Origin of the sequence: Rhizobium sp. RHZ02 (assembly GCF_014851575.1) — a bacterium.
Taxonomy (GTDB): Bacteria; Pseudomonadota; Alphaproteobacteria; order Rhizobiales; family Rhizobiaceae; genus Rhizobium; species Rhizobium altiplani.
In genome coordinates, this window is the sequence record NZ_JACUZX010000003.1 from 342,007 (window position 1) to 399,472 (window position 57,466).

Here is a 57,466-nt window from a genome sequence, read left to right on the forward strand (position 1 = left end):
TCGCAAGTACGATTTCTCCGTCCGCGACGGGAACAGGGAGCGGAAAGGCTGCATGTTGGCTGATGCCATTCCTGACCGTGGTGCGAATGAAGTTCATCGAACCGATGAACCCGGCGACAAATTCGGTCTCTGGCTCGCGGTAGATGCGATCGGGCGGCGCAATTTGCTCGGTGCAGCCATCGCGCAACACGACGATCCGGTCGGCGAGCGCCAACGCTTCATCCTGTCCGTGCGTGACGAAGAGCGTCGTGATTCCAAGCCTCTGCTGGATGTCGCGCACCTCCTCACGCAACCGCTCGCGCAAGTGCTGGTCGAGGCTGGCGAAGGGCTCGTCGAGCAGGAGGATCTTGGGTTCGAGCACCAGCGAGCGGGCCAGCGCCACACGCTGCTGCTGGCCGCCGGAAAGCTGCGTGGTGATGCGCCTGCCGTAGTCGGCAAGACCAACGAGCGCCAGCGCCTGTTCGACGCGCTCTTTTATCTCGGCTCTGGGAAGGCGGCGAAGCTTGAGGCCGAATGCAATATTGTTGAAGACGTCCATATGCGTCCACAGGGCATGGCTTTGGAACACCATGCCTGTCGGACGTTTTTCCGGCGGCAGTGACGTAACATCCTTTGCATCTATCAGAATGCTTCCCGCGGTCGGTCTTTCGAAGCCGCCGATCATGCGCAGCAATGTCGACTTGCCTGATCCGGAAGGACCAAGCAAACAGACCAGTTCACCATCCTCGACATCGAGGGAGACATCGCGGACCGCATAGGTGGCGCCGAAGCTCTTGGATATCCCCTTTATGGTCAAGCGTGCCATCTGAAGCCCTTCCTGGTGCCATCCGCCGCAATGAACATCATGCTCCCAGCCCCCTTGCGAAGGTACCGGTGCCGACCACTCTTCGGGCAAACATCAGTGCGACGAAAGAGGGAACCCACAGCATCACCGATAGGACGGCGCCATACTGAACGACGATCTGGTTGTTGATGAAGGTGACCATGAGGACCGGCATCGTGCGGATCTGCGGCGCTCCGATCAGCCACGCCCCTTCGGTTTCGTAGAACGTCCCGACAAAGGTCAGCAGGAGGGCCGCAGCGATCGTTGGCGCCGCCTGTGGCATGGTAATCGACCAGAAGACACGCAAGGGGGTTGCCCCGGCATCGCGCGCGGCCTCTTCCATTCGCCGATCGACGTTCTTGAAGGCCGCCACGGGAATCCAGATCATCAGCATCAGCGTTCCGACCAGTTGAATGAGGACCACGCCCCAGAATGTGCTGATCAATCCGATCTGAAGAAAGATCCCGGCGATCGCCACCAGAAGCCCGAATTTCGGGAAGGCATGCGACGCCAGGAACGACAGAAAGAGAACGTCCCTGCCCGGGAATTTCATACGCGCGAAGGCATAGGCGGCCGGGAGACAGATTACCGCTGAAAGAATGGTCACCGTCGTCGCCAGACGAAGGCTGAGAAAAAGGGCGTCCCACACATCCGTTCGCGACAATGTCAGCGACCAGTAGCGCAGTCCGAACTGCTGGGGGATCACAGCCGGGTAGCGCCAAACCTCGCTGAAAGCCCAGGTTCCGACGACAACGAGCGGCAAAGCGATGAACAGCGTCAGCAGCAATGCCAGCAAGGCGCCGATCCAATCCATCTCCGCCATGACAAGCCTTCCGTGCCGCATCACACGCCTCCCCTGTTGCGGGCGATCGAACGCACGTAAAGCACTCCGAAGACAAGGCAGAAGCCGAAGGCGATGACAGCCTGCGTCAGAGCGTTGACGGGGTCGTTCATGTCCGAGAACGTCCGCTGCATGAAGGGCCCCATCATCTCCGGCGATGCCGGCCCGAGAAGATAAGGCAGCGTGAAGGACGAGAAGATGCCGAGGATTGCGAAAGAAGTGGTGACGAGCAGGGAATTGCCCATCCGCGGCATGATGATCGACAGGAAGACGCGCAGCGGCGAAGCGCCGACGTCCCGTGCGGCTTCAATAGAGCTCTTCGGAATATTTCCCAGTCCGGCCGTCAGCATGAGGACCGTGAGCGGCAGGTTATCCCAGACGAGACCGATCACCGGCCCCCACGGCGTCAGGTAGGGCGACGGCAGCTTCGGCAACCCAACGGCATTCAGCAACACGTCGACGGCGCCATTGGGACCAATCGTGCGGATCAGTGCATAGGACAGAATGATCGAGGGCACGAACATCGGAAAAATGGCAAGCCCTTGCACATAGGCCGAGAGCGGCCCGCGGGAAAACCGGAGATAGAGCGCGATCGGCAGGCCGATTGCCAAAAGCAGCACTCCGCAAACCAGCGTCGTCCAGAGCGTGATCCAAAGGTTGGCACGACTGTACGGGTCGCTGAAAAAGAACCGGTAGGAGGCGAAGGATATCGCCGATGCGCCACCCGGCTGCGCGACGAAGATCGTGCTCGCGACCGCCGACAGGATCGGGTAGATGATCAGCCAAGCCAAGAGAAGCACAGGCAGGGCTACCAAACCAAGCCCCACCCAACCTTGGCTTCTCACCGGCGCGGACCATCGCGCAAGGAGCGGAAGTGACATTGACCTGCGCATCAGGTGCGGCTGATACCCGGTGCGACGTTGCGATACCAACCGTCGTTGATGGTGGTTTCCCAATCACCGCCCGGGAAGGTGGGGATGGTCGCCGGGATGACATCGGCATACTTCTGGCGTAGCTCGTCCGAGATGTGCTCCCAGGATACGCCCGGGAAACCGCCGATCTCGGTGATGATCGCTTCCTGCATTTCCTGGGTCAGCAGGAAGGCGGCGAGCTTCATTGCTGCGTCCGTGTTGGCACCGTTCGAGAACACGGCCATGCGGGAGAAGCCGCCGCACAATGCGAGATCGCCCAGCTGAACGAGACCGGTCGTCTCCGGCAGAACACCTTGCGAGATCGCCTGCAGCACTTGGTCGGACCAGACGGGCGTCATCGTCACGACGCCCTGCGCCAGCAGCTGGATCGACTGCGTGTTGCCGGCCGTATAGGCGCCCTTCTCGTAGAGGGACGGCGCCAGATCGTTTAGAAGTGCCCAGGCCGGCGTTACGGCTTGGTTGGCGTAATCGGCCGTGAAGTTGTCGATTGTGAACTTCTTCGGGTCACGACCGTTGGCTTCATGGATGGCGCGGCGGACGAAGTTTCCGCCGGAGCCACCCTTGTCGGGACGATTGTAGATGAACTGGCCCGGATTGGCCTTGATCCAGGCCGTCAGCTGTTCCCAGCTCCTGGGTGCATCCTTCGGGTCGAGCTTGGTCTTGTCATATGCAAGCAAGACCTGCGAACCGCGATAGGGAAGCGAATACTTGCTGTCGAATGCGAGCGGATTGACGTGGTCGAAGCCTTCGACGTTCTCCGCCGAGAACTCCACCCAGAGACCAGCTTCAGCGCCTGTCGGCGGAAGACGTGGATCGAAGGTTTCGAAGATATCGGCCTGCGGGTCTGTCTTCGTCTTGAGCGCTGCCAGAGCGCGGTCTGCAATCGCGCGCAAACCGGTGTTGTCACCGGCGTCGGTAATCTTCACGGCCAAATCCGGATGAGCCTTTTCGAAGGCGGGGCGGACGATGTTGTTCCAGAAGTCGATGATATTCGCGTCCGATCCGCTATAGAGATCGATCGTCTTTGTCGCGGCCCGTGCCAGGCGTGGCAGCATGAGCATGCCGGCGGCGGCGGTTGTGGTGACAAGGAAGTCGCGTCTGTTCATAACCCTCTCCATTGGCTCGCGTGTAGAAGGCCGTGCTACGCCCGGCGCGTCACAGACTCATGACAGCAGGGCCGATTTAGGAGAAATATTGCACAGCTGCGCAATCCATCTCGTCCCCTTTGGAAAGGGCAGTCATACGAGTCAGCGCGAACAGTGGATGGGGGATGCCTCTCTTGATCTGGCACGCGGAAACGAGTCGGCCGCGCTCGAAGGTTACAGGCAGCGCGGCATGGTCCGGACCGGGTGGATCAGGGTCGATGCGATCACGACTTTGATCGCAGATTGAAACCGCGACTTCGATCCGGCCAAGTCCTCCCTGATCCCTTCGCATCGCCGTCGCGATGTCCGGTTTTCGATGGAAGGGCGGCATCAGATCGCTTCTAAGCTTCGCGCTCCTTCAAGTTGTCATTACTGACGTGTTGGCCCCATCATCCCCGAGACTCGCCGGCATCCCGAGAACGTGCATTTTTCCACTGGCTAATATTATGGGTTGCTTGTAAAATCCCGGTGTCTGCCTCCCACGGAGCGACAGGGAGGTTCTGCGGTCGGCTGGACCCCTTCCCGGAACCTCCCCCTCCGCACACTCCAGGGTTCATCAACGGCGTATGCAAGGGCTCCGTCTCGTCCTGGGGCAGATACGACGACCACCGTTTGGCTGGCCGGCTGGCTCACCGAGACGATCTGATCAACGTTGATATAGAGCGGCTTTCCGACAAGGTCGGGGCAGGACCGGAGGAAGGGGCAGACGCCGTTTTCCGATGGATCGAGCAGTACTATGACCTCGGTCTCTCAAACGCGGGAAACCTGCGGAGTACTCTGGACCCGGATATTCTCCGACTCGTCTACTATGCTCTGCAAGTGGCGTTTCCCGCTGCAGCGACATTGATTGGTTTGGAGATCAGGCGTCTGTTTCTGCGCTTCCGGCCACAGCGTAAGACGTGGCGTTCCGGCAACTCCTGTAGCGAGCCGAACGGTACAGCCGCAATCGACCCTTCACCCGCCGCCCTCGGCTATCTATGCTATTTCAGCCGGTTAGCGGCCTTGTCACAAGCATCACGGTCAGATCCATGCATTTTGATGATGCGTTGTGCATCGGACGTGGCGATGCCGTGCTTCTCTGCAAACGTTGCAACGTGGTATGGTTCACGCCCTGAGAACCCCGGATCGGCTTTGCCGCGTCGCGGTCTTTGGTTTGACACTACGGCCTCCTTATTGCGTGGGCGTAGAACAGGCGACTGTATTTCGCCTCCGCATACCTTACTTCTTCTTCAAGCCGCTGTGGCTATCCTTGACCTGAGAACCTAGAGTGGGCGGGGCGCTTTTGGGGGCAGCCTTGTCCTTTTTGGGCTTCCTAACTTCCTTGTTGCTTCGTACCTGACCCTTGGCCATTTGCGCAGTCTCCTCGTGAAAACAGACCTAGCTATCATTGGCCGCTGAATAGCAAGAGATATCGGTAGCTCCGTTGAATTCGCCTTTTGCTGCCTCTACAGGACCAACGTGAGAAAACGATGATGAAGCAGACCATCGCGATCTGCATTGCCTTCCTAATTTAGCCTGGCCGGTTGCGCTAGCACCGCGTATGACTTGAAGCAGGATGGGTCCAAACAAGCCATGCGCTCGGCGATGCAACACACCGGGTGCTGTCGGCTGGTGCCAAGAGGTAGTCGCCATCATTCTCGTTGCCGGTCTGTCGGCATGCCAGGCGCGGCAGGTGCAAAAACTGCTAGACCGGTGAGAGGTTCATTCCCACCCGCACAGCTAACAAAGATCAGGCTTTGATAATGTCGAGTATCTCGCCTGCAGGAAGGGCTTTAGTGCTAAACCCTGCGCGCTGGAGGGCGGATTTGCCGGAAGCATATTTCTGTACTTCGGCAGGCTGCCTTGACTGTGAGAGTTCAAGGGCCGGCCCTTGAATTCTTCGAAGCGGCCCATGTCTTGGACGAGGAACGATGCCACCCCGTAGTGCCCGTCGTTGTTCCCATCAAAGCCATCGAAGGTCAGTGACTGGGGGTATCTGCGGCCAACGAGGTTGCCATGTTCGACGCCAGCGGCCTGAGCATAAACGGCTCTCCCGTCGTGGGGTCGACCTAAGCGACGAAATCGGGGAACTACACCGCGGTTCTCGCGGACAACGGCGCTGCGCGGATGAAGAAAATCGTCAATGGTGTCGAGTATGAGATGACCCCGGAGGAAGAGGCGGAATTCATCGCCTCGGGGCCTGTCATGGAGCGGAAAGTAGAAAGCGTTTCCGCTGGGCAGTTCAAGCTACAGTTTCTAGCCGCCGCCTCCTGGAGGAAGTCGGCGCGTGGAGCGCTTCGCAGTCCAAGGCAGTTCAGATCGCCTATGCGTATTCAGGATCGTTCGTCCGGACTGAGCCGATGATGGCAACGGGGTTTCGCTGCCATGGGCTTCACGGAGGAGCAGATCGACGCGTTCTTCACGGCAGCTGCGTCGCTTTGAGACATGTGGGGGAGAGGCGCACTGGCCTTGTTTGGGGTTCCGCATGGCAGTGCGCCTCTCTGCTTGCGAGCGACTTTGCAAGCCATGCGAAAAATATCGCTCGACGATGAAAGTGCGACGCCTCGTTTGCATTAGTGCGACTAAATAATTTGGGGGAATTAAGAGGTCCGCAGGGGTTCGCGGACCCCCGAGCATTGTTACAGAGGCCGAATTTGGGCCACGCCCATAAGAGCACAACCAACCATCCATCGCACGTACTGCAATAGTGGTATCATAACCTACCGCTAGTAGAAAACTCTAGCGGGATAGGCGTTGCGGCCGACCGAGGGTCGAGTGCGGCGTTCAGGGTCTTGCGGCTAGCTCTTGATGCAGCCTTCTTGACCTCCATCATCTCCCGATCAACTTCCTCCTGTCGCATGCGTGAAGCCTTTTCCAGCAGGTACTCCTGGTCGTCCTCCCAGACCATGTGTCGGAGGCGATCAATCACTTCTTGCGGGAAGCTGAACGGCTCTGGGGCTTCGCCGTAGGTCCGGCTGTACTTCAGAAGTTTCCCGACACCCTCGACGGCTTCGACCGGGACGAACCGCTGTGTCGGCAGGTTGACGAATACATAGCCGGTGAAGATCGGGAAGCGGGCTCGATAAACTTCTTGTTCCGATGATGCTTCACTACGATCCGGTAGGTCGGCATGAAGGATTCGAAGCCGGCATTGGCAAGATTGCGCTCGATAAGCTCAGGCCAGGCGCCCTCTCCTCTTTGACAGGTGCGGATGGCGAGCGCTGGGGCCCTGGCGCGGCCTTGATCGCAAACCACAGGTCGGCCTCTGGCTTCCACTGACCGGACTTGCCTTCGTCACGGCGTGCCGCTCGGAACCTCAGTTCCTCGGCACGCGTCTCCTTCGCCAACTGTCTTCCTTGTACGGGTTGAGGGCTCGATTGAGGGTCTGCATGTTCAAATCTTGATATCCTTCAGCTTGTCGACGATTGAACTAAGGTGGCCGCTACCCATCTATCGGGAGGCGGAGCGGATGCCCGATACCGCCGATACCCCCTCATGATTGGAGAGCGGCCATGTTGGTACACCGATGGGAAAAGCCCCTTGTGCTGGGAGACAGCCGCATTCGTATTGTCGTCGGCTCCCCAGAGGAGGCATTGACATGGCTCATCCATGAGCCGAACCAGGGCACTGCCAAATGGCAACGAGCATGGAAAGCGTGCCGGGCCGTCGTAGAGGGCCGGATGAACGCTGAAGACGCCAAGTCCGCCGTTAGGCTCGCTGCTGTGCACTGAGTCATTCGCGCTCCTGCTTCCCTCAGCTGGTCGATGATGGGCTTCCGGCCGAGACGCGCCGCGGATAACCGCTCATTGAGCTTCTCGCAGCTAGCGGAAACATCCCTCCTCCACCATCAGTTCTCTAGTTGCAGCGCCCACACACACGCTGCAAGGACCAACGCATCGCCTAATGCTGGTCCGGAGCAGACCCGGCGCCCGCCCCGCGGAGTAGGCCAGCATGGGAACTTTCCTTCATGCCGCTAGTTCATAGGATGCAGCGCTAGAAGTACGCTGTGGTCGGATTCGCCCGCCGGCGGATCCGCTCTCAAGGCCCGACGTCGACGCCTGTCCCGTCGGGCTTTTTCTATTCCTATGCTAATTAAGCAAAGCTGTATTAAGCAACCAGAACGTGATATTCAGAACGCGTGGTGTTAACTTTGAGGGGAATTTCGCAATGGCCGTAGACCGTAAGCATGAGACCGTTCGACATGCGCAGCCATGGGCGCCCGATTGGCGAACTACTATTCAAGCTGAAATCATAGAAGGTGGCATGTCAGCCGCTCAAGCCAAGCTGGACACCGGCGATTTTGATCCTGCAAACCAATATGTCGAGGTATCGGTGCCGCTAAGGGTGAGGATCCAAATCCCCGTAGACGCCAATCGGAAGCTGATGTGGAGTGATGCAGGCGTGCTATGTTCCTGTCGCTGGTCGCAGCCCGGAGTTTGTGTGTGTAAGGGCCCCGGCGCCGGCGATAAGAGTTGCAATTGTGATCCTATTGTTGTCGTGGCCGAAACGGCTGAATACTAGAGCTAGAAGGAACATTCTTGGGGCTCTATCTTTTGCGCGCATCGCATAGGAAACCCGCCGGCATTCGCGCCCGACGGGTTTCGATAGCTAGAAATTAAAATACACGCCCACACCGGATCTGCGATGGTAGGGGTAGTAGTCGCGATAGCCGTATCGCGGATACCCGTTATACCGCGGATAGCCGTAGTATCGTGGACGGTAGCACGAGCCGTAATACCGGCAATCGCGATAGGCGTACCGCCGGTTTTTATAGTGGCCATACGCATATCCATTTCCGTGGCCGCGGTGTTTGACCTGCTCGACGTCAGTGGCGTGCAAAGGTACTGCGTTTGGCACAACGATCGGCGCAGCGTCAACCGGAAGGGCGAAAGACCCAGCCAAGACCACGGCGGCGAGTGCGGGCAAGAGCTTCTTCATCATCGGAACATCCTTTCAGGCTGCAAGTCTGGGCTAATGGGCATTAACCTCCGATGAACGGCTGCACGAAATGTCAATGCAGCGGATCTATGCAGGCAGAGGCCCTCGCCCACTATGGCAACAAGGCGCTGTCGGATCTTCGCTATGACTGCGCAAGGCTCGCGGCCATAGGCCTCAGTCCTTGAGTGTCTTGGCCGCCGTATCGGCCTCTTGCTGAAGGCGCATGGCCTTTAGCTGCGCGGTCTTCTCATTCCTCGCTCTGACGACGGGGTCGATTTTCGGGTCCATGCCAGTGCGGGAAAGAAATTGTGTCTGGGTCAACCCGAATTCGGCTTCCGCGCGTTCTCGGGTTTTGCTCATCCGTTCATTCATTACTGGATTCCTACGGTTGGGAAGTTACGAAACCACTGTCCTTCCGGCTGCTATTTAAAGTCCGCCAGCGTAAGGACGATCAGGTTTTTTGGTTTTGACGTGTATATGCGCTCCGCTACCCCAAGAATTCTAACTCGAAGCCTGTCAAATGCCGCGAGACAGTCGCGTTCCGACGTCGCCATCTCGCACGGTCCATTTGCGAATACGTCGATATCGACGAAGAAGCGAATTTCGAACATGCCATCGTGGCCGAGGAAGCGAACCCGCCTCGTGGACCCGTCATAGCTTCTGGCTCGGTTGGGAAACACAATTGCCATGGAAGACCTCCCAATCTCCTGGTCGCGAAACAGGCACTGTCGACGAGGTGCCAACAACTTCAGACCCGAGGCTGCTGCATGCTGCCCGCATTTTTAAAGCCTTGCGCCTACCAGAAGACACCCTTGAACGTGACATATACAATGAACGCGAGGCTTATTGCTGGTGTCGATTTGACGAGAAAGTCCACGTAGCGAAACCGTAGAGCGGCTCGCACGATATTGTCCTTGGAGAAGATAATAGAGGCGGAAGACATGCCGTCCTCCTTTGTTGGGGCTGGAACGCTTTCAGCGCCCGCACCCGGCAGCGCCCGTTTTAGAAGCTACCGATGAGTTGTAGGTGGTGTGCCAACAGAACGATTGCAATGCCTATCTACATTATTAGTCGGCAGAACGAAGGGGCACCTTTAATCATGCTGCGCTCCTTCGGCAATATCTCTAGCCTTTGATGATAGGCGGGGCGTGAGTCGAATTGACTCGCTATCGTCTTGCTTATGTGAGCAAGTGCTTGTTGCCCGGTCGTAGTTCTGTTCCTGGGATCGACCTCTGAGCTTTTTGGAGTCCGCTTTGCACCCCTTAGCGGACTCCTTCTGCATATGGTGCCGCCTATTCGGCCTTTTGGGCCAGCCACTGCTCTTTACTCATTCCGTGCCGTCGAGCTGATTGATGGCGAATGCCAAGCCACACTCGCCGCCTCATGCACTGCAAGTGTGGGCGCGCGATTGACGGTGAGGCATCTCTCGCCGGACTGACCAATGGGCGGAAGGTTCCTAGTCGCGAAGATGCGGCCCGGCGCCTAACCCCGCGCGCCGGGCCGCAAAGTCAGCGGCGTTGTCTAGGCTAACCGCTCAGCCCAGCGTTAACCTACCAGCTAAGGCTGATCGCCCACAGGTATATAAAATAAGACATCCCGGGACTTTGGTCTGACTTAGCTGTTCGAGCCCGCCGGAGGCTCCCCCCAGCTTCCGCTCGCAAATCATTGTCGAGGAGATTGAAGAGCCGGTGGTGGATTGAGATTCAAATCGAAGGGCTTGAATCTCGAAAATCGACAAACCATCTCGTTTTCCGTCCAGTTCAACAGAGGAGGAAAACTGAAATGACCCGGAGATTTCATCGGCACGACGAGCCGTTGACGTCGGAGGATTTATCGAAATGCCAAGCTGCCCTTGAGCGGTACTGTCGTCAGAACCACCTGGAAGCTGCGTCCGAGGAAGGCCAGCGAGCGGCCGCTATCATCATCGAACTCTATCAGCAAGGCATACACGACGAGCGGCAGTTGAAGCGGCTGGTAGATAATGCGCGCGGCTATAGTGCGCGTTGATGGAGTCGAAAAGCGCTGCCTAATGTCATGGAGAAGCGGAACAAGGCGCTCCAACATACGTTCCCCGGACAGATCGCGCCAGATCACCCCTTCTCTGACGCGACCTTTCCATCGAAGAACTTGCCCCGCCGGCAACACCGCGGGGCTCTTTTATGGCAACAGCTAAAATGGTCAGTTGCCTCAAGGAAAGGAATCGCGATCAGGAGCTTGTCCAGCACCGCTTTAGACGTGCTAGGTGGGGACTCGGGGTGCGGAACAAAGATCGAAGACGTTCGTTTACATCGCATGGAACGGCTTCCCGTCTTCGCCGCTCCTCTTCAAACTGTAACTGTATAAGAGCCTCGCTTGGTTGCACCCCGGTGGGGCTCTTATTTTGTCCGCGCGAATGGATACGCCCCATTGTTGAGGAGCTGAAAACGGCGGCCTGTCTTTTTCCTGGCGTTTCCTTTCATATCGAGTCGAACTCCTGACCCCGCTTGTGCCCAGGCGGGGTCTTTTCCGAAGGCTTAGACCGGCGGGATTGCGACCGTGTGGCCAAGGATTGAAACCGCCACCAACATTACGCAAACCAGTCCGATAAAGGCCGTCACGCCGAGAGCGATGAAATGCTTCTGGTTCATCGTTTGAAGATGGGAAGCGTCATGGCATCCGGCCAGTGCGGCTTCCCGTCACGCACGGCCACCCCTAGTGATTGTGAGCCCTGATGTTCCTTCGAGATATTCACCGGCGTGTATTTTGTCGCTGACTAATATTACTGGTTGGTGTAATGTTGCTGTGTCTGCCTCCCATGAAGAGACAGGGAGGTTCTGTGGTTGGCTTGGCTCGACGCAAGAAATACGATCATGTTACGCGTATCGCTTCTGGTCATTGGTCTGAGCATTGCAGCATCGCTTTCAGCGTGCACGACTCCTCCGAAGCCGGTTGATCGTAACAGTAATGCTACGCTCGCCACGAAACATTCAAATAACAGGAACAAGGACGTTAGGCGTGTTCAAGGCGTAAGCGACTGCAAGTCCAAGCCCAATTATTCAGGGATGCTCCGCACACTTTGCTATTGACGACTGCCGCGGCGACCTCTCAGAAAAAACCCCGCTGAAGGAAGCGGGGAGTTTGTTTTGAACCCCGGCAGTCGCGGTTGCGGGGCAATAGAGCATTGGGGCTTCGCTGGGAGAAAGTTACGCGAGGCCCGACCCAAAACGGGTAGGGCTCGGTTTCGTTCCGACGTCTGATGATCCCGTGGATGGGAAACGGGCGATATCCTGACGAGCCCAAGGGTCTCGGAGCGCCGAGTACGACGGCCACACGGCAACGCTGGCCACGAATCGCGAGCAACATTTCCCTCGGGTTCTGCTAATTAATTCATCCGTGGCGCAGTCTGGATGCAATCGGAGACAGCATTTATGACCGAAGGAGAGATTGGCTGGCTTACTGCGATCATCGTGGGCTTCTTCGCAGGGTGGATGGCGGACCATTTTATGCATACCCATCTGCCCTTTGGATGGGCAGTTATTGGAATGTCGGGGGCATTTATTCTAAACGCCATAGCCGAGAGAGCGGGCTATCATTGGGGCGGCTGGGTGACGTTCCTTCTGCTCGGCTTCTTCGGCGCATGCCTGCTGTTGATCCCGGTTCGCATCTATATCGTCCGCACGCGTGTTCCCCGACAGCCAGACGACTGGTAACTGTGCTATCGCTAGATCTGTCAGGTAGGAGGACACAGCATGATCGCTCGGAGAGACTTCACATTCGAAGAATGGAGCTGCCTCTTGCATCTCTATCGCCACGAAACAGTTGACATCCCGAACGATCGGCTCCGCAGCTTCCAAGAAGCAGGCGTCACAGAGGAAGTGGTAGACGGAATCAGCCTCAGTCCGGCGGGTAAGCAATTGGTCTCGCATGAGCTTCTTCTAGAGCGTCGGAACCGGCTCCAGCGATGACTAGTTCCAGACAACAAAAAAACGGCCTCCCCGGCTCGGAGAGGCGGCTGGTCAGAAGTAGTCAGTTCCACTTCGCAATAATGAAAAGCGCAAGATAAACAACGGCCATAATAACACAGGGCAGTTTCGGTCTGAGCATCTGCCACCTTTGGAAGCATCAGCTGAATATCCGCGGGATGTTAACGACTACCTTAAAAGACAAAAAGCCCGCCACCGGTTAAGGCAGCGGGGCTGTGGCGAATGCTCGGGCGCTCCTTAGCGCTGATCCGATCTCAAGGATTGGGTCGCCAAGTAAATGATGTAGGCGTAAGGCGTTGGTCGCCCCTGCTCCCAACCTTGATGAGTGGAAACCGGAACACGCAGAAGCCGAGCACCTGTGTCTGTGAAATACGATGCTTACTGCGCCGGTCATGTAGGTAGTCTCTAATGAGACGGCCGTTACTCCGCAGCTGCGGCAGTCCGACTGCTATTCAACGCAATGAGACCCTTTGCGCGCTCAAGCGACGCGCTCTGCTCGTTGCGATAGCGGGCGCCGATTTCCATCATCAGAACGGTGCCGGAAAGGAACTCAAGCTCGCTGAAGATATCCTCCCAATCAATGTCACCCCAGCCAAGCGGCATGTGCAGGTCGCCGATGCCGAGCGCGGTCGCTTCCTGAAGATGATAGGGCTTGTAGAAAGCCTGCGGACGACCGAAGGAATCATGGACGTGCAGGTGGCCGGCAACGGGCGCCATGGCGCGGATCTGTTCGCGGAAGTTCAGGCCGCGATAGGTCGCCTCTATGTAGGCATGGCTGAAGTCGATCAGCGCCACCAGGTTCGGATGGCCGACCGCCTTGACCGTCTCGGCAACCTCGGCCGGCGTCTGACGGTACTGGCCCGGTTCCGTGGTGAAGATGTTTTCGAAGGCGATGCGCACGTCGTAGCGTTTGGCATGTTCAGCCAGCTCGAACAGAGCCTCGCGTTCGCGCTGATCAGCCGTGGCGCGCTCGAACAGCTGGTCGGCGCGCAAGTGGCCGCCATGCTGTACGATCACCCTTGCACCGATCCGATCGCAGACCTCGACAAGCGCCTTGGCGGCATCGATCTGATAGCGTGCGGTTGCCGGATCCATGAAGTTGGACGATACGAGCCCATGGACCGTGTAGCGGAATGGAAACTGGGCGGTCAGTGCGGCCAGGCGTTCTGCGCGATCCTTGACGACGCGGCCACCGGCGATCAGGTCGATGGTCGTCAGGCCGAGTTCGACGGTCTCCACACCGAGGCCAGCAAGGCGGCGCAGATCGGCTTCGAGGCTGTCGAGTTCTCCGTCGGCGGAGCCGGAATTGAAGCCGGTCGAGATGATATTGCTCATGGGCATGTCCTTTGTTGAGGGTGTATGAACTGCGGCGGTGTCGCTGCAGAATGGAGAGGTCTGGCTTGCGACACGTGAGCCCTTAGTCCGCCTCAGCTGACGGTCGGGTCCAGCTTGTCGCGAAGCCAGTCGCCGGCAAGCGAGATCGAAAGCGTCGTCAGCATGATGACCGTGGCTGGTGCCAACATGATCCAGGGGGCACGCGTCAGGTATTCCCGTCCGAAGCCGACCATGTTGCCAAGACTGGTCTCAGGCGGCTGGACACCCAGCCCGAGGAACGACAGGCCGCTTTCCATCAGGATGATCTCGGGAAAGGTCAGCGTCATCGAGACGATGAGGGTCGAAGCGACATTGGGCAGGATGTGGCGGAGATAGACCCGCATCGGGGTCGCGCCGAGCTGCACAACTGCCGCCGCATAGCCCTGCGCGCCAGCAGCAATGGCCAGGCCGCGAGCAATGCGGGCATAACGCTCCCAGCCATAGAAGCCCATGAGGCAAACCAAGAGCACCATGGATGAGCCGAAAAAGGCGAGCACGGCAAGCGACATGATCAGGAAAGGCAAGGCCGCCTGGAAGTCCGCCAGCACGAGCACGACGTGCTCGACTGCGCCGCGAAAACGGGCAGCGGCGAAGCCGAGAAGCGTGCCACAGACTGCTGATAGAAGCGTCGCGCCAAAGGCGATGATCAACGAGAGGCGGATCGACTGGATCAGGCGCGAGAGAACGTCGCGACCAAGCTCGTCTGTGCCAAGCCAATGTTTGGTGGAACCGGGTGCGGAAAGCCGGCTGGTGAGGTCCATGGCGGTAATATTGTAGGGCCGGATGTGGTCGGCGAAGGCAGCAACCACCACCATTGTGAGAAGCCATAGAATGCCAAGGAAAACGAGCGGCGGTACGGTTTGCAGCAGCCGCGACGTCCTGCCATTTGCCATTCGGACGGTCCGCGTTTCACCAAGTTCGACATTAGTCATGCTTCTTCCTCAATGTCCTGTGTGAGAGCGCAACCGCGGATCGAGCCAGCCATAGAGCAGATCGACAACAAGATTGGAGACGACCATCGTGGCTGCGATGATCAGGAGAATGCATTGAACGACCGCCAGATCTCGATTGCTGACAGACACGACTAGCAAACGACCGATGCCCGGCCAGGAGAAGATCGACTCCACGACAACGGCACCCGCAATCAGCGATCCGACCATGAAGCCGACGATGGTAACGATCGGAACGGCGGCATTGGGCAGCGCGTGGCTCCAGACGACGTCGCTCCACTTCAGCCCCTTGGCGGACGCCGTCCGGATATAGGGCTGCCCCATCACCTCGATCATCGCGCTGCGCGAAAAGCGGGCAAGGATGCCGATCCCCCCAATGCTCATCGTGATCGTCGGCAGGATGCCATGCATCCACGTGTCCTGACCGCCGGATGGCAGAAGCCCGAGCATGACGGAGAAAATCAGAACCAGCACGAGCCCCATCACGAAGGAGGGAATTGTGAAGCCAAGGATCGCCAGAAGGATGACCCCACGATCGGCAAAACTCTGCCGATGCAGCGCGGCGTAAACGCCCGCTGGAATGCCGATCACAAGTTTCAGGATCAGCGCCGGCACGGTCAGTTGCAGGGTGGCCGGAACGCGCTCCATGACGAGACGAAGAGCTGACGCCTTATCGCGCATCGACACGCCAAAATCGCCGGTGAATATCGATTTGAGATAAGCGATATACTGGATCCAGAGCGGCTGATCGAGACCCCACGCCTTTCTGAAGGCGTCGATGGAATCCTGCGGCACATCGGGTCCCAGCATGACCTGCGCCGGATCGCCCGACATGCGCAAAACGACGAAGGCAAACGTCACGACAGCGAGGATCGTGATCAGCGCCCGGAATAACCGTACGAGAACGAAGCGGATCATCTGAGCCTTCCCTATGCTGCAATCCGGGCGTCTTCGCCCGCTGTCACGTGGCAGGCCACTGTCCGCTCGTGCCCGACGGTCTTCAGCTGAGGCGCGTCGATACGGCAGAGATCGCGCGCCAGCGGGCAGCGCGGATGAAAGGCACAGCCTGACGGTCGATTTGCCGGATTGGGCGGCTCGCCCTGAAGGATCGTGCGTCCTTGCAGCGGGATGCCTGCACGCGGTACGCTCGATACCAGTGCGCGCGTGTAGGGATGCATCGGCGAGTGGAAGATCACGTCAGCCGATGCCTCTTCGACGACACGGCCGAGATACATGACGGCAACCTTATCGGCCATGTTGCGCACCACCTTGAGGTCATGGCTGATGAACACCATTGCGATGCCGTGCTGCTGCTGAAGATCGCGAAGCATGTTGATGATCTGGGCCTGGATGGAGACGTCGAGTGCCGAAACCGGTTCGTCGCACACCAGAAGCTTCGGGCGGGAAGCGATTGCGCGCGCGATCACGGCGCGCTGGCGTTGGCCACCTGACAATTCGTGCGGGAAGCGTGTGGCCTGATCCGGCCGAAGGCCAACCGCGTTCATCAGTTCCGCAACCCGCGCGGCGCGATGTTCCCTTGGGATCAGCCGGTGGATTTCCAGCGGCTCGGACAGCTGCGAGGCAATCGTCAGGCGTCGGTCGAGTGCTGCGAGCGGATCCTGGTAGACAAGTTGCATCTTTGCCCGCAGCTTGCGCCATTCCGGGGTTCTGCTTGCCGGCATGGGCTTGCCATCGAACACGACCTCGCCTTCCTGTGCGGCGTCGATCCCGAGCAGCATGCGTCCGAGCGTCGACTTTCCCGAGCCCGACTCTCCGACGATGCCCAGTGTCTCACCGGGCATGACGGCAAGCGAGATACCGTCGACGGCGCGCACCGGTGTCGGGCGACCAAAAAGTCCACGGCGGACATGGTAGATGCGAACGAGGTCGCGGACTTCGATCAACGGCGTCAATGCATCATCCCCTCTGCGATGCGGTCTCTCGTCTCGGCGGCAATCGCCGCTGGCGGGACCGGCCGAGCACATGCGAGCTGGCGCCCATGGCCAATCGAAACAAGCGGTGGCAACTCGTGACTGCATGCCTCGACAGCGCGAGGACAGCGCGGCGAGAAGGAGCATCCTTTGGGCAGGTTCCGTGGATCCGGCACAGTCCCTGCAATCGGGATCAAACGTTGCCGCGGACCATCGATACCTGGAATGGCGTCGAAGAGACCGCGGGTATAAGGATGGCGTGGCTCAGCGAAAAGCTCGTCCACCATCCCCTCCTCGACAATGCGCCCGGCATACATGACGCAGACTCGCTCGCAAACCTGCGACACCGCGCCGAGGTCGTGACTGATGAAAACGGTCGCCATGCCCGTCTCGGTCCTGAGAGAGGTCAACAGGTCCAGGATTTGCGCCTGGATTGTCGCGTCGAGCGCTGTCGTCGGCTCGTCGGCGATCAGCAGATCCGGCTCGCCGGCAAGGGCCATGGCAATAATCAACCGCTGGCACTGTCCACCGGAGAATTCATGCGGATAAAGGTCAAAACGGCGCCGCACATCCGGGATGCCGACCATATCCATGAGCCGCCATGCTTCAGTCTTTGCCGCCTCGCCGCGAAGGCCGCGGTGAATGAGAAGCGCCTCGGTGATCTGGCGCCCGATCTTCAGAACCGGATTGAGAGAGCTTGACGGGTCCTGGAAAATCATCGCGACGCGTCCGCCTCGGACTTGCTCCAGCGCGGAACGAGGCGCCGCGAGCAATTCCTGCCCGTCGATTTTGACCGATCCCATGACGCTCGCCTTGCCGGGCAACAGACCCAGCGCCGCAAGCCATGTCACCGACTTGCCGCAGCCCGATTCACCGACCAGGCCGACGGCCTCGCCTTTTGCAATGTCGAGATCGATCCCATGCAGTACCTGCACGCCATCGAAAGCGACTTTCAGCCCGCGCATTTCCACGAGCTTGGCGGCAGCTGTGCTCATCGGCTCACCCTTCCTGTCGGCGGTTGCGTTCGTAACGAACCAAATGGATCCGGCGGTTGGTCGCCGCCGGATCCGGTTCATCGCTGAGATCAGCTCGGCCAGTTGTTGGCGCGGAAGTCCATTGCAAAGGCGGGAGCGGCCTTCCACTTGAGCGACGACTTCATGCCGGTGAAGACAGCGTTCTGATGCAAGACCTGGTAGACGGGGTCTTCGCGCTCGCAGATCTCGAGCATGCGGGCGAAGGCCTTCTTGCGCTGCGCGCGGTCGGTGCTGGTTTCCAGGATCTGAGACATCTGGTTGACCTCGGCATTCGACCAGTCCTTCTTCTGCTGGACTTCGCCGTTCGGGCCAAACTGGGCAACGATCGAGGAGACGGGATCGTTGAAGTTGGCTGAGGCCGACCAGTCGCGTACCCCCTTGATGCCTGCCGGATCGTGGATCTGGCCCCAGTTTTCCTTCATCTCGATCTCGACGTTGAGACCGACCTGCTTCCACATCTCCACCATGATCTGACCGTTGGCCGTCTGGTTGGTGTAGTAATTGTTAAGCAACCGGAAAGGGATCGCGTCGCCCTTGTAGTTCGCCTGCTTCAGGAGGTCCTGGGCGAGAGCCGGATTGTATTCTGGAGCGGACCAGCCTTCGACGAACATGTCGCCGTAGAACGGAAACTGCAGGCCTGCCGGGATCTTCGTCTGGCCAGCCCACAGCGCGTCGACGATCGCCTGGCGGTCGATCGAATGCGTCATGGCGCGGCGGACCAGCGGGTTCTGCAGGATCGGATTCTGGATATTGAAGACCGAGATGCGGTGATTGTTGATCGTCGAACCCTGCACCTCGAAGCCAGGAGCCGCCTGAACGGCTGCGATCTGGTCGGGAGGAAGGTCGCATGCGAAATCATATTCACCGGAAAGCAGGCCGTTGACGCGCGAGGCGACTTCTGGAACTTCGACAAAGCGGATCTGTTCGAGCGGCGGGCGACCGCCCCAATATTCGTCGAAAGCTACCAGTGTAAGTGACACATCGGGCTTGAACTCGGCGACCATGTAAGGACCTGTCGTGACCGGCTTGCGGGCCCAGTCGACATAGGTCCCAGCTTCATCCCAGGCCCGACGATTGGCGATCTGGCTGCCGAAAGCGTAGAGGCGGCCTTCGAGCGTCACGTCAGGCGTCGCGTTGTGGAAGCGAACCGTGTACTTGTCGACGGCTTCGACGCCAGCGAGCGCCGGCCAAAGACGGCGGCCGACACCCGGTACGGCTGCCGGCAATTCTTTGACAGACGTCGGCTTGTTGTCGTTTTCGAAGATCGTCTTGCCGCCTGCCGGCTGCGTGCTGCCGAACACGCGCTGGGAGGAAAAGCTGAAAACGACATCGTCGGCAGTCAACTCGTCGCCGTTGTGGAACCTCACGCCCTGACGCAGCTTGAGTTCCAGCGTCTTGTCGTCGATGCGCTTCCACTCGGTGGCGAGACCGGCAACTGGACCCTGATTGCCCATCCAGTCACGCAGGATCAGACCTTCCCAGAGGTTGGGGAAGAAAACTCGCTCGCCGACATTCGACTGCTCATTCCAGATATCAAGCGTGTTGTTATTGGTGATTTTCTGCACGGCGATCGTCACGGACGGCCGCTTGCCTTGGCTCAACGCGAAGCGTGGCAAAATCGCGGTGCCTGCAGTTGCGCCAAGCAGCCCCAGGACGTTGCGTCGATTGATAGAAAGCATGAAGGTCTCCCTTTGACGAAGTTTTGACGGAAATGGATCGGTCATAATGTCGCGGTGTTTTATGGCAGACTGCATGTCGGTTTCTTGATGAAACGATGAAGTTTACGTGACATTTAAGGTGCTGTATTTGTTAACTTATCTCGACTTATCCAGGCATCGAATTCCGCCCCCAATCCGTCTGGATTTTGGTTCACGGGCTCTTCGTCGAGCCAAGGCGAGCGATGCACAATTCGCCGATCAAGTCGCCCCGACCTTTATGATCCCAGCAGGCTCTGCGCAGTAATCTCGTCGGTCATCAGACCGTTGATCAGGCGTCCCTTCAGGGCAGCCTGGATCGCCGCCAGTTTTTGTTGACCCTTCGCCACACCGATCACCAATGTCCTGCTGCAGGATGGAATGGGCGCACTCGCGACGCGATCGTTGGTAATGCCTTCAATCAGCTTGCCGTCCTTGTCGAACGTCCACCCGACAATCTCTCCGACTGCGCCTGCCTGGTGCAGGATCTTCAGTTCGTCCTTCAGGATGAAACCATCAAGGAAAAGAGGCGCCTGAACGCCGACGTCCCCAATGCCGACAAAGGCAACGTCAGCGCGTGCGGCAAGCGATAGTGTCTGGCGGATTACGGGCTGGTTGTGAAGGACCACCCGTTCCTGTCGCGACGAGGCGATAACCGGAACCGGCATTGGAAAGCATTTCGCCGTGATCAGGTCGGCAAGCTTGAAGACCACATTATAAAACCAGACCGAGCCTTCGCGGGTGATATTGCCGGTCAAGGAAACGATCTTGTGCTGGCGTGCTTCCATGGGCACCATTTCCTCGATCGCGGCCTTCAATGTGTGACCGGTACCAATGGCGATTACGGCAGGCTTGTCGCAAGCCAACCGGCGCTCGATTTCGGCAGCCGCCGCCTGGGCAAGGCCACCGCTCAAGCCCTGAGCCTGATCGCCGGACGGAATGACTTCCACGAACTGCAGCGAAAACTTGCTCTTCAGCCTTGCTGCCATGCTCATGCAGTGGCCAACCGGATGATCGAGCCGAATCTTGATCAAGCCTTGCGAGACAGCGCGCGATACGAGACGCTGGGCGGTTTGCCGGGAAACGCCGAGCTTCTGCGCGATCTCGTCCTGGCTGTGCCCCCCTATGTAATAAAGCCAGCCAGCCTTGGCCGTGAAATCGAGCCGGCTGCCATGGTCATCTCGCCTCGCAATCATGTCGCCCGCCTCCCCGCTGGTTCATCCTCATCTTCGTCACGGCCTCGATCGACGTCACGCCCCCGCCTCGACCGATGGCCGGGCCTGGTGCTGGTTGCCGACTCGTCGCCACAGGACATACAGCAGCTCTTTGGCACCGAGAACGACCTCCTCGGCTCCTGCCGCAAACAGTGCCTCGCGCCTGCCCGAACGCGGATCGTTTGGCGCCACGAAGCCGATTGCCGGTACACCGGCGGCAACTGCCGCCTGAATACCCGCTGCGCTGTCGTCGATGACGATGCTGCGCGAGCTGCTCGCGTTCATTTTGGACAGGCAGAACTGGATGAGATCTGGCGCGGGCTTTGGGGCGGCTACCATCTCGGCGCTGAATATGTTCGGGGCAAAGCGTGGCCACAGATCGAGAAGGCCCAGGCTCTTGTTGAGGCGTTCGACCGTGCTGTTGGATGCGACGCATTTTGCAACGTCGAGCCCATCGAGAACGGCGCTGATGCCCTCCATCGGCAGGAGGTCGCGGCGGAAGGCAGCAAATATTTCGGCATGCCATCCGGCAAAAACGGTATCGAGGTCGGCGCAGATGCGGCTGGCCAGAATCTGCCGCAAGTCAGCCTCCGACTTTCCGGTAAACTCGACGAGCACCTGGCGCGGCGTCATCTCCATGCCGGCCTGGGTTATGGCATGGGCAAGCGTGCGCGCCGCAATCGGTTCACTATCGATCAGCACGCCATCGCAATCAAAAATCAGAAGATCCAAATTACTCATAGGTTCGCTATTCAGGGTATTCCGTGGTTCGAACGTCTGCGTGCACAGGCCATTGCTGAGGGCCCCAGGTGATCAAGCGGTGGAATCCCGCGATCCGGCGCGCACCGCCAGGGCCAGGGCTGGATCATCGCTGGTGATCCAGCCGACGCCCTGCCCGAGCCAGTGTTCGATCTCCTCTTGCTCATTCAACACCCAGCAGCAGAGACGATCGCGTGAAATGACCGCGGCAACGTCGTGAAAGGTTGCGGCCAGCAGCGACTTTTCGATGGCAACGAGGCCGGCGACTTCCCCAGCTTTGGCGAAGGTCGCAGCCGCACCCAGCGCCTCGGCCGACTTGGCATTGATCGAGCACAGGCGGCCGATTTCGGGAGCAACCTCTTGGCACCGCGCGAGTACCCCCAGATTGAAGCTTGTCAGCAGGCTGCGCCCGGCAAGCCCGTGACGTCGAATGGCCGCTGCCGCCAAGGCCTCAAGCCCTTCGTAAGGCGCTCCATCCGCGTCGGCTTTCAGCTCGACATGAAGCTCGACGGGTCTCGAGGAAGCAAACAGAGCAAGCACCTCGTCAAGGGTCGGGATTACCTCCTGCGATCCTTTGAGGCGGGTCGCCTGATGATCGGAAGGTGACAAGGCCCGGACCTTGCCCGCTCCCTCGGTCGTACGCTCAAGCGTGGCGTCGTGAATGACGACGAGTTCACCGGCGTCGGTCAAATGCACATCAAATTCGATCGCATCGACAGGGAGTTCCAAGGTCTTTCTGAAACCCTCAATCGAATTTTCGGGCCATTTATTTCGTGCTCCGCGATGGCCAACGATTTTCGTCATGGGAAATACCTTCCGTAAAGATCAACTGGTCGAAAGTGCCGCCTTCCGGAAGCGACGCTTGTCTGCCAGCGATGTGACAGGCACCGTCACGTCTCGCGGCCAAGGCGACAGGAGCGAAGTATCGACGCTTCCAGAAGCTGGCATCGCGTGGGGCCCTCGGTCTGCGCTTTAGCCGCCTAACGGACAGCGTTAGCGGCCCGGTATAGTGAGCGCAGATAACCGTTGCGTGACATCTACCTCCACGGATGAGCAAATGCTCAATTCCGGGAACAAGGCGCGCTGATCGGGTTCAAAATTTGCGGGTGCGGTTAGCGGCATTGAAGCGGCTTAATGTGCCTGAATGCCAATGGCTGCCGTCGATGCTGAGATATCAGCGAAGCCTTGTCATTCCGCATCCTTACGGGAGATGCGAAGTCACGACCGGCCAGGCACCAGGCACGGTCGCGGATCTATTTTTCCATAAGGGAATCATTCCCGCGCAATCCAATCACGGATGCGCGGGAACTCGCCATACGCGCTTTACGCTGCACGGCCCGTCGCCTGCGCAGAACGCAAGCCGACGAAGCCACTCGTCACTGCAGCTTCTCAAGCGTTATCGGCAGGTCGCGAACCCGCCTGCCGGTGGCGTGAAAGACGGCATTGGCGATTGCCGGCGCAACGCCGACAATGCCGACTTCGCCGACACCCTTGCCCCCGAGCACCGAGGCGTTGAGGTCGGGGATGCCAACAGAGATTACCTCGATCGGCGGAATGTCGGCATTGGTCGCAACGAGGTAGTCACCGAGGTTGTTGTTGATGACGCGCCCGTTGCGCGGGTCAACCAGGCCTTCCTCGAGCAGCGCCTGACCGATCCCCATGATGATCCCACCACGCCATTGGCTTTCGGTAAGCTTGGGGTTGTAGATCCTGCCGCAATCGAAGGCCGAGACCATGCGGGAGACACGGACGGTACCGAAATCCTCATCCACCTTCACTTCCACAAAATGCGCGCACCAGCTGTGCATGGCGAACTCGCCCGCAGTCGGCCCCTTGATGCTTGTCATCATGGTCCAGGCTTTCCGGTGACCTTCCGGCCCCTGCTCTCCGTCAGGAAGAGTGTTTCGCCGTGTCTCAACGCTGTCGCGGCCAAGAGCTGTCATCAGCTCCGGGATGGAGACCGAAAGCCCCCCGTCGCGAGGAACTGAAATCCGCCCGCTCGCGAGTGTCAACGTATTGGCGCCGGTGTCACGGAAAGGAGAGGCACTGTCGTTGAGGGCAAGCTCGATCAGTTCGTCGCGGGCAGCCGATGCTGCCTTGTGGACGGCCCCGGTGATTGCGCCGGCAAGCATCGAGCCGCCAGCAACCGTAGCGCCGGGAAGCGATGAGTCGCCAAGCCGGACATTGATGCTTTCGACCGGAACACCGAGCACTTCAGCCGCGGTTTGGGCGAGGATCGTGTAAGTGCCCTGTCCCATGTCGATCGCGCCACTGACGACTTCCACCGAACCATCGGCGAGAATTCGGATCAGTGCCTCGCTCGAAGCGCGCAGAACCGGGAACGTTCCGCACGCCACCCCCCAGCCGATCAGTTGTCTGCCATCTCGCATCGAGCGTGGCTCGAAGCTGCGGCGTGACCATCCGAACGCCTTGCCGCCCTCGGCAAGCGCCTCGCGCAAGCGGCGGGTCGACCACGGCTTGCCGGACTGTGGGTCAGCCTCGGCGTAATTGCGCAACCTGAGTTCGACAGGATCGATCCCGACCGCGTAGGCGAGCTCATCCATGGCGCTTTCCAGGCCGAAGGCGCTTGGATTCTTGCCAGGAGCGCGCAAAGCTCCCGGCACAACCGTATTGACAGGAACGATGCTGTGTTTCGCGCTGAAATTCTCCACAGCGTACATCAGGGGCGTCGCCGCGTTTGTCTGCTCGGGAAAATCGGCGTAAGTCGCTGTCTCGCTGGCACCCCGATGCACGATGGACTGCAGCACGCCATCGGCGTTGGCGCCAAGAGCGATTGTCTGCCTGGTCGCGGCACGACCACCATAGGCCGTAAAAGTCTGCGGGCGCGCAACAGCGAGCTTTACCGCTCGCCCAAGCTTGCGCGCTGCTGCCGTTGCTAAGGCGCCATAGGCATAGGCTGTTGCCTTGGAGCCGAAGCCACCACCGATAAAGGGCGAGACGATACGCACATTTTCAGGGGGCAGTCCGTACCACTCGGCATAGGTGCGGGCCATCCCGTGCGTCCATTGGCTCGGTTCCCAGATGGTCAGCTGATCACCGTCCCATTTGGCAATCAGGCCATGCGGCTCGATCGTCACGTGATATTCGCGTGGGGTTCGATACTGTGCCTCGACACGCACCGCTGAGGCGGCGAGCGCGGCCTCGGCATCGCCCCAGCTCACCGTTAGCGCATCGAGCAGCTTTTCTTCTCCGGCTCCCGGGTCATCGAGATCGACGATCGCCGGCCCTTCCTCGTAGGTGATGTCGACCAACCTTGCCGCTTCGGTTGCCTGCTCCAGTGTTTCCGCGATCACGGCAGCAACCGCCTGACCGTTGAAGCTGACATTGCGCGAAAGGGGATGGTAGGGCTGGTTGTCCGGCCGGTTTCCGTACCAGTCGGATGCCACCTTCAGGCCGAGATCGACTTCGGGTGTCAGCACCAGTAGCGTACCTGGAGCAGCCTCTGCCCGCGTCGTGTCGACCTTTACAACCCGACCGGCAGCAATCCGGCTCTGCACCAGGACAGCATAGGCCAAGCCCTCGACTGGCTGTTCCAAAGCATAGGTAGCGCTACCGGTGATCTTCAGCTTTCCATCGAAGCGCGAGAGGCGACCGCCGATCGTACCGTCGGAAGCATCACCACGTTTGCTTCGGGGTTCCATGATGGTCATGCAAGACCTCCCAGATTGAGGATGGCGCGCGCAATGACACGCGGCGCGAGTTCGATCTTGTAGCGATTGGCGCCATGCGTGATGGCGCCATCCATCGCCAGTCGGCTTGCCTTCTCGATGATACCGGCATCGAGGGGCTTCCCAATCAGAGCCTCCTCGACGGCTCGTGCACGCCAGGGCTTGGTGGCAACGCCACCCAACACGACGCGGATGTCGCGGACCGTCCTGCCGTCTGGCTCCATCTCGAGACCGACGGCAGCGCTTGCGGCTGCGAATTCATAGGACTGGCGGTCCCGGATCTTGAGATAGGTCGAATGTCTCGCGATTGGCGAAGCCGGAATGAGGACCGCAACCACCATCTCGCCGCGCTCAAGGATGGTTTCACGATCGGGTGTGTCGCCGGGAAGCACGAAGAATTCGTCAGCAGTCACCTTTCGGAAACCGAGGTCGATCGTCGCTTCCAGTGCAACCAGCGCAACGGCGAGATCCCCCGGATAGACAGCAATGCACGCCTCGCTGGTACCCAGCACGGCATGATTTCGGGTCACACCCCCGATCGCCGAGCAGCCGGAACCGGGGTTGCGCTTGTTGCAGGCAGAAAACGTCGCAGGGTCACGAAAATAGGGGCACCGCGTACGCTGCAGAAGATTGCCGCCTATCGTCGCCATATTGCGCAACTGAGGAGAAGCCGCCAGCAAGAGCGACTGCGAAACGGCCGGATAGTCGGCGCGTATTCCTGGGCTGCGGGCCACATCTTCCATTTTCGCCAGCGCGCCAATGGTAACGCCATCAGCATCCGCCGCAATCTGCGACAGACCCGAAAGGTGACTGATATCGACGACTGAATCGGGTTCCGCAACACCACATTTTGCCAGGTCGAGAAGCGTCGTGCCGCCGGCAAGCAGCATCGCGCCTGGCTGCGTGGCATGCTGGCGGGCGTCGTCGAGCGAACCTGCCCGGAAATAGCTGAAGTCCCTCATCACGCCATCTCCGCCGCTTCGCGGACCGCCGCAACGATATGATTATAGGCGCCGCACCGACAGAGATTGCCGGCCATGTATTCCCGGATCTCGTCGTCCGAGCCCGCTCGCCCCTCGCGGATGCAGGCGACGGCCGACATGATCTGGCCCGGCGTGCAATAGCCGCACTGGAAGGCGTCATGTTCCAGGAAGGCGGTCTGTACCGGATGCAGGTCGCCGCTTTCGGCCGAAAGTCCTTCGATCGTCGTGATGCTTCGCCCTTCGACCTGGGCGGCGAGCGTCAGACAGGCGAGCACGCGCTTGCCGTCGACATGGACGGTGCATGCGCCGCATTGCCCCTGGTCGCAGCCTTTCTTCGTGCCAGTAAGGCCAAGTTGCTCACGAAGTGCGTCGAGCAACATCACGCGCGGTTCGACATCGAGATCATGCCGCCGTCCGTTGATGTCCAGGGAAAGATGAACCGTTCGTGTCATGATAAGCTCCTGCTATCTTCACGAGATTGGAGGTAAATCCAGAAAGAGGGTGGCCGCCGGGAATAGGAGCGCTACCTAAACTCACGGGAAGCAAGTCTGGGCACGTTTCGACATGACATCCTGCCCCCTTCTGGATTAAGAGGTAAAAGGCCCTCCTCACAAACGGAGGAGCCTCCGTTTAATCTAGTGACTTGCCGGTTGCCGTCAAGTCCGGAATGCGCTTGGAGCTTATTTTGGCCTCGGCACCGCCGAAGACAGCACAGTCGACACCGCCGCCACTGCGCGCCGACGCCCGTCGTAATCGTGAGAAGCTCGTCGAAGTCGCCGCCGCCGTCTTTGCGGAAGCTGGCGTCGAAACATCGCTGGAAGACATTGCCCGCCGGGCCGGCGTCGGCATTGGAACGCTCTACCGGCATTTTCCAACGCGCGAGCATCTGGTTGAGGTGGTCTATCGGCGGGAGCTGGAAAGCCTCGCCGCGGCGGCGGCGGATCTCGCGGCAAGCCACGCGCCCGACGCTGCGCTGGAAGAATGGATGCGCCGCTTTGTAGGCTACATTGCCGCAAAGCGGGGGATGGCAAGCAGCTTGAAAATCCTGATGGACTCCAACGCCTCGCTGTTTGCCGAAGGCAGCGGCATCCTGCGCGGCGCCGTTGAACGGCTCCTGAGAGCGGCAGCCGATCAGGGCTTCATTCGAAACGATATCGACACGAGCGACCTTCTGCACGCCCTTTCGAGCATCTATTCGCTACCGGCATCTGCGGAGTGGCGGGATCGCTCGAACCGGCTGATCGGTCTCTTGATGGATGGGTTGCGGACGAAGAAATAACGCCATCGCCAGGCTTTGCGCCAAGCGGGAGGCGGCGCTCGTGGCGCCGCCCTTTGTTCATGCTGCCCGGACGGTCGCGCCCAGTGGGATTTCGACGTCGATCTCGAGGATCGACATATGCTCGTCGCGATCCATCGTCACGCGAACCCGTTCGCTGTCGACCTGCACGTGTTTGGCGATAACGGCGAGGATCTCCTCGCGCAGCAACGATACGAGATCGGATCCTGCCGAAACGCGCTCATGCGCGAGTAGAATCTGTAGTCGTTCCCGGGCCGCTGGCGCGGTCCTTTGCTTGCCAAAGATGCTGAAGATGCTCATGCAGCGGCCCTCCGTCCGAAGATTTTACCGAAGATGCCCCGCCTTTCTCCCGGAACGACGACTGGAAGCTCCTCACCCGTCAGCCTGCGCGCAGCATCGAAATAGGCCATCGCCGGCGCGCTGCGGCTATCGGCCAGGGTCACGGGGGCACCAATGTTGGATGCGCGAAGCACATCCGAGCTTTCTGGGATGATGCCGAGAAGTGGGATGGAGAGGATCTCCAGCACGTCATCGACTTTCAGCATGTCACCGCGTTCTGCACGGTTGGGGTCGTAGCGCGTCAGGAGCAGATGTTTTTCCATCCGTTCTCCGCTTTCGGCCTTCGCGGTCTTCGAGTCGAGCAGCCCGATGATGCGGTCGGAATCACGCACTGAAGAGACTTCGGGATTGGTGACGACGACGGCGACGTCGGCGTGGCGCATGGCAAGCGTGGCACCGCGCTCGATCCCGGCCGGACTGTCGCAGATGATCCAGTCGAAATGACGCTTCAGGTCGTTGATAACGCGCTCCACGCCTTCCGCAGTCAGGTTGTCCTTGTCGCGCGTCTGGGATGCCGGCAGCAGGAAGAGCGTCTCAAGTCTCTTGTCACGGATCAGCGCCTGCGAAAGCTTCGCGTCCCCCTGGATGACGTTGATCAGATCGTAAACGACCCTTCGTTCAGCGCCCATGACGAGATCGAGATTGCGCAGGCCGACGTCAAAGTCGACAACAACGACTTTCTCGTTTCTTTGAGCCAAGGCTGCTCCGAGGGCTGCGGTGGATGTGGTCTTGCCCACTCCGCCCTTGCCCGAAGTGACGACGATGACTTTCCCCATCTTTCTCTCCTGTGTGATAGCCAGCTTCGGGCCTAGATAAGTTTCTCTGCCTTGATCGATTCGCCTTCCAGCCAAAGCTGAACGGGCTGTCCGCGAAGGTTCGGCGCTATGTCTTCCGCCATCTTGTAGATGCCATCTATCGCCACCAACTCTGCCTCAAGCTTGCGGCAGAAGATCCGCGCCGATGTATTTCCGACGGAGCCCGCCATGGCCCGCCCCCTCAGCGTCCCGTAAATATGAACCGAGCCACCGGCGATGATTTCCGAACCGGACGCGACGGACCCGATGACCGTGACATCGCCTTCCGGAAAGATCAGCGACTGGCCTGAACGGATCGGCTCGCGGATGACGATCGACTGCAACGCAGGTCGGGCCTCGACGGCCTCTGGCTGGGCGGCGCGAACATCGATGACCGGCTCCTGCTGCGGAACCTCGAAATCCGAAACCGGGCGCCCGCCCTTGAGGGCTGGGGGCATGCCGGGGCCGATCAGCGACGGGCGGCAGCCCTCGATCCCCATGATGCTGACGTTGCGCTGCGCCAGCTCGGCAATCAGGCCCTTCAGCTGCGCCCGGTCGATCTGGAGATCGCCGACGTCGAGCACGACCGGTCGCCCCAGGAAGAAGCCGGCGGAGCGCGCGGCAAGATCATCTAGTCTTACGAGCCAGTCATCGAAGGGAAGATCTGGCGAAAGCATGACCGCCAGAAAAGAGCGGCCCTTGATACGGATCGAGCGAGCGTCAGTTAGCACTTTGGTCATCTATGTTAAGAAATCGTTGACTATTTCTATGTCTGATTTGGTTAACAAATAGTTAATTTCGGGCGCCCAGATCATTAACAGACCGCAAATCCTCCCACCGCAAATTCGAAGCCACTAGCCCTTGATGCGCTGACAGCAAGCATCTTGGAGCGCCACTCTGAGGTAAGCGAGGATGCCATCTCATAAAGGGGGGCTGGTGTCGCTGGCAGCGGACGCCACGAACCTGCCAGGATCCCTGAAACAATAAAGGCCCGCTTGGGCGGGCCTTGAGGTCTGGGTCTCGTTCGGTGCCTTAGCGACCGTAAACCAGCCGCTTGATGTCGCCACGGCTGACGCCGATGTCCTTCAGGGCCGAGTCGTCAAGTCTGGAAAGATCTCTGTATGCCTTGCGGAGCTGAAGGAACTCTCCGATCTTGTTGCCGATTTTCATGTCATATCTCCTTGTGCGATGCACAATTATATAGCGCATTGCTTTATGAATGAGCATTTCGAAAAGCGCATATGAGGCATCTGGAATTTGCAGCCTCGAGATGCAGGTTGCGAAGGAAACTTGCACGATCCCCTCGGCGACACGCGGATCTGCCCGACGATTCGATAAGCAGCCACCGGCAATACCGGCCAAACTGGAACCTTATCGAGAATGCCGAATTGATGGTGTGAAATATCGCCGTCTGCTGAAATGAATGTTTCACACCACCGTGCCTTTCGCGGAAAACTGAAACGAAATTTCTCCAAGGCTGTACTAACCTCCTCGTGGATCAGAGATTTGGGAGGATCGAAGATGGCACAGGCGACCGCGCTTATAATGCGTGGCAGGAACGCACCCGATGAGGGAATAGACTGGAAGCGCGTTACCTATCTCCTGCATCTCTCGCGCATCCTTGACGAGATGGAAGAAACGCGGCTCGTCCCCGAGAAAAAGATCCTCTATCAGTTTTCCGCCCGCGGCCACGACATGGCGCAGATCATGCTCGGGCTGCAGCTGACGAACCGCCACGATGCTACCTGCGGCTACTACCGGTCACGCCCGCTGCTGTTGTCGCTCGGCGTCGATCCGGCCGATGCGCTCGGCTCGGCGATGGCGCGCGCCGGCGGCTATTCGGACGGTCGCGATATTGGCGTCGTCTTCAACTATCCGAACCGCGACGGCGCCTCTGCCCTGCCGATGTGCGGCGGTGTCGGCGCCCAGTACACCCCGACCGCGGGCTGGGCCCAGGCTATTCACTACCATGAAACGGTCCTGGGGGAGCATGACTACAGTGACGCGGTAGCGGTCGTCCTTGGTGGAGATGGCTCGGTCGCATCGAATGGCTTCTGGTCGGCTCTGACAATCGCTACAACGCAGAAGCTGCCGATGTTGTTTTACGTCGAGGATAACGGCTTCGGGATCTCAGTTCCCTCCGACATGCAAACGCCGGGCGGAAACATTGCAGCCAATCTCGCGAGCTGGCGCGGCCTTGCCATTTTTGAAGGTGATGGCTGCGATCCCGCCGACGTGGCTCGCCTCACGCAAAACGCCGTCGGTTTCGTCCGCGAGCAGAGAATGCCCGCTCTCCTGCGGCTGACGGTTCCGCGGCTGGAGGGTCATAGCTTCCAGGACACCCAGTCCTACAAGAGTGAAGAGCTCGTAAAGGCGGAATGGGCCCGCGATCCGCTGCCTCGTCTGCAAGACTACCTGGTCCCCTTGGCAATCAGCGCGGACGAGTGGGAAGCCTGCAGGCTTGAGGCCGGCGACACTGCGGAAAAGGCACGCGCCGAGGCTGAAAGTCGGGCTTTCTCGTCTCCCGAAACCGTCACCCGCCATGTGTTCTTCGACGGGGAAATGCAGTCAATGGGCGGTCAGCACTGCGACGGCTACCAGGCTCCGGAATGCAGCAACGAGGCCGCGCCAGATGGCCAACGCATCAATATGGTCACGGCGATCAGGCGCACACTGGACCACGAATTGGCCACCAACCCACGCGTGGTGCTGTTTGGCGAGGACATTGGCCCGAAGGGCGGCGTTCACGCGGTCACGCTTGGACTCCAGGAGAAATTCGGCAAGGACCGTGTCTTTGACACATCGCTGTCGGAAGAAGGCATCGTCGGTCGCGCCGTCGGGATGGCGCTCGCGGGCCTCGTTCCCGTTCCCGAGATCCAGTTCCGCAAATACGCCGAGCCCGCGACCGAACAGATCAACGATTGCGGTACGATCCGCTGGCGCACCAACAACCGGTTCGCCGCGCCGGTCGTGCTGCGCGTGCCCGGCGGCTTTTTCAAATGCGGGGATCCGTGGCACAGCCAGACGAACGAGGTCGCCTTTATCCATCAACCAGGCTGGCAGGTTGCCGTTCCCTCGAACGCCGAAGACGCAGTCGGGCTGTTGCGAACGGCCCTGCGCGGGAACGATCCGGTGATCTTCTTCGAGCATCGCGCCATGCTCGACCATCCATGGGCTCGTCGCCCCTACCCCGGCGACAACTTCGCGCTTCCCTTTGGCAAGGCACGCTTTACACGCAGGGGCGACGCAATCACGATCGTGACCTGGGGTGCCATGGTTCCGCGCTGCGAGGAAGCGGCAGAAGGCATCTCCGCCGATGTCATCGATCTGCGAACATTGATGCCGTGGGACCGCGAGAGCGTCATCTCGTCGGTTCGTCGCACACGGCGCTGCCTTATCGTCCATGAGGACCTTAAGACAGCCGGCTTCGGCGCGGAGATCGCCGCCGTCGTTGCTGACGAGGCTTTCATGGATCTCGACGCCCCGGTCTCGCGGTTGACGATGCCTGACATCCCGAGCCCGCACAATCCGTCCCTGCTCGAGTGGGCACTGCCGTCCGTGGACCGCATCCGGCAGAAGATCACCGCCCTGGTGGAGTACTAGATCATGGTCGATTTCGCCGAAGTCCTCGTTCCCGTCGAACAGGAGGGTACGAAGACGGTCGTTCGCAACTGGCTGAAGCAACCGGGCGAGACTGTCGCCCTGGATGATCCCCTCGTCGAGCTTGAAACGGACAAGGTGACGCAGGAGATTTCCGCACCCGCGGCCGGGATACTTGACGAGATCGTCATGGCGTCGGGCATGGATGCGACGCCTGGCGCGGTTCTTGGCCGTATCCGCCTCAAAGCCGCTGCCGCTGGTGACAACCATGCGCGGGATACTCCCCCCTTGCCGTCCCGCGAGACAAGCGATGCAGGCGGGGACCGGTTCTCGCCGGCGGTTCGCAGTGCAGGCGAGCAATACGGCATCGACCCGGCTGCGGTGGTTGGCACCGGCAGGGACGGACGTATCACGCGCTTGGATATGGATGCCGCGTTCGAAAAAAAGCAGCGACGCGACGGGGTACCGTCGTCCGTGAGCAGGCCGACCGGCTCCGAGCCGGCCACTCTCGCCCGCGATCAGGTCAGTCACGGGTCGCGTATGGTCGCACATACGCCCATGCGGCTTTCCATCGCCCGGCACATGCTGGAGTCGCTTACGGCTGCCCCTCATGTCACATCGATCTTCGAGGCCGATTTCACGGCAGTCATCAGGCATCGCGAAAGGAACAAGGCGGCATTGGCCGCCGATGGCATCAATCTCTCCTATACGGCCTATATCATCGCCGCTTGCGTCGTGGCGATGCGGGCAGTACCGGAGATCAACAGCCGCTGGCATGAGGATCATCTGGAGGTCTTCGACGATATCAACATCGGCGTCGGCATGGCCCTCGGCGACAGGGGCCTGGTCGTCCCGGTGATCCAGCAAGCGCAGAGCCTCGCGTTACCCGCTGTCGCCGCCAGACTTCAAGACCTGACCAATCGCGGGCGTTCGGGTGGCCTGACCAACGCCGACATGCGCGGCGGCACCTTCACCATCTCAAACCATGGCGTGTCTGGCTCGCTGGTCGCTACGCCCATCGTCATCAATCAGCCGCAGTCGGCAATTCTTGGCGTCGGAAAAATGGAGAAGCGCGTCGTCGTACGAGAGATCGACGGCGTCGACACCATCCAGATCCGGCCGATGGCATATGTCTCGTTGACGATCGACCATCGCGCGCTGGACGCCCACCAGACAAATGCCTGGTTGACGTCTTTCGTCCAGACCCTCGAGGGCTGGCGGGAATAGCGCGGGCGGCTCGCAAATAGCCGCGCGCTGTGAGTTCGACTGGCGCCCCCCACTATCACCCAGACAGCACCGTTGCATGCAGCACGCATCCACAATCGCGCGAGTGTGCATAACGGCGTCCTATGGTAGCGTTTTCATTGACTACAACGCGGCATGCGCTAGCTTTGACAACAGCTGATTCAATACTGGTGGGATAGCTAGGCCGTGCTCCCTGATCCGCTATGGAGACCGAATTGCCGGACGATGAACGATCTCGCCCCTCCCCTCCACACCCTGATGGCGGCAAGCGCGACGATAGCAAGGCCGTGCAGGTGGAACGCCGTCGCTTTCCTCGCGACACCAGACCACCGGACGAGCACCCTGCGCCTCCTCCGGCATTGAAACCTCTGCGATTTTCCACGCGCGACCTTGAGCCGGCACAGCAATTTTTCGCCTGGCAGTCTTATGTCGCGCCGCTTGTCGATATCAGGCGCCCGGATAGCATTCCCACGGATACGGGTTTTGTGGCCGACCATGCGGTCTGGAACCTCGGCGGCATGCTTGTCGTTCAGCAAAGCACGCCCGCCCATAGCTATATGCGTTCGGAAGCGAAGGTTCGATCAAGCCCGATCGATCACTGGCATATCTCTGTATTGCGCGGCGGCCGAACATGGACGGAAGTTGGCGGACACGTTTCCGAGGGCGAGCCTGGAAATGTCGAATTGCGTAGTTTGGGGCATCCCTTCCGTGGTCGATCGACGGACGCCCAAACCCTGTCCCTCTACCTGCCTCGCGAATTGCTCCATCCCGCCTCTGCTGTCGACATCAAGAACAACATCGCGCTCGTCGGAACACGCGCCAAACTGCTGATCGACTATCTGGATGGCGTCGAGACGAAGCTGGCCCTGCTTGCCGAGGCGGATCTTTCTCACGTGGTACAGACCGTCCGCGATCTGATCCTGGCCTGTGTTTCATCATCGTCAGCACATGTCTCGTCGCCAGAACAAAGCAGCGGCTTGCCACTGAAGGAACGCGTCCACCGCTTCGTCCAGCACAATCTGATGTCACCCGACCTGACGACCGACCGTTTGTGCCGGGAACTGGGCGTCTCCCGCACGCGGCTCTACCAGGCGTTCGAGACAGACGGCGGTGTGCATCACTATATCCAGCGCCGCCGGCTCTTGTCCGCGCACGCCGCATTGAGCGATACCTCCAACCGGCAACAAATCGCCGATATCGCCTTCGCGGCTGGCTTTTCCTCAGCCGCACATTTCAGCCGCGCCTTCAGCAAGGAATTCGGCTACAGCCCGCGTGAGGCGAGGACTTCGGGCATGCCGTCCAATATTGGCTATTCCGTCGAGCCGGTAGCCGAGGCTGAGAGTGGTCAGTCCTTCGACACATGGCTGAGAACGCTTGGGCACAATCGTCGAGCCTGAGCGCGGTCATTGCGTTAACGCCTTGCTTCGGTCGCCTCCCCTTTCGCGCTGAATGCCCGCCACCGCAAGTTCCCGCGTTTTTTGGGTCATGCCTCGTGCAAGGCGAGCACCCACGGCTGTGCCAATATCGCTCAACAGCGAGAGCACCTGGGTCGTCCCTGGAGCCGCAGAAATGTACGCTGCTGCAAGTTTCCGGATGCGCAGCTAACGACAAGATCCCTGTAACCCCTTAATAAAGAAGCATAATCGCAGTGCAGGCAGTGAGACGGAACGCACAAGGAAATGCGCCCGTCATCAGATGGGGCAACTTTCAGGGGCATATCATGGAACCGACCAACCCTACGATCCAGATCAGCAACCCTCAATATTCTACGAATGATCCGTACCGCGTCGTCGAGCGTGAGGAAGTCCTTGCACAGGCTTTTCGAGCTTTCGTGCAACGAGCCGTTGCTGCGGGATGGAAGGAAACCGAGGTCGCTCTGACCTTGGCCGATATCGCCGACGATTACGTAATGGCTCTCGCGCGAAGGGTTAAGGCGAACTAGCATCGAGTAACTTTCGCGTGCAGCACCACCTGAACGCGAAATGCCAGCATCTCTTCAGCGTGTCCGGGGCCCACCGCTTTGCACTAATGCAAGCGGTGGGCCCCGGTCGTTGAGCCGGCGCTGCGCGTTCCTGAGGGCCTGTCAAACTCGCTTGGCGCCACAATCCATCAGTTTCTTTTCAAAGACTTCAGCCTGCTTTGGCAATGTTCCTGGCTGCCGTCAGTCCTCGGGGCAGAACCGGGATCGACAATTGAGCTCCATCATTTGCTTTACTGATGCGACGCTGTACAGTCGCGAGCGGCCCCATTGGCTGCGGCTCATCAAACACGAGCGCCGTCATAGAAGGAGGAATGATGTTTCATCATGTTTCTATCGGCGTGTCCGATCTCGAGCGTGCACGAAAATTCTACGACGCAGCACTTGAGCCGCTGGGCTATACGAGGCTTTCAACGAGTGACAGATGGCTGGGCTACGGTGCTGAACAGCCCCAGCTCTGGATAAAGCTCGCCGAACGCCCTGTCGTTCCCGACATGGAGTCGGGACTGCACTTTTGTTTTGTTGCCCCCAACGAGGAAGGCGTCAGAGCCTTCCACGCAAACGCGATGGCAGACGGTGGGACGGATAACGGCGAACCGGGAATACGCCCCGAGTACGGATCGTTCTATTACGCAGCATTTGTCATCGATCCGGACGGCTATCGCCTGGAAGCGTTTTTCCGCCGTCCTGAGTGAAGGCCCGCAGCGCGGGCCGTCTTGAACCATCCCGATCGCAGGGCAACCGCATGTCGCAACACCTTGAGCCCGCCTCCTCTCATCCGCCTTCGGCGGTGATCTGGGTGGGCTTCATTGCGATGTGCATCGGGATGTTCATGGGGATCCTGGACATCCAGGTGGTCGCGACATCCCTGCCTACAATTCAGCAGGCCATCAATATCGATCCTGACCAGATGAGCTGGATCCAGACCGTCTATCTGATCGCAGAGGTGATCGCGATACCGTTGACCGGCTTGCTGACGCGTGTCCTGACGATGAGATGGCTGTTCGTCGCCTCCATAGGCTTGTTTGTCGTCGCTTCCACTGGCTGTGCGGCAAGCAACGACTTTGGCGAACTGGTTGCCTGGAGGGTCGTTCAGGGCTTTTCCGGTGGAACGCTGATCCCGGCGGTTTTTTCGGCCGTTTTCATCCTCTTTCCCAATGAGCGGCAGGCACTCGCCACGACAATCGCCGGGGTGCTGGCTGTCTTGGCACCGACGGTTGGACCGATCATCGGCGGCTGGCTGACGTCAACCTATTCGTGGCATTGGCTGTTCCTCATCAATATCGTTCCCGGCATTGTCTCGGCGCTGGTGGCGTGGCAGTTCCTGCCCCGGCAGAAGGGCGACGTGTCCGAACTGCGGCACCTCGATGGTCTGTCGCTCCTTATGATGGCGCTGGCGCTGGCGAGCCTGGAACTGGGATTGAAGGAGGCGCCGACGAGCGGCTGGATCTCGCCTTACGTCCTGAGCTTGCTAGCATTCAGCCTGGTATCGGGGTCTGCATTTGCATCCCGGTCGCTGCGCAGAACGCGTCCCATCGTCGACCTGCATCATTTCCGAGATCGGAATTTCTTGGTCGGATCCGCCCTCAGCTTCGTGCTCGGGATCGGCCTGTTCGGCTCGGTCTATCTCATGCCGGTGTTCCTTGCCTTCGTCAGGGGGCACAATGCCCTGGAAATCGGGATGACGATGCTGGTCACAGGCATAACGCAGCTGTTCACCGCACCGATCGCCGTTGCGCTGGAAAAGCGGACAGATCCGCGTCTGCTCTCGGCCGCAGGCTTCGGGTTGTTTGCGATCGGACTGGGGATGAGCGCATTCCATGATCCGCGCTCCGACTTCGATGCCATGTTCTGGCCGCAGGTCGTGCGCGGTGCCGCGATCATGTTCTGCCTTCTGCCGCCGACACGCCTCGCCCTCGGAACCTTGCCGGCATCGCGGGTGCCCGACGCAAGCGGCCTCTTCAATCTGATGCGTAATCTGGGCGGCGCGATCGGCATCGCCATGATCGATACGATCATCTACACGAGGTCGGAGCCGCTTGGGCAGAGACTATGGGATCAACTGCGGGCCGGCGATGCAGCCACGGCGGCGTTTATCGGGGCTCCGGCGGGAACCATCACCGGCAGTACCGGCGACTTCACACCGGACACGATCGCTGCGTTGGATCCGCTCGTACAGACAGCAGCAAGCGTCCAGGCGATCAACCAGGCTTGGCTGACAGTCGCCATACTGACAGGCTGCGCGCTGCTCTTCCTGCCTTTTGCAAGACGGCTGACCGCATCGCAGCAGTAGCGGCCGCTCATTTGGTGGACGTCAATCTCAAAGGATGAACAGAGCGTTCAATCGTCTTTTCGTGGCAGACGCTGCTCCCCATGTTATGCCCATCAAAATTCCCACCGCAAACCGCGATATCCAACGGGTAAAATCATGAAGAAAATCGGCTTTCTCTCCTTCGGCCACTGGGCGCCCTCGCCTCAATCAAAAACCCGCTCCGCGGGTGATGCGCTGCTCCAATCCATCGATCTTGCCGTTGCCGCCGAAGAACTCGGTGCGGACGGTGCGTATTTCCGCGTCCACCACTTTGCGCGGCAGCTGGCGTCGCCTTTTCCGCTCCTGGCGGCAGTCGGCGCGAAGACGAAGACCATAGAGACCGGCACCGCGGTCATCGACATGCGTTACGAGAACCCTCTCTACATGGCTGAGGACGCCGGCGCTGCCGATCTCATTGCCGGTGGCCGCCTGCAACTGGGGATCAGCCGCGGCTCTCCGGAGCAGGTCATCGATGGCTGGCGCTATTTCGGCTACCAGCCACAGGATGGTTCGAGCGATGCAGACTTGGGCCGTGGTCATGCCGAGGTGTTCCTGGAAGCACTTAAAGGCGAAGGTTTTGCCCAACCGAACCCGCGTCCGATGTTTCCTAACCCGCCCGGCCTGCTGCGCCTTGAACCCTATTCGGAAGGATTGCGCGAGCGCATCTGGTGGGGCGCGGGGTCCAATGCAACTGCAATCTGGGCAGCCAAGCTCGGCATGAACCTGCAGAGTTCGACGCTGAAGGATGACGAAACCGGCGAACCCTTCCATGTCCAGCAGGCCGCACAAATCCGCGCCTACAGGGAGGCATGGAAGGCGGCCGGCCATACTCGCACCCCACGCGTGTCAGTCAGCCGCAGCATCTTCGCGCTCGTCGACGATCGCGACCGTGCCTACTTCGGCCGCGGCGGCAAGGAACAGGATTCGATCGGCTATATCGATGAAAACACCAAGGCGATCTTTGGTCGCTCCTATGCGGCCGAACCTGAGGCGCTGGTCAAGCAGCTCTCCGAAGACGAAGCCATTGCCGAAGCCGACACCCTGTTGCTGACAGTCCCCAATCAACTCGGCGTCGAATACAACGCTCATGTGATCGAGGCGATCCTCAAATATGTGGCACCGGCGCTAGGCTGGCGTTAAGTCGGGCCCCGGATTGCTTGCTCGAACGCTTACTCGATGCTGACCTGAAGGCTCGCGCTCGCCCTATTGTTTGAGGGCGAGCGCGCTGCGTCCGCTTGTGGTGTCGGCAATCAAACGGGCAATCTCATCCGACCGTGCTTGCGGAAAGCTCACCGCGATCTCCGCGCCAGCCTCGAAGAAAGCCTCGCTGAGGACGTGCACCCCCTCGAAGGCGGCGAGCCTTGCCCTGAGGATCGCAAGGTCGGAAAACCCGGCGCGGATCGTTCCTTCCAAAGTTGGAACGAGTTCGATGAGTTCGCCGGACCGGAGGCAGGCGGCCGCCGTCCCGCCATAGGCGCGGATCAAACCACCGGTGCCAAGAAGCACACCTCCGAACCAGCGCGTCACGATGACAATGACCTTGTCGAGTGATTGGCCATCGATCGCCTGCAGTATGGGTTTTCCTGCTGTTCCGCTTGGCTCGCCGTCATCGCTGAAACGGTAGGTCTGGCCGATGCGCCAGGCCCAACAATTATGGTTGGCGTCGCCATGGCTGCGTACCGCAAGCGCCTCCTTCGCGTCGAGCTCGCTGGCGATCGGAACACCAATCGCCAGAAACCGGCTCTTCTTCACGATTTGCTCAAGGGCTACAGGGCGTTCCAGCGAATACATGAAAGTTCTATAGGACAGCGCGAAGGCCGAGCGAAGACGGATTCTATCCGGGGATGGTCGGATATGGCGGCGGCGGGTGTCTCCATGCAGCGCTGCGCAGCCTTACTATTGAGAGGGTATCGAGATACGACCCTTCATGTTCGGATGAAAGCGACAATAGTAGTCGACCGACGTGGTCGCCTTCAGCACGGCACTTGCGGATTTCCCGGGAGGAATGACCACCTCCCAGTCACCCTTCACGGTCGCCGTATGGGCAAGAATATCCTTGTTGATCCACTCGATCGTGTCGCCTTGCCTTGCGCTGATCTCAGCGGGCGAAAACATCATCTTTTCGATTGTTACCGTGACTGTTTCCGCCCGCACCGGAACGACACCGATGGTCAACGCAGGTACCGCAACGATCCACAGATGCCGTCTCAGCATGCTCGTACCTCCTATTCAAGCTCGGCAGCGACATGCTCGGCATGCTGCTGATGGCCCTGGAAGACCCTGAGGCCGGTTTCGAGCAACTCCTTGAGCTCCGCGTTGCTCGCCGACGGGATCAACAGCGTCTCGAGCGCGCCATTGACCTGTTTGTGGTAGGCGACCTCGTTGTCGACATAGGCCTTGTCGAAGCTCGCTCCGCTGAGTTTGGCAAGTTTTGCTCGCTCATCGGTTGCAGCCTTGGTCAACGTCTTGCTCGTTTCATTGTCCTCCGGCGTAACCTTGAGCTTCTTGACCAGTGCAAGAGCCTGCTTGTTCACGGCCTCATGGTCTCGCACCATGTCCTCCGCGAAGGCGACAACGTCCTTGTTCTTGGATTTTGAGATCGCAAGTTTTGCGGCCTCGATATCGATGGTGCCGGCCGTATAGGCGATATGCGCGATCTGCGGGTCCGTCGGCTTGTCCGCTGCCCATGCGGATGGCACAAGTCCGAACAGGCAAAGCGCGGTCAGGGTCGCAATCTGTCGAGTCTGCATAGGAACCTCCTTCGCCCGAACCGGCAAGGCCGGGCATTGTTTTTCGGGAACAGACATTGGATGTCAGCCCGACGAGAAGGTTCCCGGAATCAGTCGAGAAAACCGAGACGGCTCATCACCGCCGTCGTCAGGCGTTCGCAACGACGGCCCGCGAAGGGAAATGCGGAAAGGAGCACGGGACCGATCTGCTCGTCGAGGCGCTCCCTTACCAGGCGCCTGGCGCGATGCAGCCGGCTCTTGACGGTCTCGGCCCTCAGGCCGAGCAACGCCGCGGTCTCATCCACATTCAGCCCCTCGATCACTCTTGCGACAAAGACGGTTCGGTAGATATCCGGCAGGGCGTCGGTCGCCTGCTCGACCAATTGCAGAATTTGCCGCTGTGCCATGGTGCGCTCCGGATCGCCGGTGTTGTCGACAGGAAATCGGAGGATCATCGCTCCGCTGTTTTCGTCGGCACAACGCGCGACGCCCGCCGCCCGCCGTTTCTTGCGCAGACGTCCGAGAGCTTCGTTGATTACGATGCGCGAAAGCCAGGTCCCGAGCGAGGACTCACCCCGGAAATGATCGAGATGCGCAAATCCGAGCACATAGGCCTCCTGAACAACGTCCTCCGCCTCGCTGTCATTGCGAACAATGCTTCTTGCCAGACGGTAGAGCCTCTGATTGTGAGCCTTCATGATCGCGCGAAAAGCGTGGCGATCGCGGGCGACCGCGCGGCGCGCCAGCTCGACATCGGCGAGCGTATCGAGTGCTTCGGCCCCATCTGCTTGAATCTGCGACATCGTCATCTCTTTCATGTCACCTCCTTGGCATTGATATAGATGGAGCTCGACGGCAAAGGTTCCCGAAAAATGCGCGCCGGTGTTGGAAACCTCCAATCATTTTCGAGATTGCGCCTCGGCACTGTCCGCGACCCTTTTACCACAACGCGTTTGACAGGGCGGAAGAGGATGGCGACATTGTCGTAAGGCTTCGCCGAGGCGGCCGCGGAGATGCGGAACGGCACAATTTCTCGATGGGATGGACAACATGAACCTCAAGGACCCCACACTCTTTCGGCAGGCATCCCTGATCGGCGACAGATGGATCGAGGCCGATCCGGCGAATGCGATCGAAGTCAACAATCCGGCGACCGGTGAAATCATCGGCCGCGTGCCCAAGCTGGGAGCAGGCGAGACAAAAGCCGCGATCGAGGCCGCTCGCGTTGCCCAAAAGGGCTGGGCGGCACGCACCGCCAAGGACCGCTCGGGCATTCTTCGCAAATGGTTCGAGCTGATGATCGAAAACAAGGACGATCTCGGCCGTATCCTGACGCTTGAACAGGGCAAACCGGTTGCCGAAGCGACCGGCGAGATCGTCTATGGCGCAAGCTTCGTCGAATGGTTCGCGGAGGAAGGGCGGCGGGTTTATGGCGATCTGGTTCCCGGCCACCAACCCGACAAGCGCATCATGGTGATGAAGCAGCCGATCGGCGTGGTTGCCGCGATCACCCCCTGGAATTTCCCGAACGCCATGATCACGCGAAAAGCGGGGCCTGCCTTTGCTGCCGGTTGCGCCATGGTGCTGAAGCCGGCCAGCCAGACGCCCTTCTCGGCCATTGCAATTGCCGTGCTTGCGGAACGCGCCGGGCTTCCGAAGGGCCTGTTTTCGGTTGTCACCGGCTCGGCACGCGAGATTGGCGCCGAAATGACCGCCAATCCGACCGTCCGCAAATTGACCTTCACCGGTTCCACGGAAATCGGCGCCGAGCTCTACAAGCAGAGTGCTCCGACAATCAAGAAACTTGGCCTGGAACTCGGCGGCAATGCACCCTTCATCGTCTTCGACGACGCTGATCTTGATGCCGCCGTCGAAGGTGCGCTGATCGCCAAGTTCCGCAACAATGGCCAGACTTGCGTGTGCGCAAACCGGTTATACGTGCAGGAAGGTGTCTATGATGCTTTCTCCCAGAAGCTTGCGGCAGCCGTCGGCAAATTGAAGACCGGCAATGGCTTCGACGAGGGTGTCATTCTGGGACCGCTGATCGACCAGCCAGCGCTGGAGAAGGTCGAGGAACACGTTGCCGATGCGCTCGCCAAGGGTGCGAGCGTCGTACAGGGCGGAAAGCGCCACGTGCTCGGCGGCACTTTCTACGAGGCGACCGTGCTTTCAAATGTCACGAGGGAGATGGCCGTTGCCCGCGAGGAAACCTTCGGGCCGGTGGCGCCGCTGTTCCGCTTCAAGGATGAGGCCGATGTCATCCAGCAGGCAAACGATACCGAGTTTGGCCTGGCCTCGTACTTCTACGCGAAGGATCTCGCTCGCGTTTTCCGCGTCGCCGAGGCCCTCGAATACGGCATGGTTGGTGTCAACACAGGATTGATCTCGACGGCGGAAGCTCCCTTCGGCGGCGTCAAACTCTCCGGCCTTGGCCGTGAGGGTTCCAAATACGGGATCGAAGAATTTATGGAAATTAAATACGTCTGCCTCGGCGGGATCAGCTAGCGCCCGACGGGCGCCGGCTCGCAATTTCCTTTAGCGCTCCTTCGCCATGGACGGCACGGGTTCTGGAACTGCCGTCCATCGGCGCATGATCGCTGCGCGCTGCGATTTTGTTCGCCGACATAGCATTGGCCCGGGATGAAATGCGCTGTTCATAGCGATAGCGTGATTACCTTAGCCATGGTTATTGCACGTCTTTCGTGCCATATTAGCAATCAGCACAGTTCAACATTTGAGTCGCAATCTGGCGCAAGAATGGAGACGATGAGATGCTACATGGCCTACTCGAGCCAAATTCGAATTCCTGTAAGTATTTGAAGGAACGAATGCTAGTTTGTGCCGTTGTCTCAATGAGCGCGCCTACGGGGCGGCAATCCCGCCTCAACCGACCGGCCGCGGGAGAGCATCATGCAAAAAGGTGAAAGTGACGTCTTTGATCTTTTCTCGGAGATTTACACAAGCGCCGCGCAAGAAGAACTAAGTCTACAGGAATACCTGCTAGCCTGCCGTGATGACAAAAGCCTTTATGCGACCGCGCAAGAGCGAATGGTCGAAGCGATCGGCGAGCCGACATTAATCGATACGAGCGCCGATGAGCGGCTAGGGCGGATTTTCGCCAACCGCACAGTCAAGATTTACCCGTCCTTCGCCGACTTCTATGGAATGGAAGATACAATCGAGCGGATTGTCGGCTACTTCAGATACGCCGCGCAAGGGCTCGAGGAGCGAAAGCAGATCCTCTATCTGCTCGGTCCTGTAGGAGGCGGCAAATCGTCGCTCGCCGAGCGCCTGAAGAGACTGATGGAGCAGCGCCCGATCTACACTTTGGCCGTCAATGGCAAGGTCAGCCCCGTCTTCGAATCCCCTCTCGGCCTGTTCCACCCGGAACGGATGGCGGGTCTCTTGGAAGACAAGTACGGGATTGCGCCGCGAAGGCTGACGGGCCTTATCTCGCCCTGGGCGACGAAACGGCTCGACGAGATCGGCGGCGACATTTCGAAATTCAGCGTGGTTAAACTGACGCCCTCGCGTCTGCGACAAATTGCAATCGCGAAGACCGAGCCGGGTGACGAAAACAATCAGGACGTGTCCGCACTCGTCGGCAAAGTGGACATCCGTCAACTTGAAAACTTCAGTCAGGCCGATCCTGATGCCTACTCCTACAGTGGCGGGCTGAACAGAACGACGCAGGGGCTTCTTGAGTTCGTCGAAATGTTCAAGGCGCCTATCAAGGTGCTGCATCCCCTGCTGACCGCCACCCAGGAGGGTAGCTATAACGGTACGGAGAACTTCGGCGCCTTCCCCTTCCAGGGCATTGTCGTCGCTCACTCCAACGAGTCCGAGTGGCTGCAATTCAAGAACAACAAGAACAACGAGGCATTCCTCGACCGCATTCTCGTGGTCAAGGTGCCCTATTGCCTGAGGGTCACCGAGGAGCGGCAAATCTATGAAAAGCTGCTTCGTGAAAGCGAGCTGGCAAAGAGCCCGTGTGCCCCTGAAGTGCTCGAGAATCTTAGCCGGTTCACCGTTGCGACACGCCTCCACGTTCATGAAAATTCGCCACTCTACACGAAGATGCGCGTCTACGACGGCGAGAACCTGAAGGACACCGATCCCAAGGCCAAGTCTGTGCAGGAGTATCGCGACGCCGCCGGTGTGGATGAGGGCATGACAGGCGTCAGCACGCGTTTTGCCTTCAAGGTGCTGTCGGAAACCTTCAACTACGATACAAAGGAAGTCGCTGCCGACCCGGTCCACCTGATGTACATCATGGAGCAGGCAATTCGGCGCGAACAGTTCCCGAAGGAAACCGAAGCGCGCTACCTTGATTTCATCAAGTCCGAGCTTGCAGCACGCTATGCCGAATTCATCGGTCATGAAATCCAGAAAGCCTATCTGGAATCCTACAGCGAATATGGACAAAACCTGTTCGACCGGTACATCTCCTATGCCGATGCCTGGCTGGAAGACCAGGACTTCAAGGACTACGACACAGGCCAGATCCTCAACCGCGAAATTCTCGACAGCGAGTTGTCGCAGATCGAAAAGCCGGCCGGCATTGCCAACCCCAAGGATTTCCGCAATGAAGTTGTGAAATTCACGCTGCGCGCCCGCGCCAAGAACCATGGGCGCAACCCGTCCTGGACGAGCTATGAAAAGCTTCGCGAAGTGATCGAGAAGCGCATGTTTGGCCAGGTCGAAGACCTCCTGCCAGTCATCAGCTTTGGCTCCAAGAAGGACAGCTCAACAGAAAAGCAGCACGCGGAATTCGTCGAGCGCATGACGGAACGCGGCTACACCGTTCGCCAGGTCCGGCGGCTCGTCGATTGGTATATGCGGGTCAACAAGGCCGGCTGACGATGCCGAACCGGGGGAATGGCAGATGGCGAATTTTATCGACCGCCGGCTCAACCCGAAGGATAAGAGCCTCGGAAACCGGCAGCGTTTCCTGAAGCGAGCCCGGGAAGAACTCAAACGGGCGATCAAGGAGCAGGTCAAATCGGATCGGATTGCCGACGTGGACGCCGCCCATGGCGTTCCGATGCCGAAACGCGGCGCCGGCGAGCCGACTTTTCAGCCTGCCTCCGGTAGTGGAGCGCGCGAGTATATTCTGCCCGGAAACAAGGAATATATGGCGGGCGATAAGCTCTCGCGACCGCAAGGCGGTGCCGGCGGAAGTGGCAAGGGCGCCGGCCGCGGCGAGAGCGAGGATGACTTTCAGTTCATCCTGTCCCGCGACGAGGTTCTCGACCTTTTCTTCGAGGATCTGGAACTGCCCGACATGGTGAAGTTGAACCTGAAGGAAACGGTGACCTACAAGCCTCACCGCGTCGGCTTCAGCACGGCCGGCACCCCCACGAACATCAATGTCGGGCGGACGATGCGCAATAGCTTCGGCCGCCGGATCGCGCTGCAACGCCCGAGCGAAGCGGCGGTGAAGGCGATTGCAGATCAGATCGCCATCTTGGAGGCCGAACCAAACCTGTCGGCACAGGAGCGGCGGCGCCTGCAGGCATTGCGCGAGGAGCTCGAGCAATTGGAACGCAGGCGCCGACGCATCTCCTATGTCGATCCGGTTGATATTCGCTTCAACCGTTTCGAGCGCCAGCCGCTTCCCAATGCCAGCGCGGTGATGTTCTGCCTGATGGACGTGTCGGCCTCGATGGGCGAACGCGAAAAGGACCTCGCGAAACGCTTCTTCGTATTGCTCCACCTCTTCCTGACCCGCCGTTACGAGCGGATCGATATCGTTTTCATCCGCCATACCGACGAGGCGCGCGAGGTCGACGAGGAGACGTTCTTCTACAGCAAGCAGAGCGGCGGCACGGTCGTCTCCACTGCCCTCGAGGAAATGCTTCGTGTCATCGAGGAACGCTATCCGGCACATCTGTGGAACATCTACGCCGCTCAAGCGTCCGACGGCGACAACATCAGCGGAGATTCGGAACGGTGCGCGGCACTCCTTCGCGACCACCTGATGCGCCTTTGCCAATATTACGCTTATGTCGAGATCATCGACGAGCGTGAAACCGAAATCTTTGGAGCGACCGACAACGGCACGTCGCTGTGGCGCGCCTATCGCACTGTCGACGGCGAAGTGCCTAACTTCCAGATGACGCGGATCTCCAGACCGGCAGACATCTACCCCGTGTTCCGCAAGCTCTTTACCCGACAGCCTGCCATGCGCACGCGTAAGTAAGGGACGACCGAATGGCGAGACGCTCGAGTTCAGGCCTGCTGTTTGATGGTTCCGACTGGAATTTCACCACCCTTTCGCGCGCCTACGATGCGATAGAGACCGTTGCGCTCGATGAGATGGGACTGGACGTCTATCCCAACCAGTTGGAGATCATTTCCTCCGAGCAGATGCTCGATGCCTATTCGTCGGTTGGCATGCCGCTGATGTATCAGCACTGGTCCTTCGGCAAGCGCTTCATCTTCGAGGATCACTTGTATCGGAAGGGACAGCGCGGCCTCGCCTACGAGTTGGTCATCAACTCCAACCCCTGCATCACCTATCTCATGGAAGAAAACACCATGGCGATGCAGGCGTTGGTGACCGCGCATGCAGCCTTCGGCCACAATCATTTTTTCAAGAACAACTACTTGTTCCGCCAGTGGACGGACGCCGGCTCCATCCTGAGTTACATGGACTTCGCCAAGAAATACATCGCCAAGTGCGAGGAGCGGCATGGAATAAGCGCCGTCGAGGCGATCCTCGATTCAGCGCACGCCCTGATGGACCAGGGCGTCTTCCGCTACCGCCGCCCGCCCCGCCTTTCCTCCGAAAAAGTCAGAGAACGCGCCCGAGAGCGATTGGAATATGAAGAGCAGACCTACAGCGATCTGTGGCGCACGCTGCCGCTGACAACAGAAAACCGCAATCCGGAAGAGGCCGAACGCGACGCGTCCGAACGCAAGAAGGTTCTCAATCTTCCGGAGGAGAACCTGCTCTACTTCCTGGAAAAGCACAGCCTGATCCTCGATCCCTGGCAGCGGGAACTTCTCCGGATCGTGCGCGTCATTGCGCAATATTTCTATCCACAGCGCCAAACCAAGGTGATGAACGAGGGCTGCGCGACCTTCGTTCACTACACGATCATCAACCGCCTCTTCGATCAGGGCCGGATCAGCGAAGGGGCGATGCTGGAATTGCTGAAAAGCCACTCCAACGTCGTTTTTCAACCGGCCTTCGATGATTCGCGCTTCCCGGGCATCAACCCTTACGCACTGGGATTCGCGATGATGCAGGACATCGAGCGCATCTGCATGGAACCGACGGCGGAAGATCGCGACTGGTTTCCGGCGTTTGCCGGCAACGGCGATTGGCAGGGGACGCTGCTCGACGCCTGGGCAAACCACCGCGACGAGTCCTTCATGCTCCAATATCTGAGCCCGGCGATGATCCGCAAGTTCCGGCTGTTCCTGCTCTCCGATCGCGCCACCGACAGCTATTGCGAAGTATCCGCAATCCATAATGAGCGCGGCTATTCCAGGATCCGCTCTGCGCTTGCCCACAGTTACGACGTCGGGGCCAGACAGCCCGATATCCAGGTTATCGACGTGGACTTGCTCGGTGACCGGCAACTTCGGCTACAGCATAATGTGAAGAACGGCATCCTCCTGGAGGAGAGCACCCGTGATGCCACGCTCGGCCATATTCGCCACCTCTGGGGTTACGACGTGAGCCTGAGTGGTGTCGATGCTGGAACGGGCGCGGCGCTCTACGAGTGTTCGACAGCGCAACTCTGAAGCCAGCTGGGATTAGCGGAACCGTGGGAGCCATGCGGCTTACGGTTAACGAAAGCGCTCGCCCTTCGGATCGAACGCGTGTTGGCCGACTTCCTTTACGACGGCTCCCTTGTGCGTCTCGGAAAGTATGGTGACGTCCATGACGGACTTCCTGGCATCGTCTGGCCGGCCGCCGCGCCCTGACAAGGCGGTGGCAGCCTACAACGCAAAACGTCAACGCTTGTCCTCTTCGGCATGTCTTCGCCGAATGCTTCGCACGACAAGCCACATGCCGGCAACCACGATCGGTACCGAGAGACCTGTCAGCGTCTCGGGGGACACCTCGAAGCCGACATTGTGCGCACCCTTTGCCACATAACCGAAGAGCCCGACGACGTAGTAAGAGATTGCCGCCACCGACAGGCCTTCGACGGTCTGCTGCAAACGCAGCTGCAGTTGCGCCCGGCGATCCATCGAATTCAGCACCGTCGTATTGATACGCTCGAGTTCGACGTCGATCCAGCTTCGCAGCAGGGCCGTGGCCCGGGCAAGCTTGCGCGAAAGGTTCGCCTGGCGCTCCTCGACCGACTGACAGGTTCGCATGGCCGGTGCCAGTCGCCGTTCCAGGAATGAGCCAAGTGTTTCGCTGCCTGGTATTGCCGTCTCGGCAAGAGCCCGAATGCGCTCCTGAACGATTTCGTAGTAGGCGCGGCTTGCCCCGAACCGATAGAGGCTGAGCGCTGCATTCGCCTCGAGTTCGGCCGCAAGGCGCGTGATCTCGGACAGCATCTGGTCCGCTTCATCCCGTGCATGCAGCTTCATCCGCTGCGTAATGGCCGTCAGGCCGGACTCGATCTGGCGGATTTCGGGCGAGAGTGACTGTGCAAGCGGCAGGCCCATCATCGCCAGCGTGCGATAGGTCTCGATATCCAGGAGGCGCTGGACCAGCGCACCGCGTGCGCTGTCGGACATGCCGCGATCGATCACCAGAAACTTCGTCAATCCGTCGCCATCCTGGCGGAAATCGGTGAGGATCGTTGCCTGACCGTTTCGGAGTTCGCTTCGACACAGGCTGGTCGGATCGAAAACGGCAATTTCCTGCACTGTCTCGGGCGTGTCGGGGCGTATTTCCAGGCGAATGCCCGATATGAACGGACCTGGTGGCGAGAAGCTGTCGCCGAAAGGATGAACGGCGATCGGGGCGCCGAACTTCTCTGGGGCGGGGCAATCCCAGAAGTAGGTCGAAAATTCGGTGTGGCGTTCCCAGCGCAACGTGCCCTGGCCCCAGCTTATCGCATGATGGCTGGTCTCGCGGGTCGGCGGAGCAACGCCGCTGGATCGGGAAAGATCGGCAAGCATCTCATGGTCATTGTCACCGGCACTCTCCGTCAGGAAAGCGAGCTGGAAGATGACGCGTCGCGCCTGAACGAGCGCATAGGGTCGCGCGTGAATTTCCCCCAAGGCGCGCAATCGAAGATCCGCAGGTGGAAAGCCGAAGCTTCCTTGCGTCATGCGTGCGCTCCTTTCGATGTGTGTTTCCCGCTCGTCGTTATCGATACTGTGATTCGGCTGAGCCCGGGAGCGCGACTGAACAACCTCGATTGGTTCACCTCTGATCGGCGACACGTTCAAGTTCTTTTTGCCATTCGCAAAAAGATTTCGAATGTCCATGGTTCTTATCCCTACATCGGCCCCTCAGCTGGCGGCATGCAAGCATCTCCTCATATGCCTGTCTAGCACGATCGGTCCGCGCGACCGTTTGCCACAGCCACTCCAACCAACAAGCAACTCATGCTTGAATAGCACCCTATGCGGACAGTGCGGCACCGCTCGCCACAGAATCGTGATGGAACAATTCCCGACCATTGGATTTCAACCTTCGGCGCGAATGTGCTGAACGCGAAAGGCTGTGGAAAGTCAACTTGCGGCACCCTGCCTGGCGCGCAGATCGGGTTTCTGACGGCTGCTGTTGTGGTATTGCCCGATCTTACTCGGGAGAGATTCGATGGCCGTAATCGATATTCTGGCGTCCGTGGCTTTTGCCGCAACTATGACTGCGTCCATTTCACCGTCCGAGACAAATGTACCTGCCTTCCGGCCGCTCGGCGTTTCGCAGGATACGCTGCCGTCAGCGCTCGGCTGCAAACCGATCAATGGCGAGCAGCCGGATACGACGGGCCAGTACTCATGCAACGTTCTGCCTGGCGGAAGCGACCTCTTTGACCAATATGTGCTGGCCTACGTCCACGGCATGGGAATATGCAACGTCGTCGCGATCTCCCGTTACATCGACGATGATCAGCGCGGCACGACCACACGGCAGGTTTACAAGGAGGCGGCTTCGCTGCTCGCTTCCCAGTTCGGGCCAGCGGACGAGAAGGTCGACCATGTCGCCACGTCCAAATTCGGAAAGGACGGCATGTTCCGGCAGGCGGTCATCGCTCAGGAGCGGCAGGTGTTCGAACAATGGGACAATCTGAGCACAAAGTTCCAGAATGCCCAGTCGGCCAGCGTCACGATTTCTGGAAGTGAGGATTGGGGACTGGCGGTCTACAGCATTTTCCGCTTTGCCCATAACGATGCGTGCCTGAGCAGTCTGGAGCAGCAGACCGGACTGTCTGGCGAGGATGGTGAGTGATCAGCTAGCTGGCGATCGCAAGCGACAAGCCGGCGACCGCCGGAGCGGCGGCTTGAAGACGGGAGCAGTGATCAGGTGTTCGAATGGCGCCTGGTCTCGTTCCAGTCAATATGTGAACAGTGCCCGCAGGCGAGCGAATAAACCTGGGCGATCCACGCCAAGAATACCGCGTACATAGTGGGCGGCTGTGGCGGCGCTGACCGTCGCGCCGAAATGGCAGTAGCAAAGAACGTTATGCAGTTCGCCGTCGGTGAGACTGAAGAACTTCTTGGCCTGGCCGTAAGTATCGTTCTCAAGCCCCGCTGCTCGCAGGATCGGGTCCTCGAAGGCGACCGAGATCGGCGAGTTATCGCTACGCAGGAGCGACAGTACTGACGTCGGCTGATGTTCGGTCTGGTAGAGGGTAGCCAGTCGTCGATGCGGGCTTAACTCGAGAAGCTCCACCCAGCGCTCGAGACGCTCGCTTCGCGACATGACGCGGTGCGGATATGCCTGGTCGATATCCGCAATATTCTGCAGTTGCTCCAATGTCTGATGTTTCATGGTGGGCTCCATTCGGCTGAAATTTGCGCAGCCCCATTGCCGCGTACGCCCTGAATAATTGAGCTAGGGGACAGCGAGGCCCAATCAAGATCATTGCGAAAGGATTTATGCAGGTCGGGAGCAAGTTGCACGACAGTCTGCATTCTGTCTGAAGAGCCTGCTGAAGAGCGCTGCTTCGCGTCGGCGACCGCGGCCGAACCCGAACCCAGCGACAGTTTTGTCTTAATTGAGCGCGGCGGACGTGAACTGGCCCCAGATCGTCTCAGGAATCTCATCATTTTGTCCGGAGACACCTGCAGCTATACGCGAGGGCTGGGTCGACCCGAGTACTGCGGAAACTGCCGTCGCAATATCCAGCCCCGCGCTCTCTGCTATCCGATGCGCGAGACCCAGGCCGAGCCTCAGTAGGCTCGAGCCGAATGAGCGCGCTTTTGTCTGGTTATAGGCTCCGACGGACCCTCGAAGAATGGGGGCCTTGGTACCGCTTACTAACTTTCCCTCCCGCGTACATTTCGACAATTGCAGTCTGGTAGAGGGACAATACTGCCCTATGGTAGCGTTTTTGATTGACTACAACACGGCATACGCTAGCTTTCTTAGAGACTGCTGATTCAGCATGTGTGGGATGCATCGGAAAAACCTAGGCGCAGGCTCAACGCGGAGGCCCACCCAATATGCCGGAAAATCGTGAGAATTGGCCTACGCTAGTTCCACATGGATCCGAATTCTTCAGCCGTGTCGCAGCTGTTTTCTCGCTATGGGATCTAGACCTCGTTCTTATTGATTGGTCTGAGACGCTCGCGAAACGCTCAGGCTTCAACAGGCAGCAACCCACAAGGCTGGGCGACATTTACCCCATGTTGAAAGCCGCTCCCTCAGCGGACCTCGTACAACTCGTCATCAAAAACGGCACGCCACAATCGCTACGGATAGGTGTGTCGACCGACAACGGCTATGACCTGCTGCTACTGCCGGCAAAGGAGGGATTGGCAGTTATCGAGATCGCCGTTGCTGACCGTATCGAATCGACACCTGCGCATGAGCAGGAACGGGCGCTCCTCTTGCATCAGGCAACCCATGACGCCCTGACCGGGCTTCCCAACCGCCGGCAGTTCAGCGACCAGTTGGGGCGCTTTCTTCCGACCGGCGGCGGATGCGGTCTCGCCCTGATGCAGATTGATTTGGACGACTTCAAGCCGGTGAACGATACCTTGGGACACGGCGCCGGAGACATCGTTCTGAAGCTTGCAGCCGCCAGAATCCGAAGCGTGCTCGGTACCGACGAAACAGCCTTCCGACTTGCTGGCGACGAATTTGCCGTCATTCAAACTTCTCAAGAGCAGCCCGCAGAGGCAGAACGACTGGCAGATGCGCTTGTTGGCGAATTCAAGAAACCATTCGTGGTGGACGGCATCACCGTCTTTGTGGGAGCCAGTATCGGCATTGCGATTGCGCCCCGCGATGGCGATGAGGGCGAGCAATTAATGAAAGCAGCCGACGTCGCCCTTTATGCTGCCAAAAAGGAAGGACGCCGTCGCGCACGAACCTTTGATCCCAGCATGTTGGTGGTCCTGGAACAACGGGAGTTGCTGAGGCGCAGCCTCAGGGTCGCGCTCCAGCATGGCGAGTTTTTCCTCGAATATCAGCCTCTTGTTGACCACTCACGCACCGTAACCGGTTTCGAGGCTCTCCTGCGCTGGCGCCATCCGAGGCTCGGCGTGATTCCTCCGATTGCCTTTATCCCGATGGCAGAGGCAGATGGGCTGATGAGCGAAATCGGCCAATGGGTGCTGGAACAGGCCTGTCGGGAAGCTCTGAGCTGGCCGGACCATTACACCGTTGCCGTCAACTTATCCCCGGCGGAATTCTTGACAGCAGGTTTCACAGATCGCGTGTCGCAAACTCTCGATCTTATTGGTCTTCCCGCCGAACGCCTGGAACTCGAGATCACGGAAACCGTCCTTCTGGAGCGCACGATCAACAATCTCGATACTTTGAACACCCTGAACGTGCTTGGCATACAGATCTCGCTCGACGACTTCGGGACGGAGTATTCATCCCTGAGTTACCTGAAGAATTTTCCTTTCGATAACATCAAGATCGACAAGTACTTCGTCAACGACCTCCTAAGCGACGAAAAGAGCCGGACGATTGTACGTTCCGTCATTGCGCTCTCGCATGGGCTCGGAATGCGCGTCACTGCCGAAGGCGTGGAGACTGCCGAACAGGCCGCGTGGCTCCTGGAGGAAGGCTGCGACAGACTGCAGGGGCATTTCCTGAGCCCGCCGATGCATGTCGATCACATTCGCCAATTCATCGCCCCCCGCAAAGGACGACGGGGAAACGGCGGCGGTGGGCGGGATGCAACCGGGATGGCGATCGGCCAGGGAGGTGCAGGTTGAAAAGGCAGGAGGCTATGGCAATGGCAGACGCAGCTTTTGAGCAACTCCTCAACCTGGAAATGGAGATGGCAACCTTTACATCCGACTGGCTGCATTGCGACCAGCTCTCGAACTACGTCGCCCAAATGGTCAGCCATGACCGCCGTGATCCACTGCGCCATTCCAACCTTCTGTCCTCCGCCCTCAACGAACTCCTCGAGATGTCGTTTCGCTCGGAGGCGCAAGAGGGTGAACTAGCATGCGCCTTCTATCGTCATGAACAAATCGAGCGGATCGAGTTGAGTTTTCCGTGCCCATCACAACAGCACCGCTTTTATGCTGAACTCGTCCGGGGTCTGAAACACAGTGGAAAACTGGCGAACTACGTGAAGGTCATCGCCGACGAGACGGCTCCCCTGGAACAAGCGATCCTGTTGGGATTGGCGGTCAACTATGATGCGGAGATAGAGCTGCGCGCTTCGGCAGCCGAGGCGCTCACATTCGTTGTCGACCTGCCTCTTGAAAGGCTCCTCACTTGACCGCGAACAACCCCTCCCCTGTCTTTGCGACGCAATTCGACACAAGCAACCAGGAATTCGTGGCAACAGGCGTCTTCCGGCCTCGTTCGATCGCAGACATTGCGGACGATCTGCTTCTGCTGCGCGACAAAATCGAAAAGGTGCACGGCGTCTTCTACGTCAATCTGAAACGCGTCACCCACATGAACAGCACGGCGTTCGGCGCTCTGGCGCGTGTTCTCGTCGATGCCTCGTACTCCCGACCCGAACTCAAGATTGTCGTGCTCGCATCAAGTGTCGTCACATGGGCGACGCAGATGTTTCGGCACCTTGGGGAACTTTCGCCCAACATTTCCATGGAGATTTATGACTCTGCTTTCTATCCTGGTCAGGCGTTCGTCGAGGATAAGAGCTTCATACCGATACTCCGGACCCAGACGAAAATGACCTGGCGTCACGAACGGACGATTTTACCACGGCACGGTCTGCGCGGCGGCATGGCGATTGCCGACATTTGCTGCGGCATCGGTGATTTCGCTATGCTTGTCAGGAAAGAATTCGACCCCGCCAGGATTGTCGCGCTTGATCATTCCGTGGCCAGCCTCGACTATGCGCGCTCCGTAGCGGAAGACTTCTGCGTTCGCGATATCGAATATACCTTTGGCGATGCATCACAGATGCTGTTCGAAAGCGACCAGTTTGATTTTGTGACGTGCCGCCACTCGTTACAGATCTTCGATCGGCCCGAGCTCCTTCTGAGAGAACTCTATCGGATCTGCAAGCCGGGTGGCCGGGTCTACATCACAAACGAAAAGAACTCTCACTGCCTGGGTGAACCGCGCGCCGAAACTATCCAATGGACCTATAACGAGGTCGCCAAGCTCTTTCGCCATTTCGACATGGACGTCGAAATGGGACCAAAGGGTTCTCGCCTCTTGCTGGATACCGGTTTCGAGGATGTAAAGATCGAAAGTTTCATGGTCACCAACCACGACGGCGACCCGCAGGAGTTCGCCGATGTCATTGAAGCCTGGGAAGATGTCTACGCAGGCGAGATGTCCGCTAGACGCGGGGACTCTCCCGAGTTCGTGGCACGGTTCAGGCAGGGCTTCAGGGATCATATCTTTGCCGCCCTTCACCCGAGAGGCTATGCCGGCTGGCCGATCTGGGCGGCGTCGGGGCAGAAGCCGCTATGACCGCTGCGCCAAAGAAGCCAAGTCTCGGATTACGCTCCTTTCGGACGAAATTCATCCTTGTCGTCGGCGGCGCCGTGCTTTTCGATCTTCTTGTCAGCGGCAGCCTGGCACTATGGAACGTGCAACGGCTATCGCGTGACGCGACCACTCAAGTCGGAGAAGGGCTTGAAAAGGCAAGCCAAGACTATATTCGCTCGTCCACCGAGTCCACCGTTGCACAGGTTGGGCTGCTTCTTAATCAGGTGCATTCCGACGTTAAGGCGCTCGCTGGCGTGTTGCAGTCGCAGATAGATCGGCCGACGAGGAACAGTAAGGTTGGGGCCGCAATGGCCAAAGCTGATCCCAACGCCGTGACGGTCACTTTCGACAGCGGCGGCGGTTGGGCGCAGAACGCACCCGGGTCACCATCCGTCGTTAGTGTCTGGGGTTACCTTCTCGACAAGGATCATCGTCCGCTGCCGCAAGTGCAGACAGACATCGAAACCAGCGCCGTTCTTGATCTGGTTGCCCCTAACCTCCTGCAAAATGGGGCCTCCAAACTTCAAATGTACTATATCGGTCCGAAAGAGCGGCCGATCTTTAGAACGGCTCCCTATACGGACCAGGCGCAGACGTTCGACAGGCTCTACCCCGGCCACAATAAAGAAAACTTCTGGGCCTTCTTCTTTCCTGGCATCTACGAGTCATGGCAGCAGTGGGCGCGAAATCCAGCCTCACGCCCCGTTCCTGAAGACATTACCCAGACTGCACCATACACAGACGCGATAACGGGAAAGCTGATCGTCAGCTTTTTTCATCCTCTCTGGACGGCAGATCGCCGCGACGTCGCCGGGATAGCCGGCGCCGACATAACGCTCGACCAGCTGGCCGAAATCGTCGAACACGTGAAGGTCGCCGAAACCGGTTTCGGCTTCCTTGCCATGTCCAACGGCAATGTTGCCGCAATTAACCGGACGGGGGAGAAGATCATCGGCTTGCGCGCGGCAAGCGACGCCACCAACCAGGGCGTGACCGGCGTTGACCGCTCGCTGCGAAACAGTACGCAGAAAGCTATTGCCTCTCTTCCGCTCGACGCCGACGGCGTCATTCACCGCATTTCACTGAGAGAGAATGGCGAGGATGTGCCCTATCTGGTGGTCACCAAGCAGCTCCGCCCATCGAATCTTTGGGTCAACGGTCCGGTTCAACGCGAGGTCATGTCGCTTGGTATCGTCGTACGGGAGCACGAAATTTATGCGTCGCTTATCGCTGCTCGAGAGCAGATAGCGCGTGCCACCAATCGTATCCTGCTTTACCAGATTCTTGCGGTTCTGGTGTCGTTGCTCATCGTTGCGGCCGCAGTATTTGCGGCGTCGAAGCGCATCACTGGCGGGATCAGCGCCTTGGCAGCCGCTGCAAGGAGCATTGAGGCGAAGGACTATTCCGTTCGGGTGGCGATTACCAGCAAGGATGAGGTGGCGCAGGCCGGACTTGCCTTCAATCGCATGGCCGAGCAGATCAGCTTCCATACGGAGAATCTTGAAAAGCTGGTCGATGAACGGACGAAGGAAATCGAGGCGGCAAAGGAAGAAATCGAGGCGTTGAATACGCAGCTGAAGAGCGAGAACCTGCGCCTCGGCGCAGAGCTCGATGTAGCACGCCACATCCAGATGATGGTTTTGCCGCGGCCCGCTGAGCTTGGAGCGGTTGAACACCTCGATATTGCCGCCTATATGCGTCCGGCCGACGAGGTTGGTGGCGACTATTATGATGTCCTGCAAAACGGCCGAAGCCTGAAGATCGGCATTGGCGATGTAACCGGTCACGGGCTGGAAAGCGGCGTGCTGATGCTGATGGTGCAGTCGGTCGCCCGTGCCCTCCAGGAAGCCGGAGAAACCGATCCTTCGAAATTCCTCGCGCATCTCAATCGGGCGAT

At 59.3% G+C, this 57,466-nt stretch carries 50 protein-coding genes and 1 pseudogene (2 of these 51 running past the window's edge); 20 read left to right on the forward strand and 31 right to left on the reverse strand.

Going from position 1 to position 57,466, the window contains the following annotated elements; translation table 11 throughout:
* The 4 genes in view from IB244_RS07160 to IB244_RS07175 are tightly spaced (at most 37 nt apart) and all read right to left on the reverse strand, a layout consistent with a single transcriptional unit that may run on beyond the window.
* Positions 1 to 805, reverse strand: the 5' portion of a protein-coding gene (locus tag IB244_RS07160) for an ABC transporter ATP-binding protein (RefSeq protein WP_192303614.1). It extends 275 nt beyond the left edge of the window; only the first 805 of its 1,080 coding nucleotides appear in the window; the start codon lies at positions 803 to 805; its stop codon lies off the left edge, out of view.
* Positions 806 to 842: 37 nt separating this feature from the next.
* The gene (locus IB244_RS07165; protein ID WP_192303616.1) at positions 843 to 1,667 is read right to left on the reverse strand and encodes an ABC transporter permease; all 825 of its coding nucleotides are present in this window, start codon (positions 1,665 to 1,667) and stop codon (positions 843 to 845) included.
* On the reverse strand, positions 1,667 to 2,545 hold the full coding sequence (locus IB244_RS07170) for an ABC transporter permease (protein WP_246734364.1): 879 nt from the start codon (positions 2,543 to 2,545) through the stop codon (positions 1,667 to 1,669). The genes IB244_RS07165 and IB244_RS07170 overlap by 1 nt, the downstream gene beginning before the upstream one ends.
* A gap of 11 nt (positions 2,546 to 2,556) precedes the next feature.
* A complete protein-coding gene (locus IB244_RS07175; protein ID WP_192303620.1) occupies positions 2,557 to 3,702 on the reverse strand; it encodes an extracellular solute-binding protein in 1,146 nt (381 codons plus the stop codon).
* A 1,508-nt stretch (positions 3,703 to 5,210) separates the two neighbouring features.
* Between IB244_RS07175 and IB244_RS32885 the strand changes: the two are divergent.
* Positions 5,211 to 5,366 (forward strand): annotated as a pseudogene (locus IB244_RS32885) (entericidin).
* Positions 5,367 to 7,232: 1,866 nt separating this feature from the next.
* Positions 7,233 to 7,451: a DUF982 domain-containing protein gene (locus tag IB244_RS07180; protein WP_192303622.1), complete on the forward strand. Its 219-nt coding sequence runs from the start codon at positions 7,233 to 7,235 to the stop codon at positions 7,449 to 7,451.
* A gap of 877 nt (positions 7,452 to 8,328) precedes the next feature.
* Here IB244_RS07180 and IB244_RS07185 read toward each other — a convergent pair.
* The 5 genes from IB244_RS07185 to IB244_RS32890 all read right to left on the reverse strand — a co-directional run bounded on the left by IB244_RS07185 (position 8,329) and on the right by IB244_RS32890 (position 10,722).
* Positions 8,329 to 8,658 carry a hypothetical protein gene (locus IB244_RS07185; RefSeq protein WP_192303823.1) on the reverse strand — a complete coding sequence of 110 codons (330 nt, stop codon included), beginning with the start codon at positions 8,656 to 8,658 and terminating at the stop codon, positions 8,329 to 8,331.
* A 174-nt stretch (positions 8,659 to 8,832) separates the two neighbouring features.
* The gene (locus IB244_RS07190; RefSeq protein ID WP_246734365.1) at positions 8,833 to 9,018 is read right to left on the reverse strand and encodes a hypothetical protein; all 186 of its coding nucleotides are present in this window, start codon (positions 9,016 to 9,018) and stop codon (positions 8,833 to 8,835) included.
* 62 nt (positions 9,019 to 9,080) lie between these two features.
* A complete protein-coding gene (locus IB244_RS07195) occupies positions 9,081 to 9,347 on the reverse strand; it encodes a DUF1488 domain-containing protein (protein ID WP_192303626.1) in 267 nt (88 codons plus the stop codon).
* Positions 9,348 to 9,454: 107 nt separating this feature from the next.
* A complete protein-coding gene (locus tag IB244_RS07200; protein WP_192303628.1) occupies positions 9,455 to 9,601 on the reverse strand; it encodes a hypothetical protein in 147 nt (48 codons plus the stop codon).
* A gap of 887 nt (positions 9,602 to 10,488) precedes the next feature.
* A complete protein-coding gene (locus IB244_RS32890) occupies positions 10,489 to 10,722 on the reverse strand; it encodes a hypothetical protein (protein WP_192303630.1) in 234 nt (77 codons plus the stop codon).
* A gap of 1,343 nt (positions 10,723 to 12,065) precedes the next feature.
* Between IB244_RS32890 and IB244_RS07210 the strand changes: the two genes are divergently transcribed.
* Complete coding sequence (locus tag IB244_RS07210) at positions 12,066 to 12,347, forward strand: GlsB/YeaQ/YmgE family stress response membrane protein (protein ID WP_192303632.1); 282 nt, start codon at positions 12,066 to 12,068, stop codon at positions 12,345 to 12,347.
* 693 nt (positions 12,348 to 13,040) lie between these two features.
* Here the strand turns inward: IB244_RS07210 and IB244_RS07215 are convergent.
* From IB244_RS07215 to IB244_RS07270, 12 genes are all read right to left on the reverse strand, one after another.
* Positions 13,041 to 13,955 carry a TIM barrel protein gene (locus tag IB244_RS07215; RefSeq protein ID WP_192303634.1) on the reverse strand — a complete coding sequence of 305 codons (915 nt, stop codon included), beginning with the start codon at positions 13,953 to 13,955 and terminating at the stop codon, positions 13,041 to 13,043.
* A 92-nt stretch (positions 13,956 to 14,047) separates the two neighbouring features.
* A complete protein-coding gene (locus tag IB244_RS07220) occupies positions 14,048 to 14,887 on the reverse strand; it encodes an ABC transporter permease (protein WP_246734383.1) in 840 nt (279 codons plus the stop codon).
* 48 nt (positions 14,888 to 14,935) lie between these two features.
* A complete protein-coding gene (locus IB244_RS07225) occupies positions 14,936 to 15,862 on the reverse strand; it encodes an ABC transporter permease (RefSeq protein WP_192303638.1) in 927 nt (308 codons plus the stop codon).
* 11 nt (positions 15,863 to 15,873) lie between these two features.
* Positions 15,874 to 16,857, reverse strand: coding sequence for an ABC transporter ATP-binding protein (locus IB244_RS07230; RefSeq protein ID WP_192303640.1), 984 nt, complete (start codon positions 16,855 to 16,857; stop codon positions 15,874 to 15,876).
* Positions 16,854 to 17,870, reverse strand: a complete 1,017-nt coding sequence (locus IB244_RS07235; protein WP_192303642.1) for an ABC transporter ATP-binding protein — start codon at positions 17,868 to 17,870, stop codon at positions 16,854 to 16,856. The genes IB244_RS07230 and IB244_RS07235 overlap by 4 nt, the downstream gene beginning before the upstream one ends.
* Before the next feature lie 89 nt (positions 17,871 to 17,959).
* The gene (locus tag IB244_RS07240) at positions 17,960 to 19,588 is read right to left on the reverse strand and encodes an ABC transporter substrate-binding protein (RefSeq protein ID WP_192303644.1); all 1,629 of its coding nucleotides are present in this window, start codon (positions 19,586 to 19,588) and stop codon (positions 17,960 to 17,962) included.
* A gap of 254 nt (positions 19,589 to 19,842) precedes the next feature.
* Positions 19,843 to 20,799, reverse strand: a complete 957-nt coding sequence (locus IB244_RS07245; RefSeq protein WP_192303646.1) for a sugar-binding transcriptional regulator — start codon at positions 20,797 to 20,799, stop codon at positions 19,843 to 19,845.
* Between the two features lie 54 nt (positions 20,800 to 20,853).
* Entirely contained in the window at positions 20,854 to 21,558 is a 705-nt protein-coding gene (locus IB244_RS07250) for an HAD-IA family hydrolase (protein ID WP_192303648.1), read from the reverse strand.
* 72 nt (positions 21,559 to 21,630) lie between these two features.
* Positions 21,631 to 22,380: a glycerophosphodiester phosphodiesterase family protein gene (locus IB244_RS07255; protein ID WP_192303650.1), complete on the reverse strand. Its 750-nt coding sequence runs from the start codon at positions 22,378 to 22,380 to the stop codon at positions 21,631 to 21,633.
* A 572-nt stretch (positions 22,381 to 22,952) separates the two neighbouring features.
* Positions 22,953 to 25,247: a xanthine dehydrogenase family protein molybdopterin-binding subunit gene (locus tag IB244_RS07260; protein WP_192303652.1), complete on the reverse strand. Its 2,295-nt coding sequence runs from the start codon at positions 25,245 to 25,247 to the stop codon at positions 22,953 to 22,955.
* Positions 25,244 to 26,227 carry an FAD binding domain-containing protein gene (locus tag IB244_RS07265; protein WP_192303654.1) on the reverse strand — a complete coding sequence of 328 codons (984 nt, stop codon included), beginning with the start codon at positions 26,225 to 26,227 and terminating at the stop codon, positions 25,244 to 25,246. Before IB244_RS07265 ends, IB244_RS07260 begins: the two co-directional genes overlap by 4 nt.
* The gene (locus IB244_RS07270) at positions 26,227 to 26,700 is read right to left on the reverse strand and encodes a (2Fe-2S)-binding protein (RefSeq protein ID WP_192240980.1); all 474 of its coding nucleotides are present in this window, start codon (positions 26,698 to 26,700) and stop codon (positions 26,227 to 26,229) included. Before IB244_RS07270 ends, IB244_RS07265 begins: the two co-directional genes overlap by 1 nt.
* A gap of 233 nt (positions 26,701 to 26,933) precedes the next feature.
* On the opposite strand from IB244_RS07270, the gene IB244_RS07275 reads away from it, so the two are divergent.
* Positions 26,934 to 27,527, forward strand: a complete 594-nt coding sequence (locus tag IB244_RS07275) for a TetR/AcrR family transcriptional regulator (RefSeq protein WP_026371892.1) — start codon at positions 26,934 to 26,936, stop codon at positions 27,525 to 27,527.
* Between the two features lie 57 nt (positions 27,528 to 27,584).
* On the opposite strand, the gene minE is transcribed toward IB244_RS07275, so the two are convergent.
* From minE to IB244_RS07295, 4 genes are all read right to left on the reverse strand, one after another.
* Positions 27,585 to 27,845 carry a cell division topological specificity factor MinE gene (gene minE, locus IB244_RS07280; RefSeq protein WP_018858057.1) on the reverse strand — a complete coding sequence of 87 codons (261 nt, stop codon included), beginning with the start codon at positions 27,843 to 27,845 and terminating at the stop codon, positions 27,585 to 27,587.
* Entirely contained in the window at positions 27,842 to 28,660 is an 819-nt protein-coding gene (minD, locus tag IB244_RS07285) for a septum site-determining protein MinD (protein ID WP_192303656.1), read from the reverse strand. Before minD ends, minE begins: the two co-directional genes overlap by 4 nt.
* Positions 28,661 to 28,692: 32 nt before the next feature.
* Positions 28,693 to 29,418, reverse strand: coding sequence for a septum site-determining protein MinC (minC, locus tag IB244_RS07290; protein ID WP_113471831.1), 726 nt, complete (start codon positions 29,416 to 29,418; stop codon positions 28,693 to 28,695).
* Between the two features lie 292 nt (positions 29,419 to 29,710).
* Positions 29,711 to 29,848 carry a DUF1127 domain-containing protein gene (locus IB244_RS07295; RefSeq protein ID WP_018858054.1) on the reverse strand — a complete coding sequence of 46 codons (138 nt, stop codon included), beginning with the start codon at positions 29,846 to 29,848 and terminating at the stop codon, positions 29,711 to 29,713.
* A gap of 351 nt (positions 29,849 to 30,199) precedes the next feature.
* Here IB244_RS07295 and IB244_RS07300 point away from each other — a divergent pair, with 351 nt between their 5' ends.
* The 7 genes from IB244_RS07300 (at position 30,200) to IB244_RS07330 (ending at position 38,952) form a co-directional block, all read left to right on the forward strand.
* The gene (locus tag IB244_RS07300; RefSeq protein WP_192303658.1) at positions 30,200 to 32,281 is read left to right on the forward strand and encodes a transketolase C-terminal domain-containing protein; all 2,082 of its coding nucleotides are present in this window, start codon (positions 30,200 to 30,202) and stop codon (positions 32,279 to 32,281) included.
* Between the two features lie 3 nt (positions 32,282 to 32,284).
* Entirely contained in the window at positions 32,285 to 33,505 is a 1,221-nt protein-coding gene (locus IB244_RS07305) for a dihydrolipoamide acetyltransferase family protein (RefSeq protein WP_192303660.1), read from the forward strand.
* Between the two features lie 233 nt (positions 33,506 to 33,738).
* Entirely contained in the window at positions 33,739 to 34,920 is a 1,182-nt protein-coding gene (locus IB244_RS07310; protein WP_246734370.1) for a helix-turn-helix domain-containing protein, read from the forward strand.
* Between the two features lie 323 nt (positions 34,921 to 35,243).
* The gene (locus tag IB244_RS07315) at positions 35,244 to 35,465 is read left to right on the forward strand and encodes a hypothetical protein (protein WP_062369148.1); all 222 of its coding nucleotides are present in this window, start codon (positions 35,244 to 35,246) and stop codon (positions 35,463 to 35,465) included.
* A gap of 353 nt (positions 35,466 to 35,818) precedes the next feature.
* Positions 35,819 to 36,196 carry a VOC family protein gene (locus IB244_RS07320; RefSeq protein WP_192303664.1) on the forward strand — a complete coding sequence of 126 codons (378 nt, stop codon included), beginning with the start codon at positions 35,819 to 35,821 and terminating at the stop codon, positions 36,194 to 36,196.
* A 50-nt stretch (positions 36,197 to 36,246) separates the two neighbouring features.
* Positions 36,247 to 37,794: a DHA2 family efflux MFS transporter permease subunit gene (locus tag IB244_RS07325; RefSeq protein ID WP_192303666.1), complete on the forward strand. Its 1,548-nt coding sequence runs from the start codon at positions 36,247 to 36,249 to the stop codon at positions 37,792 to 37,794.
* A 135-nt stretch (positions 37,795 to 37,929) separates the two neighbouring features.
* Positions 37,930 to 38,952 carry an LLM class flavin-dependent oxidoreductase gene (locus tag IB244_RS07330; protein ID WP_192303668.1) on the forward strand — a complete coding sequence of 341 codons (1,023 nt, stop codon included), beginning with the start codon at positions 37,930 to 37,932 and terminating at the stop codon, positions 38,950 to 38,952.
* Between the two features lie 63 nt (positions 38,953 to 39,015).
* Here the strand turns inward: IB244_RS07330 and IB244_RS07335 are convergent, their stop codons facing one another.
* The 4 genes from IB244_RS07335 to IB244_RS07350 form a co-directional block, all read right to left on the reverse strand.
* Positions 39,016 to 39,603, reverse strand: coding sequence for an IMPACT family protein (locus IB244_RS07335; RefSeq protein WP_192240974.1), 588 nt, complete (start codon positions 39,601 to 39,603; stop codon positions 39,016 to 39,018).
* A gap of 105 nt (positions 39,604 to 39,708) precedes the next feature.
* Positions 39,709 to 40,026, reverse strand: coding sequence for a plastocyanin/azurin family copper-binding protein (locus IB244_RS07340; protein WP_192303669.1), 318 nt, complete (start codon positions 40,024 to 40,026; stop codon positions 39,709 to 39,711).
* Positions 40,027 to 40,037: 11 nt separating this feature from the next.
* The gene (locus tag IB244_RS07345; protein ID WP_192303671.1) at positions 40,038 to 40,562 is read right to left on the reverse strand and encodes a DUF4142 domain-containing protein; all 525 of its coding nucleotides are present in this window, start codon (positions 40,560 to 40,562) and stop codon (positions 40,038 to 40,040) included.
* Positions 40,563 to 40,651: 89 nt separating this feature from the next.
* Entirely contained in the window at positions 40,652 to 41,344 is a 693-nt protein-coding gene (locus IB244_RS07350; RefSeq protein ID WP_192303825.1) for an RNA polymerase sigma factor, read from the reverse strand.
* Positions 41,345 to 41,591: 247 nt separating this feature from the next.
* On the opposite strand from IB244_RS07350, the gene gabD reads away from it, so the two are divergent.
* The 4 genes from gabD (at position 41,592) to IB244_RS07370 (ending at position 48,296) form a co-directional block, all read left to right on the forward strand.
* Positions 41,592 to 43,046, forward strand: coding sequence for an NADP-dependent succinate-semialdehyde dehydrogenase (gene gabD / locus IB244_RS07355; RefSeq protein ID WP_192303673.1), 1,455 nt, complete (start codon positions 41,592 to 41,594; stop codon positions 43,044 to 43,046).
* Positions 43,047 to 43,451: 405 nt separating this feature from the next.
* Positions 43,452 to 45,401 (forward strand): PrkA family serine protein kinase, encoded by a 1,950-nt coding sequence (locus IB244_RS07360; protein WP_192303675.1) that lies wholly within the window; start codon positions 43,452 to 43,454, stop codon positions 45,399 to 45,401.
* Positions 45,402 to 45,426: 25 nt separating this feature from the next.
* A complete protein-coding gene (locus tag IB244_RS07365; protein WP_169683240.1) occupies positions 45,427 to 46,743 on the forward strand; it encodes a YeaH/YhbH family protein in 1,317 nt (438 codons plus the stop codon).
* Positions 46,744 to 46,754: 11 nt separating this feature from the next.
* Positions 46,755 to 48,296, forward strand: a complete 1,542-nt coding sequence (locus IB244_RS07370) for a SpoVR family protein (protein WP_192303677.1) — start codon at positions 46,755 to 46,757, stop codon at positions 48,294 to 48,296.
* A gap of 213 nt (positions 48,297 to 48,509) precedes the next feature.
* On the opposite strand, the gene IB244_RS07375 is transcribed toward IB244_RS07370, so the two are convergent.
* Positions 48,510 to 49,787 (reverse strand): DUF3422 family protein, encoded by a 1,278-nt coding sequence (locus IB244_RS07375; RefSeq protein WP_025660250.1) that lies wholly within the window; start codon positions 49,785 to 49,787, stop codon positions 48,510 to 48,512.
* 493 nt (positions 49,788 to 50,280) lie between these two features.
* Between IB244_RS07375 and IB244_RS07380 the strand changes: the two genes are divergently transcribed.
* Positions 50,281 to 50,913, forward strand: a complete 633-nt coding sequence (locus IB244_RS07380; RefSeq protein WP_025660249.1) for a hypothetical protein — start codon at positions 50,281 to 50,283, stop codon at positions 50,911 to 50,913.
* 105 nt (positions 50,914 to 51,018) lie between these two features.
* Here IB244_RS07380 and IB244_RS07385 read toward each other — a convergent pair whose 3' ends face one another.
* Entirely contained in the window at positions 51,019 to 51,456 is a 438-nt protein-coding gene (locus IB244_RS07385; protein WP_169683246.1) for a hypothetical protein, read from the reverse strand.
* A 674-nt stretch (positions 51,457 to 52,130) separates the two neighbouring features.
* Here IB244_RS07385 and IB244_RS07390 point away from each other — a divergent pair.
* The 4 genes in view from IB244_RS07390 to IB244_RS07405 are tightly spaced (at most 20 nt apart) and all read left to right on the forward strand, a layout consistent with a single transcriptional unit that may run on beyond the window.
* Complete coding sequence (locus tag IB244_RS07390) at positions 52,131 to 53,858, forward strand: putative bifunctional diguanylate cyclase/phosphodiesterase (protein ID WP_192303679.1); 1,728 nt, start codon at positions 52,131 to 52,133, stop codon at positions 53,856 to 53,858.
* Positions 53,859 to 53,878: 20 nt separating this feature from the next.
* Positions 53,879 to 54,376: a ubiquinone biosynthesis methyltransferase UbiE gene (locus tag IB244_RS07395; protein ID WP_169683250.1), complete on the forward strand. Its 498-nt coding sequence runs from the start codon at positions 53,879 to 53,881 to the stop codon at positions 54,374 to 54,376.
* Positions 54,373 to 55,551: a class I SAM-dependent methyltransferase gene (locus tag IB244_RS07400; protein ID WP_192303681.1), complete on the forward strand. Its 1,179-nt coding sequence runs from the start codon at positions 54,373 to 54,375 to the stop codon at positions 55,549 to 55,551. Before IB244_RS07395 ends, IB244_RS07400 begins: the two co-directional genes overlap by 4 nt.
* Positions 55,548 to 57,466, forward strand: the 5' portion of a protein-coding gene (locus tag IB244_RS07405; protein ID WP_169683253.1) for a SpoIIE family protein phosphatase. 439 nt of this gene lie beyond the right edge of the window; 1,919 of the gene's 2,358 nt are visible here — the first part of the coding sequence; its start codon is at positions 55,548 to 55,550; its stop codon lies beyond the right edge, outside the window. The genes IB244_RS07400 and IB244_RS07405 overlap by 4 nt, the downstream gene beginning before the upstream one ends.

What these genes read in the sequence shown, in the direction of transcription:
- IB244_RS07220 (WP_246734383.1), bottom strand. Translation starts at nt 14,887, where the DNA reads ATGGCAAATGGCAGGACGTCGCGGCTGCTGCAAACCGTACCGCCGCTC.
- minD (WP_192303656.1), bottom strand. Translation starts at nt 28,660, where the DNA reads ATGGGGAAAGTCATCGTCGTCACTTCGGGCAAGGGCGGAGTGGGCAAG.
- IB244_RS07390 (WP_192303679.1), top strand. Translation starts at nt 52,131, where the DNA reads ATGCCGGAAAATCGTGAGAATTGGCCTACGCTAGTTCCACATGGATCC.
- IB244_RS07240 (WP_192303644.1), bottom strand. Translation starts at nt 19,588, where the DNA reads ATGCTTTCTATCAATCGACGCAACGTCCTGGGGCTGCTTGGCGCAACT.
- minE (WP_018858057.1), bottom strand. Translation starts at nt 27,845, where the DNA reads ATGAGCATCTTCAGCATCTTTGGCAAGCAAAGGACCGCGCCAGCGGCC.
- IB244_RS07215 (WP_192303634.1), bottom strand. Translation starts at nt 13,955, where the DNA reads ATGAGCAATATCATCTCGACCGGCTTCAATTCCGGCTCCGCCGACGGA.
- IB244_RS07185 (WP_192303823.1), bottom strand. Translation starts at nt 8,658, where the DNA reads ATGAAGAAGCTCTTGCCCGCACTCGCCGCCGTGGTCTTGGCTGGGTCT.
- IB244_RS07340 (WP_192303669.1), bottom strand. Translation starts at nt 40,026, where the DNA reads ATGCTGAGACGGCATCTGTGGATCGTTGCGGTACCTGCGTTGACCATC.
- IB244_RS07315 (WP_062369148.1), top strand. Translation starts at nt 35,244, where the DNA reads ATGGAACCGACCAACCCTACGATCCAGATCAGCAACCCTCAATATTCT.
- IB244_RS07165 (WP_192303616.1), bottom strand. Translation starts at nt 1,667, where the DNA reads ATGCGGCACGGAAGGCTTGTCATGGCGGAGATGGATTGGATCGGCGCC.
- IB244_RS07170 (WP_246734364.1), bottom strand. Translation starts at nt 2,545, where the DNA reads ATGTCACTTCCGCTCCTTGCGCGATGGTCCGCGCCGGTGAGAAGCCAA.
- IB244_RS07260 (WP_192303652.1), bottom strand. Translation starts at nt 25,247, where the DNA reads ATGACCATCATGGAACCCCGAAGCAAACGTGGTGATGCTTCCGACGGT.
- IB244_RS07210 (WP_192303632.1), top strand. Translation starts at nt 12,066, where the DNA reads ATGACCGAAGGAGAGATTGGCTGGCTTACTGCGATCATCGTGGGCTTC.
- gabD (WP_192303673.1), top strand. Translation starts at nt 41,592, where the DNA reads ATGAACCTCAAGGACCCCACACTCTTTCGGCAGGCATCCCTGATCGGC.
- IB244_RS07305 (WP_192303660.1), top strand. Translation starts at nt 32,285, where the DNA reads ATGGTCGATTTCGCCGAAGTCCTCGTTCCCGTCGAACAGGAGGGTACG.
- IB244_RS07395 (WP_169683250.1), top strand. Translation starts at nt 53,879, where the DNA reads ATGGCAGACGCAGCTTTTGAGCAACTCCTCAACCTGGAAATGGAGATG.
- IB244_RS07250 (WP_192303648.1), bottom strand. Translation starts at nt 21,558, where the DNA reads ATGAGTAATTTGGATCTTCTGATTTTTGATTGCGATGGCGTGCTGATC.
- IB244_RS07345 (WP_192303671.1), bottom strand. Translation starts at nt 40,562, where the DNA reads ATGCAGACTCGACAGATTGCGACCCTGACCGCGCTTTGCCTGTTCGGA.
- IB244_RS32890 (WP_192303630.1), bottom strand. Translation starts at nt 10,722, where the DNA reads ATGTTGGAGCGCCTTGTTCCGCTTCTCCATGACATTAGGCAGCGCTTT.
- IB244_RS07365 (WP_169683240.1), top strand. Translation starts at nt 45,427, where the DNA reads ATGGCGAATTTTATCGACCGCCGGCTCAACCCGAAGGATAAGAGCCTC.
- IB244_RS07255 (WP_192303650.1), bottom strand. Translation starts at nt 22,380, where the DNA reads ATGACGAAAATCGTTGGCCATCGCGGAGCACGAAATAAATGGCCCGAA.
- IB244_RS07235 (WP_192303642.1), bottom strand. Translation starts at nt 17,870, where the DNA reads ATGAGCACAGCTGCCGCCAAGCTCGTGGAAATGCGCGGGCTGAAAGTC.
- IB244_RS07300 (WP_192303658.1), top strand. Translation starts at nt 30,200, where the DNA reads ATGGCACAGGCGACCGCGCTTATAATGCGTGGCAGGAACGCACCCGAT.
- IB244_RS07360 (WP_192303675.1), top strand. Translation starts at nt 43,452, where the DNA reads ATGCAAAAAGGTGAAAGTGACGTCTTTGATCTTTTCTCGGAGATTTAC.
- IB244_RS07350 (WP_192303825.1), bottom strand. Translation starts at nt 41,344, where the DNA reads ATGTCGCAGATTCAAGCAGATGGGGCCGAAGCACTCGATACGCTCGCC.
- minC (WP_113471831.1), bottom strand. Translation starts at nt 29,418, where the DNA reads ATGACCAAAGTGCTAACTGACGCTCGCTCGATCCGTATCAAGGGCCGC.
- IB244_RS07320 (WP_192303664.1), top strand. Translation starts at nt 35,819, where the DNA reads ATGTTTCATCATGTTTCTATCGGCGTGTCCGATCTCGAGCGTGCACGA.
- IB244_RS07375 (WP_025660250.1), bottom strand. Translation starts at nt 49,787, where the DNA reads ATGACGCAAGGAAGCTTCGGCTTTCCACCTGCGGATCTTCGATTGCGC.
- IB244_RS07270 (WP_192240980.1), bottom strand. Translation starts at nt 26,700, where the DNA reads ATGACACGAACGGTTCATCTTTCCCTGGACATCAACGGACGGCGGCAT.
- IB244_RS07325 (WP_192303666.1), top strand. Translation starts at nt 36,247, where the DNA reads ATGTCGCAACACCTTGAGCCCGCCTCCTCTCATCCGCCTTCGGCGGTG.
- IB244_RS07380 (WP_025660249.1), top strand. Translation starts at nt 50,281, where the DNA reads ATGGCCGTAATCGATATTCTGGCGTCCGTGGCTTTTGCCGCAACTATG.
- IB244_RS07195 (WP_192303626.1), bottom strand. Translation starts at nt 9,347, where the DNA reads ATGGCAATTGTGTTTCCCAACCGAGCCAGAAGCTATGACGGGTCCACG.
- IB244_RS07370 (WP_192303677.1), top strand. Translation starts at nt 46,755, where the DNA reads ATGGCGAGACGCTCGAGTTCAGGCCTGCTGTTTGATGGTTCCGACTGG.
- IB244_RS07245 (WP_192303646.1), bottom strand. Translation starts at nt 20,799, where the DNA reads ATGATTGCGAGGCGAGATGACCATGGCAGCCGGCTCGATTTCACGGCC.
- IB244_RS07200 (WP_192303628.1), bottom strand. Translation starts at nt 9,601, where the DNA reads ATGTCTTCCGCCTCTATTATCTTCTCCAAGGACAATATCGTGCGAGCC.
- IB244_RS07175 (WP_192303620.1), bottom strand. Translation starts at nt 3,702, where the DNA reads ATGAACAGACGCGACTTCCTTGTCACCACAACCGCCGCCGCCGGCATG.
- IB244_RS07190 (WP_246734365.1), bottom strand. Translation starts at nt 9,018, where the DNA reads ATGAGCAAAACCCGAGAACGCGCGGAAGCCGAATTCGGGTTGACCCAG.
- IB244_RS07180 (WP_192303622.1), top strand. Translation starts at nt 7,233, where the DNA reads ATGTTGGTACACCGATGGGAAAAGCCCCTTGTGCTGGGAGACAGCCGC.
- IB244_RS07265 (WP_192303654.1), bottom strand. Translation starts at nt 26,227, where the DNA reads ATGAGGGACTTCAGCTATTTCCGGGCAGGTTCGCTCGACGACGCCCGC.
- IB244_RS07330 (WP_192303668.1), top strand. Translation starts at nt 37,930, where the DNA reads ATGAAGAAAATCGGCTTTCTCTCCTTCGGCCACTGGGCGCCCTCGCCT.
- IB244_RS07295 (WP_018858054.1), bottom strand. Translation starts at nt 29,848, where the DNA reads ATGAAAATCGGCAACAAGATCGGAGAGTTCCTTCAGCTCCGCAAGGCA.
- IB244_RS07385 (WP_169683246.1), bottom strand. Translation starts at nt 51,456, where the DNA reads ATGAAACATCAGACATTGGAGCAACTGCAGAATATTGCGGATATCGAC.
- IB244_RS07225 (WP_192303638.1), bottom strand. Translation starts at nt 15,862, where the DNA reads ATGATCCGCTTCGTTCTCGTACGGTTATTCCGGGCGCTGATCACGATC.
- IB244_RS07335 (WP_192240974.1), bottom strand. Translation starts at nt 39,603, where the DNA reads ATGTATTCGCTGGAACGCCCTGTAGCCCTTGAGCAAATCGTGAAGAAG.